Origin of the sequence: Pseudomonas sp. MM213, assembly GCF_020423045.1 — a bacterium.
GTDB lineage: Bacteria > Pseudomonadota > Gammaproteobacteria > Pseudomonadales > Pseudomonadaceae > Aquipseudomonas > Aquipseudomonas migulae.
In genome coordinates this window covers 4,580,203-4,637,873 of record NZ_CP081943.1, presented here as the reverse complement: position 1 = coordinate 4,637,873, position 57,671 = coordinate 4,580,203, and the positions used below count along the sequence as shown (strand labels likewise).

Here is a 57,671-nt window from a genome sequence, read left to right as displayed (position 1 = left end):
GGAGCTACGCTTCACAACGGTAGCCTGCATCTTCGGACCTGCCAGGCCATCGACCCGACTTTACCTCACACGTGCAGCAATCAAGCTTATGGCCATTTTAGACATCCTCGAATTCCCCGACTCGCGCCTGCGCACTATCGCCAAACCTGTGGCCGTAGTGGACGACGAAGTGCGTCAGTTGGTCGATGATATGTTTGAAACAATGTATGAAGCGCCAGGCATCGGCCTCGCCGCGACCCAGGTCAACGTGCACAAACGTATCGTCGTGATGGACCTCTCCGAAGACCGCACCGAACCGCGGGTGTTCATCAACCCCGAGTTCGAGCCCCTGACCGACGAGATGGAGCAATACCAGGAAGGCTGCCTCTCGGTGCCGGGTTTCTACGAAAACGTCGATCGCCCGCAGAAGGTCAAGGTCAAGGCCCTGGACCGCGACGGCCAGCCTTACGAACTGATCGCCGAAGGCCTGCTCGCCGTGTGCATCCAGCATGAATGCGACCACCTGAACGGCAAATTGTTCGTCGACTACCTGTCGAATCTCAAACGTGACCGAATCAAGAAAAAACTGGAAAAGCTCCATCGCCAGAACGCTTGATGCCCTCCTTTCAAAGGCTTGCTGCGGCAAGCCTTTTTCTTTTGCGACTGCTTTGTAAATGAGAGCTTCCCATGACTGAGCCACTGCGCATCGTCTTTGCCGGCACCCCGGAATTCGCCGCCGAACACCTCAAGGCCCTGCTCGACAGCCCTTACGAGATCGTCGCGGTCTACACCCAACCGGACCGTCCGGCAGGTCGCGGGCAAAAGCTGATGCCGAGCCCGGTCAAGCAGTTGGCACTGGAAAACAATATCCCGGTGCTGCAACCGCCAACCCTGCGCAACGAAGACGCTCAAGCCGAACTGGCCGCGCTGAAGCCGGATTTGCTGGTAGTGGTCGCCTACGGCCTGATCCTGCCGCAAGTGGTACTGGATATTCCGCGCCTGGGTTGCATCAACAGCCACGCGTCGTTGCTGCCACGCTGGCGCGGTGCGGCGCCGATCCAGCGCGCCGTCGAAGCCGGCGACAGCGAAAGCGGCGTGACCGTGATGCGCATGGAACTGGGCCTCGACACCGGGCCGATGCTGCTCAAGGTCACTACGCCGATCAGCGCTGAAGACACTGGCGGCAGCCTCCACGACCGCCTGGCGGAACTCGGCCCACCGGCAGTGATTCAAGCCATCGCCGGCCTCGCCGCCGGCACGCTGGAAGGCGAAGTGCAGGACGACAGCCTCGCCACCTACGCACACAAATTGAACAAGGACGAAGCGCGCATCGACTGGACCCGCCCGGCCATTGAGCTGGAACGTCTGGTCCGCGCCTTCAACCCGTGGCCGATCACCCACAGCACGTTGAATGGCGAAGCGCTGAAAGTGCTGGCCGCGAGCCTCGCCGAAGGCAAGGGCGCACCAGGTGAAATCCTCAGCGCCAGCAAAGACGGTCTGATCGTCGCTTGCGGTGAGCAGGCTCTGTGTCTGACCCGTCTGCAATTGCCCGGCGGCAAGGCGCTGAACTTCAGCGATTTGTTCAACAGCCGTCGTGAGAAATTCGCCGTCGGCACCGTGCTCGGTCAAACGGCGGACGCTCAATGAATCCACGTCTGGCCGCCGCCAAGGCACTTGCTGCTGTTCTAAACGGAAAAGCCTCACTCAACAGTTCGCTGCCGACACAAATGGACAAGGTCGAAGACCGCGATCGCGGCTTCACCCAGGACCTGGCGTTCGGCACCGCGCGCTGGCAGCCGCGTTTGTCGGCGCTCGCGGCCAAGTTGCTGCAGAAGCCGTTCAAGGCTGCCGACGCCGATGTCGAGGCGTTGCTGCTGGTCGGCCTCTATCAACTGCTTTACACCCGCGTCCCGGCTCACGCCGCCATCGGCGAAACCGTCGGTTGCGCCGACAAGCTGAAGAAGCCGTGGGCCAAAGCCTTGCTCAACGCCGTGTTGCGCCGCGCCCAACGTGAAAGCGAAGCGCTGCTGGCCGAGCTGGAACACGACCCGGTGGTGCGCACCGCCCACCCACGCTGGCTGCAAAAATCCCTGAAAGCGTTTTGGCCTGAGCAGTGGGAAGCCATTTGCGCGGCAAACAACGCGCATCCGCCGATGATTCTGCGGGTCAACCGTCGCCATCACAGCCGCGATGCCTACTTGGGTCTGCTTACCGAAGCGGGCATCACCGCCACGGCGTGCGTTTACAGCCGGGACGGCATCATTCTCGACGCCGCCGCCGACGTACGCAGCCTGCCGGGCTTCGCCGAAGGCTGGATCAGCGTGCAGGACGAAGCGGCGCAACTGGCCGCCGACCTGCTCGACCTTGCGCCGGGTCAACGGGTGCTCGACGCCTGCTGCGCTCCGGGCGGCAAGACCTGTCACATCCTCGAAGCCGAACCCGCACTGGCGGGCGTCGTCGCCGTGGATCTGGAAGCCAAGCGTCTGGTGCGTGTGCGAGAAAACCTCGCACGTCTGGGCCTGAGCGCCGAACTGATCGCCGCCGACGGCCGCGACACGGCCACTTGGTGGGATGGCAAACCGTTCCAACGCATCCTGCTCGATGCGCCATGCTCGGCCACCGGCGTGATCCGTCGTCACCCGGACATCAAGCTGACTCGCCAACCGGATGACATCGCCGCGCTGGCAGTGCTGCAAGGCGAATTGCTCGATGCCATGTGGATAACTCTGGAGGTCGGCGGGATTCTGCTTTACGCCACCTGTTCCACGTTGCCGACCGAGAACACCGAAGTCATCGAAGCCTTCCTCGCCCGCACGCCGGGCGCCCGTGAGCTGGACCTCGCCACCACGGCCGGCATCAAGCAGCCCCACGGTCGCCAGCTGCTGGCACAGGAAGGCGGCCACGACGGGTTCTATTACGCCAAGCTGATCAAGATCGCCGCCGCGCGCGGTTAACCGGTTTTAAGGGAGTGACTGGATGAAAATCATCATCCTCGGCGCAGGGCAGGTCGGCGGTTCGCTGGCGGAACACTTGGCCAGCGAGGCCAACGACATCACCGTGGTCGACACCGATGGCGAACGCCTGCGCGACCTCGGCGACCGGCTGGACATCCGCACCGTGCAAGGCCGCGGCTCGCTGCCGACGGTGCTGCGCCAGGCCGGCGCGGACGATGCCGACATGCTGGTGGCGGTGACCAACAGTGACGAAACCAACATGGTCGCCTGCCAGGTCGCCCACACCCTGTTCCACACCCCGACGAAAATCGCCCGGGTACGCGAAGCGGCGTACCTCACGCGCTCCGAGCTGTTCGATAACGAAGCGATTCCGGTGGATGTGCTGATCAGCCCGGAACAAGTGGTCACCAACTACATCAAGCGCCTGATCCAGCATCCGGGTGCGTTGCAGGTGATCGATTTCGCCGAAGGCAAAGCGCAGCTGGTCGCGGTGAAGGCGTATTACGGCGGACCGCTGGTGGGTCAGCAACTGCGTCAGTTACGTGAACACATGCCGAATGTCGAAACCCGCGTAGCGGCGATTTTCCGCCGTGACCGGCCGATTTTGCCTCAGGGCGATACGGTGATCGAGGCGGACGACGAAGTATTTTTCATCGCCGCCAAGGCGAATATTCGCGCAGTGATGAGCGAAATGCGCCGCCTCGATGAGAGCTACAAGCGCATCGTCATCGCCGGGGGCGGGCAGATCGGCGAGCGTCTGGCCGAGGCCATCGAAAGCCGTTATCAGGTGAAGATCATCGAGATGAACCCGGCCCGCTGCCGCCATCTCTCGGACACCCTCGACAGCACCGTGGTCCTGCAAGGCAGTGCCTCCGACCGCGACTTGCTGATGGAAGAGAACATCGCCGACGCCGACATCTTCCTGGCGCTGACCAACGACGACGAAGCCAACATCATGTCGTCGCTGCTGGCCAAGCGCCTGGGCGCGAAGAAGGTGATGACGATCATCAACAACCCGGCTTACGTCGACTTGATCCAGGGTGGCGACATCGACATCGCCATCAGCCCGCAACTGGCGACCATCGGCACCTTGCTGGCCCACGTGCGGCGCGGCGACATTGTCAGCGTGCATTCATTGCGCCGTGGTGCGGCGGAGGCCATCGAGGCGATTGCCCATGGTGATGCGAAGTCGAGCAAGGTGATTGGTAAGGCCATCGAGAACATCGGTCTGCCCCCGGGCACCACGATTGGCGCGATCATTCGTGATGAAGAAGTGATCATTGCCCACGATGACACGGTGATCGCGGCGGGTGACCATGTGATTCTGTTCCTTGTGGATAAGAAGCATATTCGGGATGTGGAGAAGTTGTTCCATGTGGGGCTCAGCTTCTTCTGATCCGAAGGCCTCTTCGCGGGCAAGCCTCGCTCCTACAGGGATATGCATGTTACCTGTAGGAGCGAGGCTTGCCCGCGAAGGCGATTCCGAAGCTCACCCATAAACCGAGGTGCACCATGATCGAATCCCTGGAAAAAATGCTCGCCAAGGGTGTGGATAACTCATTGCTGCGCTTCGGCCTCGGCAAGGGTTATCTGGATCTTGGGGAAAACGCCAAGGCCGCCGAGCATTTCCAGCGTTGCGTCGAATTCGACCCGAAGTATTCAGCGGCCTGGAAGCTGTTGGGCAAGGCATATCTGGCGCTGGCGGACTATCCGGCCGCGCGTCAGGCGTGGGAGCAGGGTCTGGAAGCGGCTCGTGCTCACGGCGACAAGCAGGCGGAGAAGGAGATGACGGTGTTCCTGAAGAAACTTGAGCGCCAGGCGCACTGATCAGAGGTAGCGCAGGCCGATGCCGTCAGCGTCTACAAGCACCACTTCCATGCGAACCCGCGGCGCGCCTGTGGGTAAATCCTGTACCTGACCATAGACCACCGCCCCCTTGGGCAACGCCGACAAGCCCGGATGCTTGACGTAGACGCCCGTGGTCGAGAGATTTCGGGTCTGGCCGAGGCATTCGCCGAAGCTTTCGTGACTGATCTTGATGCGAAACGATTTGCGGTGTTCGGACATCTTCTGCGCCCTTTTTATGAACAGTTGTGGATAACCCGAACTTGTAGGAGCGAAGCTTGCTCGCGAAGGCGATATCACATCCAACATCAATGTTGAATGTAATGGCCTCTTCGCGGGCAAGCCTCGCTCCTACAAGTTATCCACAGATCATGCCAATCAACTCAATACCAGCGCTCTTCACCCGGAGGCCGCTTCTTGAAGCGTTTCATGCTCCACATGTACTGGCTCGGATACGCCCGCACATAACGTTCGACCACCTTGCTCATCGCCGCGCAGGACGTCTCGGTATCAGTGCTGTACATGGCCTCTGGCGCCGCTTCGAGAATCACTTTGTAGCCCGAACCGTCCGGCAGCCGCAGGGCGTGCAGGAACACGCCGACCGCTTTGCCGCCTGCCAACATGTTCGGTACAAACTTGCTGGTCAGTGCCTGAGTAGCGAAGAACGGCACGAAGATCCCGGCGGATTCGGCCGGTTCCGGGTCAGCGGGAATGCCCACTGCACCACCTTTGCGCACTTCCTTGATGACGCTGAGGATGCCTTCCTTGGTAGAGGCGGCGACCCTGTTACCCAGTTGCACTCGCTGCTTGCGCAGCAATTCATCCACAGCCTTGAGCTTTGGCGGGCGATAGAAAATGATCGGTTTGCACTGGCTGCAATAGAAGTGGTTCAACACTTCCCAGTTGCCGAGGTGGCTGGTGATGCCGACCACACCTTTGCCGGAGGCGAGGGCGTCTTTCAAGACGTCGAGCCCTTCGACTTCGCGCACCAGATCGATGGAACGCTGTGCCGGCCAGATCCACGCGCAGGCACTTTCGGTCAGTGATTTTCCGATGTCTTTCAGGCTCTGGCCGACCAGGCGCTCGCGCTCGGCAGGGTCCATCTCCGGAAAACACTTGGCCAGATTGATCCGCACCACATCACGGGAACGGTTAGGGGTTTTCCACATTACCCAGCCAATGGCCGAGCCAACCACCTGCACTGCTCGCCAGGGAAGCAGGGCAAACAGCCGCAGAGCGCCTACCAGCAAGGCGCCTTTCAACTTATCCACAGGTCACTCCTGATCTTGTGCTGTGCGCGAGGCGGCTATTCTAACCGCCGATCGACAAGGTCGCGTAGCGATCGCAATCCTGGGTGTGGTCCATGACCATCCCCGAGGCCTGCATCAACGCATAGCAAATGGTCGGGCCGACGAAGGTGAAGCCGGCTTTTTTCAGGCCTTTGCTCATTTCCACGGCGACTGGCGTGACCGCCGGGACTTCGGTGCGATCCTTGAAATGATTGATCACAGGCGTACCGCCAACGAAAGACCAGAGAAACTCGACCGGGTCTTCAAGCGCCAGCCAGGCCTGGGCATTGCGCCGGGCGGCGTTGAGTTTGAGGCGATTGCGGATGATCCCGGGATCGAGCATCAATTCATCGATTTCGGCGTCGCTCATTTGCGCCACGCGCTGTACATCGAAGCCGAACAGCACCTCGCGATATCGCTCGCGTTTACGCAACACGGTGATCCAGGAAAGGCCGGCTTGGAACCCTTCGAGCAAAAGCAACTCGAACAATCCCTGCGCATCGCGTAGCGGCGTGCCCCACTCCTGGTCGTGATAAGCCATGTACAGCGGATCTTCGGAACACCAAAAGCAGCGTGGCATAAGGCTCCAGGGGGCGTGCGCAGCAATGAATCGGGTATACTCCCGCTCTTTAAATCGCAGCCCAAGAAACAGGTGAATTTCGTGAGCCAGCCTACGCCAGCCGTGCGTACCTTCCAAGACTTGATCCTCGCCCTCCAGCAATACTGGGCCGAGCAAGGTTGCGTGGTACTTCAGCCCTACGATATGGAAGTAGGCGCCGGGACTTTCCACACTGCCACGTTTCTGCGCGCCATCGGCCCGGAAACCTGGAACGCCGCTTATGTGCAGCCCAGTCGTCGCCCGACTGACGGCCGCTACGGCGAAAACCCGAACCGCCTGCAGCACTACTATCAGTTCCAGGTAGTCCTGAAGCCGAACCCGGACAACTTCCAGGAACTGTACCTGGGCTCCCTCAAGCATGTCGGCCTGGACCCGCTGGTCCACGACATTCGCTTCGTCGAAGACAACTGGGAATCGCCGACCCTGGGCGCCTGGGGTCTGGGCTGGGAAGTCTGGCTCAACGGCATGGAAGTGACGCAGTTCACTTACTTCCAGCAGGCGGGCGGCATCGAGTGCTACCCGGTGACCGGTGAGATCACTTACGGCCTCGAGCGTCTGGCCATGTACCTGCAAGGCGTGGACTCGGTCTACGACCTGGTCTGGGCTGACGGTCCGTTCGGCAAAGTGACCTACGGCGACGTGTTCCACCAGAACGAAGTGGAGCAGTCGACCTACAACTTCGAACACGCCAACGTCGAGAAGCTGTTCGAACTGTTCGACTTCTACGAAAGCGAAGCCAAGCGCCTGATCGAACTCGACCAGCCGCTGCCGTTGCCGAGCTACGAAATGGTGTTGAAGGCGTCCCACACCTTCAACCTGCTGGATGCGCGCCGGGCGATCTCGGTGACTGCGCGTCAGCAATACATCCTGCGTGTGCGCACCCTGGCGCGTTCCGTTGCGCAAGCCTATCTGCTGGCTCGCGCCAAGCTGGGCTTCCCGATGGCGACCCCGGACCTGCGTGACGAAGTACTGGCCAAGCTGGAGGCTGCACAATGAGTGCTCAAGATTTCCTGGTTGAACTGGGCACCGAAGAACTGCCACCCAAGGCCCTGAACACCTTGGCCGAAGCGTTCCTGGCCGGTATCGACAAAGGCCTGCAAGCCGCTGGTCTGAACTACGAGACCAAAACCGTCTACGCCGCGCCGCGTCGTCTGGCTGTGCTGATCACCGCGCTGGCTACCCAGCAACCGGATCGCAGCATCAACCTCGACGGCCCGCCACGTCAGGCGGCGTTCGATGCCGAAGGCAACCCGACTCAAGCGGCACTGGGTTTCGCCAAGAAGTGCGGTGTAGAGCTGAGCGAAATCGATCAGAGCGGCCCTAAACTGCGTTACAGCCAGAGCATCGCCGGCAAGCCGACCGCGAGCCTGCTGCCGACCATCGTCGAAGACTCCCTGAATGACCTGCCGATCCCGAAGCGCATGCGCTGGGGTGCGCGCAAGGAAGAATTCGTTCGTCCGACCCAATGGCTGGTCATGCTGCTCGGTGACCAGATCATCGATTGCACGATCCTCGCCCAGAAGGCCGGCCGCGACTCCCGTGGTCACCGCTTCCATCACCCGCAAAGCGTGCGCATCACCTCGCCGGCCAACTACCTGACCGACTTGCGTGCCGCTTACGTTCTGGCCGATGCCAACGAGCGTCGCGCAATTATCAGCAAGCGCACCGAAGAACTGGCGACGATGCAGGAAGGCACGGCGATCGTTCCGCCAGCCCTGCTCGACGAAGTGACCGCGCTGGTTGAATGGCCGGTGCCGCTGGTGTGCTCGTTCGAAGAGCGTTTCCTCGACGTGCCGCAAGAAGCGCTGATTACCACCATGCAGGACAACCAGAAGTATTTCTGCCTGCTGGATGCCGACGGCAAGTTGCTGCCACGTTTCATTACCGTGGCCAACATCGAAAGCAAAGACCCGCAGCAAATCATCGCCGGCAACGAGAAAGTGGTTCGCCCACGCCTGACCGACGCCGAGTTCTTCTTCAAGCAAGACAAGAAGCAGAAACTCGAAGACTTCAACCTGCGCCTGCAAAACGTGGTGTTCCAGGAAAAACTCGGCAGCGTCTACGACAAGGCCGAGCGCGTTTCCAAGCTTGCAGCTTTCATCGCGCAACGCATTGGCGGCAACGCGGCATGGGCTTCCCGTGCCGGCCTGCTGTCCAAGTGCGACCTGGCAACCGAGATGGTCGGTGAGTTCCCGGAGATGCAAGGCGTCGCCGGTTACTACTACGCCCTGAACGATGGCGAGCCGGAAGAAGTCGCGCTGGCGCTGAACGAGCAATACATGCCGCGCGGTGCCGGTGCTGAACTGCCGACCACCCTGACCGGTGCGGCTGTGGCCATCGCCGACAAACTCGACACGCTGGTCGGTATCTTCGGGATCGGCATGCTGCCAACCGGTAGCAAAGACCCGTATGCCCTGCGCCGTGCTGCACTGGGCGTATTGCGCATCCTGATCGACAAGAAGCTCGACCTCGACCTGAACGACGCCGTGGCCTTTGCCGTGAATGCGTTCGGCGCCAAGGTCAAGGCTGCTGGCCTGGCCGACTCGGTACTGGAATTCGTGTTCGACCGTCTGCGTGCCCGTTACGAAGATGAAGGCGTGGACGTGGCGACTTACCTGTCGGTTCGTGCCCTGAAGCCAGGTTCGGCACTGGACTTCGATCAGCGCGTACAAGCGGTTGAAGCGTTCCGCAAATTGCCTGAAGCGGCGGCCCTCGCTGCTGTGAACAAGCGCGTTTCGAACTTGCTGAGCAAGGTCGAAGGTTCTGTTCCTACAGTCGTTGAAGCCAAGTACTTCGACAACGCCAACGAATTCTCCCTGTACTCGGCGATTCAGCAGGCGGACCAGGCGGTTCAACCGATGGCTGCTGCGCGTCAGTACAGCGAGTCGCTGGCACGTCTGGCAGCCTTGCGCGAGCCTGTGGATGCTTTCTTCGAAGCCGTCATGGTCAACGCTGAAGATGCCAAGGTCCGTGCCAACCGCTATGCGCTGCTGGCGCGTCTGCGTGGCTTGTTCCTTGGCGTCGCCGATATTTCGTTGCTGGGGTAAGACTGTTTGAAACTGCTGATTCTCGATCGGGACGGGGTGATCAATTACGACTCCGACGCTTACATCAAGTCGGTGGAGGAGTGGAAACCGCTCCCCGGTTCGATCGAAGCCATCGCGCAGTTGAGCAAGGCCGGCTGGACGGTAGCAGTCGCTACCAACCAGTCCGGCATCGCTCGCGGCTATTACGACGTCGCCACCCTGGACGCCATGCACGAGCGCTTGCGCTCGTTGGTCGCGGAGCAGGGCGGTGAAGTCGGGCTGATCGTCTATTGCCCGCACGGGCCGGACGAAGGCTGCGATTGCCGCAAGCCAAAACCCGGGATGCTGAAAACCATCGCCACGCATTACAACGTATCGCTGACTAATCTATGGTTCGTCGGCGACAGTCTTGGTGACCTGGAAGCCGCCAAAGCCGTCGATTCTCAGCCAGTTTTGGTAAAGACCGGGAAAGGCGAAAAGACTTTGGGCAAAACCCTACCGGTAGGCACTTTGATTTTTGACGATCTCGCGGCGATTGCCGCAGAACTTATCCACAATTAGAGCGTTTTCGAGATTCCTGACCAAGGATTGATCGGGAGTGCGCTTTATATAGACGGGCAGAGCCCGCACGGTAAACGTCGCCATGTCGATATTGCAGGCCATCAGAACCTTCCTCTTTTACCTGCTGCTGGGCACCAGCTCCTTGCTTTGGTGCAGCCTGAGCTTTTTTATCGCGCCTTTTCTGCCGTTCAAGGCGCGCTATCGTTTTATCAACGTGTACTGGTGCCGTTGCGCCTTGTGGCTGAGCAAAGTCTTTCTGGGCATCAGCTACGAAGTGAAAGGTGCCGAGAACGTGCCAGACCAGCCCTGCGTGATTCAGTCGAACCACCAGAGCACCTGGGAGACGTTCTTCCTCTCGGCCTATTTCGAGCCGTTGAGCCAGGTACTGAAGCGTTCATTGCTGTTTGTACCGTTCTTCGGTTGGGCCATGGCCATGCTGCGGCCGATCGCCATCGATCGCGATAATCCGAAGGCCGCGCTCAAACATGTAGCGAAGCAGGGCGATGAACTGCTGAAGGATGGCGTCTGGGTACTGATATTCCCTGAAGGAACGCGGGTCCCTTACGGCACCATCGGAAAATTCTCACGAGGTGGTACGGCGTTAGCCGTCAACGCCGAACTTCCGGTGCTGCCGATTGCGCACAATGCCGGCAAGTTCTGGCCGAAAACCGGTTGGGCCAAGAAGCAGGGCGTCATCACTGTGATCATCGGCGAGCCGATGTACGCCGAAGGCAGCGGGCCCCGTGCGATTGCTAACCTCAATGACCGGGTTCAGGCCTGGAACGAGCAGATGCAACGGGAAATGGGCTCGCTCCCACCCGCTCCGCAAGCGCCGGCTGCCAATGATCAGATGGCTGTCTGAGATTCTGTGGATAACCTGTGTACCGTTTCGCTGAAAAGTAGCGTATTTAGTTTGTAGGCTTATGATTTATATACATATTTCCTAAGCTCATAAAATATGGAAAAAGGTGCATAAGTTTTTTTCGGACGTAAAAAAACCGGCTGATATAGCCGGTTTTTTTATGCCTTCGATTACTGTACTTCAATCGCTGAACAACACCACGATGTGACTGTAATCAGAGCCATTCAAAAACAAAAAGGCCAGCGCATTGCGCTGGCCTTTTTTTATTTTTGGCAGAACCGCTGGATCAGAAGTCCAGGTTGGAAACCGCCAAGGCATTGCTTTCGATGAAGTCACGACGAGGTTCGACCGCATCACCCATCAGGGTGTTGAAGATCTGGTCCGCGCCAATGGCGTCTTCGATGGTCACTTTGAGCATCCGGCGCTGGCTTGGGTCCATGGTGGTTTCCCACAGCTGATCCGGATTCATCTCACCCAGACCTTTGTATCGCTGGATGGTGTGACGCTTGGTGCTTTCAGCCATCAGCCATTCAAGGGCTTCCTTGAACTCGGTGACCGGCTTCCTGCGTTCGCCACGCTGGATGTACGCGCCGTCGTCCAGCAGGGTGCTCAGCTGAGCGCCCAGGGATACGACAGTCCTGTAATCGTTGCTGCCGAAGAAGTCGCGGTTGAACGTGACGTAGTTCGACAGGCCGTGAGAGATCAGCTCGACCTCTGGCAGCCAGACGTTACGCTCACGGTCTTCACGCAGGCTGGCCTTGTAGACCAGGCCGGACTTCTCGACGGTGCGCAGACGGACTTCATACTTGGCCAGCCAATCCTGCATCGCTGCGTGATCGGACAGTTGCTCCATGCTCACCGCTGGCAGGTAGATGAAGTGCTCGGTCAGTTCCTGAGGGTACAGGCGCGACAGACGCTTGAGGGTCTTCATCACCAGACGGAAGTCGTTCACCAGGCGCTCGAGGGCTTCGCCGGAGATACCCGGGGCTTCCTCGTTCAGGTGCAGGCTCGCATCTTCCAGGGCCGACTGCGTCATGTACTCTTCCATGGCGTCGTCGTCTTTGATGTATTGCTCTTGCTTGCCTTTCTTGACCTTGTACAGCGGTGGCTGAGCGATGTAGATGTAGCCACGCTCGATCAGCTCCGGCAGCTGACGGAAGAAGAACGTCAGCAGCAGCGTACGGATGTGCGAACCGTCGACGTCAGCATCGGTCATGATGATGATGTTGTGGTAGCGCAGCTTGTCGATGTTGTATTCGTCGCGACCAATACCGCAGCCCAGTGCGGTGATCAAGGTGCCCACTTCTTGCGAAGAGATCATCTTGTCGAAGCGCGCCTTCTCGACGTTGAGGATCTTGCCCTTCAACGGCAGGATGGCCTGGGTTTTACGGTTACGCCCCTGCTTGGCGGAGCCGCCAGCAGAGTCACCTTCCACGAGGTACAGTTCGGAAAGGGCAGGGTCTTTTTCCTGGCAGTCAGCCAGTTTGCCCGGCAGGCCGGCGATGTCCAGCGCGCCTTTGCGGCGGGTCATCTCACGGGCCTTACGTGCTGCTTCACGCGCACGTGCCGCGTCGATCATCTTGCCGACGACCAGTTTGGCTTCGTTCGGGTTTTCCAGCAGGAAGTCGGAGAAGTACTTGCCCATTTCCTGTTCGACCGCGGTCTTCACTTCGGAAGAAACCAGCTTGTCTTTGGTCTGGGAGCTGAACTTCGGATCCGGAACCTTCACCGAGATGATCGCGGTCAAGCCTTCACGGGCGTCATCACCGGTGGTGGCAACCTTGTGCTTCTTGGCCAGGCCTTCAGCTTCGATGTAGGTGTTCAGGTTACGCGTCAGTGCGGAACGGAAACCCACCAGGTGAGTACCGCCATCACGCTGCGGGATGTTGTTGGTGAAGCACAACAGGTTCTCGTTGAAGCTGTCGTTCCACTGCAGGGCGATTTCCACGCCGATGCCGTCTTCACGCTGGATGTTGAAGTGGAACACCTGGTTGACCGCAGTCTTGTTGGTGTTCAGGTATTCAACGAACGCACGCAGGCCGCCTTCGTACTTGAACAGCTCTTCCTTGCCGCTGCGTTCATCCTTGAGGACGATGCCGACACCGGAGTTGAGGAAGGACAGTTCACGAATCCGCTTGGCCAGGATGTCCCAGCTGAAGTGGATGTTCTTGAAGGTTTCAGCCGATGGCTTGAAGTGAATCTGGGTGCCCGTGGTTTCGCTCTCACCAACGATTTTCATCGGCTCTTGCGGGACGCCATGGACGTAAGTCTGTTCCCAGATCTTGCCGCTGCGGCGAACGGTCAGGACCAGTTCCTTGGACAGTGCGTTCACTACCGAAACACCTACACCGTGCAGACCGCCGGATACTTTGTAGGAGTTGTCGTCGAACTTACCGCCGGCGTGCAGCACGGTCATGATGACCTCGGCTGCCGAAACGCCTTCTTCTTTGTGTACGTCTACCGGGATGCCACGACCGTTGTCGCGAACGGTGATGGATTCGTCCGGGTGGATGATGATGCTGATGTCGTCGCAATGGCCGGCCAAAGCTTCGTCGATCGAGTTATCGACCACCTCGAACACCATGTGGTGCAGACCGCTGCCATCGTCGGTGTCACCAATGTACATACCGGGACGTTTGCGTACGGCATCCAGGCCTTTCAGCACTTTAATGCTCGTTGAGTCGTACGTATTTTCTTCGCTCAATGCCTTCACTCCCGATGGTCGTGGGTCTGGGTGATACGGCCCTGTTCCACGTGGAACAGAGCGACTGGCGTTTCCGTCTGCCAGCCTTCCCTCAATAATTCGTGATCTACACAGGTGATAAACACCTGGCAGCGTAAGTCTTCCAACAAGCGGCAAAGCGCGCGGCGGTGCTGCTCGTCCAGTTCGGACGGCAAGTCATCCACCAGATAAATACACTGGCCGCGTCGGGCCTGGCTGACCAGGTGCCCTTGGGCAATCCGCAATGCACAGACCACCAACTTCTGCTGACCGCGGGACAAGATGTCCGCGGCGTTATGTGCACCCAATCTGAGGCGCAAATCAGCGCGTTGTGGTCCGGCCTGGGTATGCCCCATCTGCTGGTCTCGCTGAACGGACCCAGCGAGCACTGCACTCAATTCGCGGTCTTTGTCCCAGCCTCGGTAATAGCTGAGCGTCAAACCTTCAAGCTCAACCAGTTCGCTCAAGGTCTGTTCAAAGACTGGTTTCAAGGCTTTGATATAGGCACGGCGGTATTCATCAATTTCAGCGCTGGCCTGGCACAGTTCCCTGTCCCAAACCGCTTGCGAAACGGCGTCAAGTGTACCATGCCGCAGCCAAGAGTTTCTCTGGCGCAGGGCCTTCTGCAAGCGCTGCCAGGTGGACATGAACCGCGGTTCCACGTGGAACACGCCCCAGTCGAGAAACTGCCGGCGAATCTTCGGTGCGCCTTCAAGCAGGCGGAAGCTATCAGGGTTGATCAGTTGCAGCGGCAGGATCTCCGCCAGCTGTGCCGCACTGCGCGCGTTCTGCCCGTCAATACGGATCTGGAACTCGCCTTGGCGGTCCCGTGATATCCCCAGTGCGCTATGCCCGCCCTCAGCCAACTCAACCTGACCGAATACGGTACAGGCCAATTGCTCGTACTGAATAACCGGCAAAAGGCGGGTACTACGAAACGAACGGGCAAGCCCCAGCAGGTGAATGGCTTCCAGAACACTGGTTTTGCCGCTGCCGTTGGCGCCGTAAAGAATGTTGATTCGGGGGGAGGGGGAGAAGGTCACCGGGTGCAGATTGCGCACCGCGGTGACCGAGACGCGACTTAATGACATCTAGCTTCTGCTGAGCATAATTACAGACGCATCGGCATGACAACGTAGGCCGAGTCATCGTTGTCGGACTCTTGCACCAGCGCACTGCTGTTGGAGTCGGACAGGATCAGGCGAACCTGCTCAGTGGTCATCACGCCCAGCACGTCGAGCAAGTAGCTCACGTTGAAGCCGATTTCCAGATTGCCGCCGTTGTACTCAACGCCCACTTCTTCTTCCGCTTCTTCCTGCTCCGGGTTGTTGGCCTGGATCTTCAACTGACCGCTGGCCAGTTGCAGACGGATACCGCGGTACTTCTCGTTGGACAGAATCGCGGTACGGCTGAAAGCTTCACGCAACGCCTGACGATCGCCGAGCACCAGTTTGTCGCCGCCCTTCGGCAGAACACGCTCGTAGTCCGGGAATTTACCGTCGACCAGTTTAGAGGTGAAGGTGAACTCGCCAGTGGTGGCGCGGATGTGATGCTGACCCAGGACGATGCTGACATTGCCGTCCGGCTCGGTCAGCAGGCGCGCCAGCTCAAGGATACCCTTGCGCGGCACGATGACCTGGTGGCGATCCGGCTGACCGATGTCGGCCTGCATCGAGCACATGGCCAGACGGTGACCGTCGGTGGCCACGGCGCGGATGATCCCGGCCGAGACTTCCAGCAGCATGCCGTTCAGGTAATAACGCACGTCCTGCTGGGCCATGGCGAAGCTGGTGCGTTCAATCAGACGACGCAGTTTGCTTTGCTCAAGGCTGCAAGTCAGCGAACCCGGGCCTTCTTCAACAGTCGGGAAATCGTTCGCCGGCAGGGTCGACAGGGTGAAGCGGCTACGGCCAGCCTTCACCACCAGCTTCTGCTCGTCGACCTTGATGTCGATCAGCGCGTCGTTCGGCAGGCTTTTGCAGATGTCCATCAGCTTGCGCGCAGGCACAGTGATGGAACCCGGGTCAGCCGGCTCTTCGAGTTGTACACGACCGACCAGCTCGACTTCCAGGTCGGTACCGGTCAGCGACAGTTGCTGGCCTTCGACAACCAGCAGCACGTTGGAGAGCACCGGCAAGGTCTGTCGGCGCTCGACGACGCCTGCGACCAGTTGCAGGGGTTTCAACAGGGCTTCGCGTTGAATGGTGAAATGCATGGTCTAGTCCCTTGCCTTAATAAGCTGCGCTGGTGTTCATCAAGTTGTCAGAGTACGCAGCAGGTTCTTGTAGTCCTCGCGGATGTCCGCGTCGGATTCCTTAAGTTCGTTGATCTTGCGGCAGGCGTGCAAAACAGTTGTGTGGTCGCGGCCGCCAAACACATCGCCGATTTCCGGCAGGCTGTGGTTAGTCAACTCTTTGGACAACGCCATGGCAACCTGACGCGGACGAGCGACCGAGCGTGAACGACGCTTGGACAGCAGGTCGGAAATCTTGATCTTGTAGTACTCGGCGACAGTGCGCTGAATGTTATCCACAGAGACCAGTTTGTCTTGCAGCGCCAACAGATCTTTCAGGGATTCGCGAATCAGCTCAATGGTGATATCGCGGCCCATGAAGTGCGAGTGGGCGATCACGCGTTTAAGCGCACCTTCCAGCTCACGGACGTTGGAGCGAATACGTTGGGCGATGAAGAACGCCGCGTCGTGGGGCAGATCGACTTTGGCCTGGTCGGCCTTTTTCATCAGGATCGCGACACGGGTTTCCAGCTCCGGCGGCTCGACGGCTACCGTCAAGCCCCAGCCGAAGCGGGATTTGAGGCGCTCTTCAAGGCCTTCGATTTCTTTAGGGTAGCGGTCACTGGTGAGAATGACCTGCTGGCCACCTTCGAGCAGGGCGTTGAAGGTGTGGAAAAACTCTTCCTGCGAACGTTCCTTGCGGGCGAAGAACTGAATGTCATCGATCAGCAATGCGTCCACCGAACGGTAGAAGCGCTTGAACTCGTTGATCGCGTTCAGTTGCAGAGCCTTGACCATATCGGCCACGAAACGCTCCGAATGCAGGTACACGACCTTGGCATTCGGGTTCTTCTTTAATAGATGGTTACCCACAGCGTGCATCAAGTGAGTTTTACCCAAGCCAACACCGCCATAAAGGAAGAGCGGGTTGTAACCGTGCTTGGGGTTGTCCGCCACCTGCCAGGCCGCAGCCCGGGCCAGTTGGTTGGACTTACCTTCGACGAAGTTCTCGAAGGTGAAAGTGCGGTTCAGGTAACTGGTGTGCTTGAGCGCACCTTCGACCTGCACGGTGCGCTGCTCGGAACGCACCGGGGCCTGTTGAGAACTGGCGCCAGCCATCGGATCGAAGCTGTCGCGCGATGGCTCTTCACTGACTTCGGCAACTTTCTGTGTCGAACGCTTGGTCGGTGTGGCCGTCGGGGCAGGTGCCGGAGCACTGACAGACGCTTGAGCCGCCTGTGCCTGAGACGCGGCGGCAGCCAGTGGCGCATTCGGGGCAGCCCGTGGAGCCGAACTGCGTTTGCTGCCTATTAATAAGGAAAGCGCCGGCGCCATGCCGTTGCCATGCTCATCCAGCAGTTCAAGGACGCGGCCCAGGTACTTTTCGTTGACCCAGTCGAGAACAAAACGATTCGGTGCGTAGACACGCAACTCGTCGCCTTCGGCTTCGACCTGTAGTGGACGGATCCAAGTGTTGAATTGTTGGGCAGGCAGCTCATCGCGCAAAAGCTCCACGCACTGCTGCCAAAGTTCCACTGACACGGATATCCCCTAAGTTGAAAGCCGGTGAGGCAAAAACAAGCGGCCATTGTAGCGACCAGACGCCGACTTATCCACACGTAGGTGGCTCACTGACCAAGAAGAATCAACGTTTTATAGGTAAAAAAGACGACCAGTGGTCTGTGCATAAGCTCTGTGGATAACCGCCCTTGAGGTCGTTGCACAAGTGGGGGCGAAACTCGGTGGATAACCTGCCTGTGGATAACAGCCCCTTTCACACACAGCTTATCCGACAGCGCAGCACAGGCTGACCACCGTTTTCCACCGTAGTTGTCATTCTCTGTACATCACGGGATAGAAGGTCTGAAGGTAGTTATCCACAGATGATCGGTGTCCTAGCTTTTATAAGCTTTACAGAAAAGCTTTAAATACTTTCCTTCTTTATTTTTATATTTGGCTGGAGGTGAAGACGAGCAAAACGTCTGGAGATCTATTTATAAGGAAACGTTGGTTGGAAATTGACCTAGAGGCTTGCTTTCTCTAGAATCCCCGGTCTCTTAAAACGGGGGCCATTCCGGCCCGTTGTGGACGAACCAGGTAACACGACAATGAAACGTACTTTCCAACCAAGCACTATCAAACGCGCTCGTACCCACGGTTTCCGTGCTCGCATGGCTACCAAGAACGGTCGTGCCGTTCTGTCGCGTCGTCGCGCCAAAGGTCGTGCGCGTCTGGCAGTTTGATAAGCCGGCACTGGAGGTGAGTCAGGACTTCAGTCGGGAAAAGCGTCTGCTTACTCCCCGGCATTTCAAGGCAGTCTTTGACTCCCCTACCGGCAAGGTTCCGGGGAAAAATCTCCTGCTCCTTGCGCGCAACAACGATCTAGATCACCCCCGTCTAGGGCTGGTTATCGGGAAAAAGAGCGTAAAGCTCTCCGTCGAGCGCAATCGCCTCAAACGTCTGATGCGCGAATCGTTCCGTCTGAACCAGGATTCACTGGTCGGCTGGGATATCGTTATCGTCGCGCGCAAAGGTTTGGGTGACGTAGAAAACCCCGAATTGATTCAGCATTTCGGCAAACTCTGGAAGCGTCTGGCACGCAGCACGCCGGTACCAGCAGTCAAAACCGAAACTGTAGGGGTAGACAGTCCAGATGCGTAAACTGGCACTCGTTCCGATCCAGTTTTATCGCTATGCCATTAGTCCTCTGATGGCCAGTCACTGTCGTTTCTACCCCAGTTGTTCCTGCTACGCGTTAGAAGCCATAGAAAATCATGGCCTTCTGCGCGGTGGCTGGCTGACCTTTCGTCGTTTAGGTCGCTGTCATCCGTGGAATCCCGGTGGTTATGACCCGGTTCCACCTATCCCTACCTCCCGTTCTTCTTCGATGGCCGAGTAATCATGGATATCAAACGCACGATCCTGATCGTCGCCCTGGCAATCGTGTCCTACGTTATGGTTCTTAAATGGAACCAGGACTATGGCCAGGCTGCCCTGCCGACTCAGAATGTTGCTTCCAGTACTACCGCACCGGGCCTACCGGATACGGCGACTGGCAATAATGCTTCTGTCAGTGACGACATTCCGCGCGCCGCAAGCGATACCAGTGCCACTGCACCTGCTGAAACACCAGTAGCTGCAAGCAAAGACCTCATCCAGATCAAAACGGATGTGCTCAACCTGGCTATCGATCCACAAGGTGGCGATGTTGCACAGTTGACTCTGCCGCTGTATCCACGTCGCCAGGACCATCCGGAAATTCCATTCCAGTTGTTCGATAACGGCAACGAGCGGACTTATCTGGCTCAAAGCGGTTTGATCGGTACCGATGGTCCGGACGCAAGTCCTGCCGGTCGTCCGGTTTACTCCTCCGAGAAGAAGATCTACCAACTGGCCGACGGTCAGGACCAATTGGTTGTAGACCTGAAGTTCAGCAAGGACGGCGTCAACTACATCAAGCGTTTCACACTGAAACGTGGCCTGTACGACGTAACCGTTTCCTACGTGATCGACAACGAAAGCGCCAAGCCTTGGTCGGGTGCGATGTTCGCCCAACTGAAGCGTGACGCCAGCTCCGATCCTTCTTCCAGCACTGCCACCGGCACCGCGACTTACCTGGGCGCCGCCCTGTGGACAAGTAACGAGCCGTACAAGAAAGTGTCGATGAAGGACATGGACAAGGCTCAGCTGAAAGAAACCGTGAACGGTGGTTGGGTTGCCTGGTTGCAACACTACTTCGTGACCGCATGGATTCCGGCGAAGGGCGAAAACAACGTCGTCCAGACCCGTAAAGACAGCAAAGGCAACTACATCATCGGCTACACCGCCCCGGCAATGACTGTTGCGCCAGGTGCGAAAGCCGAAACCAGCGCTGTTCTGTACGCCGGTCCGAAAAGCCAGGCTGTGCTGAAAGAGTTGTCCCCAGGTCTGGAACTGACCGTCGACTACGGCATTCTGTGGTTCATTGCCCAGCCAATCTTCTGGCTGCTGCAACACATCCACGCGCTGGTCGGTAACTGGGGCTGGTCGATCATCTTCCTGACCATGCTGATCAAAGGGATTTTCTTCCCGCTGTCGGCAGCCAGCTACAAATCCATGGCCCGCATGCGCGCAGTGGCACCGAAACTGGCCGCACTGAAAGAGCAACATGGCGATGACCGGCAGAAAATGTCGCAAGCCATGATGGAGCTGTACAAGAAAGAGAAGATCAATCCGCTGGGTGGTTGCTTGCCAATCCTCGTGCAGATGCCGGTTTTCCTCTCGCTGTACTGGGTTCTGCTGGAAAGCGTTGAAATGCGCCAAGCGCCGTTCATGCTGTGGATTACTGACCTGTCGATCAAGGATCCGTTCTTCATTCTGCCGATCATCATGGGTGCAACCATGTTCATCCAGCAGCAGTTGAACCCGACTCCTCCGGATCCGATGCAGGCCAAGGTGATGAAGCTGATGCCAATCATCTTCACCTTCTTCTTCCTGTGGTTCCCGGCTGGTCTGGTGCTGTACTGGGTAGTGAACAACTGCCTGTCCATCGCCCAACAGTGGTACATCACTCGTAAAATCGAAGCGGCTACTAAAGCAGCGGCCTGATTTACACTGTGGATAACCACTCAAAACGCCCCCTAGTGGGGCGTTTTGCTATCTGTCACTTTTGTCTGGATACCGGTTTATGAGCGCTCCTCGTGAAACCATCGCCGCCGTCGCCACCGCTCAAGGTCGTGGCGGCGTAGGCATCGTCCGTATTTCCGGGCCGCTGGCGAGCGTTGCGGCCAAGGCCTTCAGCGGTCGTGAACTCAAGCCGCGATTCGCCCACTACGGCCCGTTTTTCGATCAAAACGAAGAGGTCCTGGACCAGGGCATTGCCTTGTATTTCCCGGGCCCGAACTCGTTCACCGGCGAAGATGTGCTGGAACTCCAGGGCCATGGCGGCCCGATTGTTCTCGACATGCTGCTCAAGCGATGCCTTGAACTGGGGTGCCGTCTGGCACGACCAGGTGAATTCAGCGAGCGTGCGTTCCTCAATGACAAACTCGATCTGGCACAGGCCGAAGCAATCGCCGACCTGATCGAGGCCAGTTCTGCACAGGCCGCCCGCAATGCATTGCGCTCCTTGCAGGGGGCATTTTCCGATCGTGTGCATAACCTCACCGAGCAACTGATCGGCCTGCGGATTTACGTAGAAGCGGCCATCGACTTCCCGGAAGAAGAAATCGACTTCCTTGCCGATGGCCATGTACTGAGCATGCTCGACAAAGTCAGGGAAGAGTTATCCACCGTGCTGCGCGAAGCCGGGCAGGGTGCGTTGCTGCGTGACGGCATGACGGTGGTGATCGCCGGTCGGCCAAATGCCGGTAAATCCAGTTTGCTCAACGCACTGGCGGGTCGTGAAGCAGCGATCGTGACCGAGATTGCCGGCACCACCCGTGACATTTTGCGCGAACATATCCACATCGATGGCATGCCGCTTCACGTGGTAGATACCGCTGGTCTGCGAGATACCGATGACCATGTGGAAAAAATCGGTGTTGAACGGGCGTTGAAAGCCATTAGCGAAGCTGATCGAGTGCTGTTGGTGGTCGATGCCACCGCACCGGAAGCGCTTGATCCGTTCGCGTTGTGGCCAGAGTTCCTGGAAACCCGCCCGGATCCGGCGAAAGTCACGTTGATCCGTAACAAGGCCGACCTCACTGGCGAAGCAATTGCCCTGGAAGTCAGTGAGGATGGCCATGTGACCATCAGCCTGAGTGCCAAGTCGGCTGGCGAAGGCCTGGAACTGCTGCGTGATCATCTCAAGGCCTGCATGGGCTATGAGCAGACGTCGGAAAGCAGCTTCAGTGCTCGCAGGCGTCACCTTGAGGCGTTGCGTCATGCCAGTGCGTCCCTCGAGCACGGCCGTGCGCAGCTGACGCTGGCGGGTGCCGGTGAGCTACTGGCCGAAGATTTGCGCCAGGCTCAACATGCCTTGGGCGAGATCACCGGTGCATTCAGCTCCGATGACCTGCTGGGACGGATCTTTTCCAGTTTCTGTATCGGCAAATAGCCCTATCGTTGTCCACAGACAGGCCATTCGCGCCTGTCTGTTCTCCCCCTTTTCCTGAATTGCCTCCAGTGCCGAGCAGATTCTTTCTGCCTGGGCGGATTTTCTGCGCCCGGGATTTGATCAATCGCTGCTTTTCTGTGGATTAAGCCCTGTGAATAACTGCCGCTAAGGGCAGTTGATAACAGGGCCTCAAAACTGAAGATAACCGCCTCTGTGGATAACCACCCCTTTCATCCACAGGCTTACACCGGTTATCCAAGGGCCTCATTGGCACATGACCACAGGGTTTTGATTCTCTGTACATATTGAAAACAAAGGGCTGTACGAATCTATCCACAGAAATGGTGCTCAGTAGAAATAAACATAAAAACAAAGATTTAATAAATTTCTTTCTTTTTAATTTCTATAACCCCGACTTCTCCACAGCTGGTTAAATTTTGTGCAAAGGCTTCTTTAGGAAGGGCGAAGTCCCTATACTTGTCGACCAGGTCCAAAAACCTGAGCTCAAACTATTCCTGAATTACCTACTTAAGCAGGCACGAGGTGCGTGGTGGATTTCCCTTCCCGTTTTGAAGTGATCGTCATCGGCGGCGGTCATGCCGGTACCGAGGCAGCACTGGCCTCAGCACGTATGGGGGCAAAAACCCTGTTGCTGACGCATAACGTGGAAACCCTCGGTGCCATGAGTTGCAACCCGGCCATCGGCGGGATCGGCAAAAGCCACTTGGTAAAAGAAATCGATGCCCTCGGCGGCGCGATGGCCATGGCTACCGATAAAGGCGGCATTCAGTTTCGCGTGTTGAACAGCCGCAAAGGCCCGGCCGTGCGTGCAACCCGCGCCCAGGCAGACCGGGTTCTGTACAAGGCCGCTGTCCGCGAAGCATTGGAAAACCAGCCCAACCTGTGGATATTTCAACAAGCCGCTGATGACCTGATCGTTGAACAGGAACAAGTGCGTGGTGTTGTCACCCAAATGGGCCTGCGTTTCTTCGCTGACTCCGTGGTGTTGACCACTGGCACCTTCCTCGGTGGACTTATCCACATCGGAATGCAGAATTATTCCGGCGGTCGTGCCGGTGATCCGCCGTCGATCGCCCTGGCTCACCGTCTGCGCGAATTGCCACTGCGTGTTGGCCGATTGAAAACCGGTACGCCGCCGCGTATCGACGGTCGGTCTGTGGATTTCTCGGTGATGACCGAGCAAGCCGGTGATACGCCGATCCCGGTGATGTCGTTCATGGGTTCCAAAGAGCAGCATCCGAAACAGGTCAGCTGCTGGATTACCCACACCAACGCCCGGACCCACGAAATCATCGCAGCGAACCTCGACCGTTCGCCGATGTATTCCGATGCGGGGTTGATCGAAGGTATCGGCCCGCGTTACTGCCCGTCGATCGAAGACAAGATCCACCGCTTTGCCGACAAGGAAAGCCACCAGGTCTTCATCGAACCGGAAGGTTTGACCACTCACGAGCTGTACCCGAACGGGATATCCACATCCCTGCCGTTCGACGTGCAATTGCAGATCGTGCAATCGATTCGCGGCATGGAAAACGCGCACATCGTGCGTCCGGGCTACGCCATCGAGTACGACTACTTCGACCCGCGTGACCTGAAGTACAGCCTGGAAACCAAAGTTATCGGCGGTCTGTTTTTCGCCGGGCAAATCAATGGCACCACCGGATACGAAGAAGCCGGCGCCCAGGGTTTGCTGGCCGGGGCCAACGCTGCACTGCGTGCGCAAGGCAAAGACGCCTGGTGCCCGCGTCGCGACGAGGCGTACATCGGCGTGTTGGTTGACGACCTGATTACCCTTGGAACTCAAGAGCCGTACCGGATGTTCACATCCCGCGCCGAGTACCGTCTGATCTTGCGTGAAGACAACGCGGACCTGCGCCTGACCGAAAAAGGTCGCGAGTTGGGTCTGGTGGATGACGCGCGCTGGGCGGCGTTCTGCACCAAACGCGAAAGCATCGCGCTGGAAGAGCAGCGCCTGAAAAGTACCTGGGTTCGCCCCGGCACCGAGCAGGGCGACGCGATATCCGAGAAGTTCGGCACGCCGCTGACTCACGAATACAACCTGCTCAACCTCTTGAGCCGTCCGGAAATCGACTACGCTGGTCTGATCGCCGTGACTGGCGGGGGCGCAGAAGATCCACAAGTCGCCGAGCAGGTCGAAATCAAGACCAAATACGCCGGTTATATCGATCGTCAGCAAGATGAAATCGCACGTCTGCGGGCGAGCGAAGACACGAAACTGCCTGTGGATATCGACTACACGAACATTTCCGGTCTCTCCAAAGAGATCCAGAGCAAGCTCGGTGCGACCCGTCCAGAAACACTGGGCCAGGCGTCACGCATTCCGGGTGTCACACCGGCAGCCATTTCGCTGTTGATGATTCATTTGAAAAAACGCGGCGCGGGCCGTCAGTTGGAGCAAAGCGCTTGAGTTCGTTGGTCACCTCGCAACACGCCGAAGAGTTATCCACAGGTGCTCGCCAGCTCGGTGTCACATTGACCGAAACCCAGCACGCGCAGTTGTTGGGTTATCTGGCCCTGTTGATCAAATGGAACAAGGCCTACAACCTGACCGCCGTGCGCGATCCGGACGAAATGGTCTCGCGTCACCTGCTCGATAGTTTGAGCGTGATGTCGTTCATCGAAAACGGTCGCTGGCTGGACGTTGGCAGCGGCGGCGGCATGCCGGGCATTCCGCTTGCAATCCTGTTTCCAGAGTCCCAAGTGACCTGCCTGGACAGCAACGGCAAGAAAACCCGCTTCCTGACCCAGGTCAAACTCGAACTCAAACTGGATAACCTGCAAGTTATCCACAGTCGCGTCGAAGCCTTCCAGCCTGCACAGCCTTTCAACGGGATCATTTCCCGGGCGTTCAGCAGCATGGAGAACTTCAGCAACTGGACGCGCCACCTTGGCGACGCCGATACACGTTGGCTGGCAATGAAGGGCGTTCATCCGGCCGATGAGCTGGTAGCATTGCCGGCAGACTTCCACCTCGATAGCGAACACGCCCTGGCCGTACCTGGTTGCCAAGGCCAACGCCATCTGCTGATACTGCGCCGCACGGCATGATTGGGAACACAAGCAAGAATGGCTAAGGTATTCGCGATAGCGAACCAAAAGGGTGGTGTGGGTAAAACCACCACCTGCATCAACCTCGCAGCTTCCCTGGTTGCTACCAAGCGCCGGGTGCTGTTGATCGATCTCGATCCACAGGGCAACGCCACCATGGGTAGCGGTGTGGATAAACACGGCCTGGAAAACTCGGTCTACGACTTGCTGATCGGCGAATGCGATCTGGCCCAGGCCATGCACTTCTCCGAGCACGGTGGTTACCAGCTGTTGCCGGCCAACCGCGACCTGACCGCGGCCGAAGTAGTTCTGCTGGAAATGCAGATGAAGGAAAGCCGCCTGCGCAGCGCGCTGGCGCCGATCCGTGAAAACTACGATTACATTTTGATCGACTGCCCGCCGTCGCTGTCGATGCTCACGCTGAACGCTTTGGTCGCGGCTGACGGGGTAATTATCCCCATGCAGTGCGAGTACTTTGCGCTCGAAGGCTTGAGCGACCTTGTGGATAACATCAAGCGCATAGCAGAACTGCTGAACCCGAACCTGAAAGTCGAAGGCCTGTTGCGCACGATGTATGACCCGCGCCTGAGCCTGATGAACGACGTATCGGCGCAGTTGAAAGAACACTTCGGCGAGCAGCTCTACGACACGGTTATCCCGCGTAACATCCGCCTGGCCGAAGCGCCAAGCTATGGCATGCCGGCGCTGGCTTACGACAAGACTTCGCGGGGCGCCATTGCCTATCTGGCACTTGCCGGCGAGATGGTTCGCCGTCAGCGCAAAAATTCACGCACTGCCGCTGCTCAGGCAACTTAAGGAATCCCCATGGCCGTCAAGAAACGAGGTCTCGGACGTGGACTGGATGCACTGCTGAGCGGTCCGACCGTCAGCTCGCTGGAAGAGCAGGCTGTACAAGCCGATCAGCGTGAGCTGCAGCATTTGCCCCTGGACCTGATCCAGCGCGGCAAGTACCAGCCGCGTCGGGACATGGACCCGCAAGCGCTGGAAGAACTGGCGCAATCGATCAAGGCCCAGGGCGTGATGCAGCCGATTGTGGTTCGCCCGATCGGCAGCGGCCGCTTCGAAATCATCGCCGGCGAACGTCGCTGGCGTGCGAGCCAGCAGGCTGGCCAGGAAACCATCCCGGCGATGGTGCGCGATGTGCCGGATGAAACCGCCATCGCCATGGCGCTGATCGAGAACATCCAGCGCGAAGACCTCAATCCGATCGAAGAAGCGGTGGCCCTGCAGCGTTTGCAGCAGGAATTCCAGCTGACTCAGCAACAAGTGGCCGAAGCGGTGGGCAAATCCCGCGTGACTGTGGCCAACCTGCTACGCTTGATCGCGTTGCCGGAAGTTATCAAGACCATGCTGTCGCACGGTGACCTGGAAATGGGTCATGCCCGTGCTTTGCTTGGTTTGCCGGAGAATCAACAGGTTGAAGGGGCGCGACATGTTGTCGCACGGGGGCTGACTGTGCGCCAGACTGAGGCACTGGTTCGCCAGTGGTTGAGTGGCAAACAGGAGCCTGCCGAACCGGTAAAACCGGACCCGGATATCGCCCGACTCGAGCAGCGTCTGGCTGAGCGCCTAGGCTCTGCGGTGCAGATCCGACACGGAAAGAAGGGGAAAGGGCAGTTGGTCATTGGTTACAACTCCCTCGATGAGCTTCAGGGTGTGCTCGCACACATTCGCTGAAACATTTCCTCATGTAGCGTGCAGTCGGAAATCACTACCTGACAGTTGAATAGGGGCAGAACCGCCCCTATACTCTGCGCGCATTTTGTCGGCACAAATTATGCCAAGTTATTGAATTCTGGCAGCCGACCATTGGGGAGTATTAGTGATGGAAACCCGCACGCCAAACCGCTTGCCGTTCCATCGCCTGGCAGTTTTTCCGGTGTTGATGGCTCAGTTTGTCGTGTTGCTGATCGCCGCTTTGGCGCTGTGGCAATGGCACGGAGTCGTTGCCGGGTACTCAGGACTCTGCGGAGGCCTGATAGCCTTGCTGCCCAATGTTTATTTCGCTCACAGGGCATTTCGGTTTTCCGGCGCCCGAGCAGCTCAAGCCATCGTCCGGTCTTTTTATGCCGGCGAGGCGGGCAAACTGATTTTGACGGCAGTGCTTTTTGCATTGACGTTTGCAGGTGTGAAGCCATTGGCGCCGCTAGCTGTATTCGGCGTCTTCGTGTTGACCCAACTGGTCAGCTGGTTCGCGCCCCTGCTGATGAGAACAAGACTTTCGAGACCTTAGGGCGTTTGAGGCAACCATGGCAGAAACAACCGCTTCGGGCTATATCCAGCACCACTTGCAGAACCTGACCTTCGGTCAGCACCCAACCGGCGGGTGGGGTTTTGCCCACACCGCAGCAGAAGCCAAAGAAATGGGCTTCTGGGCTTTCCACGTCGATACCCTCGGCTGGTCGGTCGCTTTGGGTCTGATCTTCGTTCTTCTTTTCCGCATGGCGGCAAAGAAAGCGACTTCCGGTCAGCCTGGTGCTTTGCAGAACTTCGTTGAAGTATTGGTCGAATTCGTCGATGGCAGCGTGAAAGACAGCTTCCATGGCCGTAGCCCGGTGATTGCACCGCTGGCACTGACCATCTTCGTCTGGGTCTTCCTGATGAACGCCGTCGACCTGATCCCGGTCGACTGGATTCCTCAGCTGGCCATCCTGATCACTGGTGATGCGCACATTCCGTTCCGTGCCGTATCGACCACTGACCCGAACGCTACCCTGGGCATGGCCCTGTCGGTGTTCGCGTTGATCATTTTCTACAGCATCAAGGTCAAGGGCATCGGCGGCTTCGTCGGCGAGCTGACCCTGCACCCGTTCGGCAGCAAGAACATCTTCGTTCAGGCCCTGCTGATTCCGGTGAACTTCCTGCTGGAGTTCGTGACGCTGGTAGCCAAGCCAATCTCCCTGGCACTGCGTCTGTTCGGCAACATGTACGCCGGCGAGCTGGTCTTCATTCTGATTGCTGTGATGTTCGGCAGCGGTCTGCTCTGGCTTAGCGGCCTGGGCGTAGTTCTGCAGTGGGCGTGGGCTGTGTTCCACATCCTGATCATCACCCTGCAGGCGTTTATCTTCATGATGCTGACCATCGTTTACCTTTCGATGGCGCACGAAGAGAACCATTAAGGCCAGTCTCGACTAGTCTGATGTCCCACCCGGTCAAACGGGTGGGGGCCCGAACAGGGCTATGAAACGATTTGTTTTACCGCTTTAAAATCTAAAAAACCTAAACCATACGACGTAAAAGTCGGGAGGAAAGATGGAAACTGTAGTTGGTCTAACCGCTATCGCTGTTGCACTGTTGATCGGCCTGGGCGCACTGGGTACCGCAATTGGTTTCGGCCTGTTGGGCGGCAAGTTCCTGGAAGGCGCAGCGCGTCAGCCAGAAATGGTTCCAATGCTGCAAGTTAAAATGTTCATCGTTGCCGGTCTGCTCGACGCCGTAACCATGATCGGTGTTGGTATCGCTCTGTTCTTCACCTTCGCGAACCCATTCGTTGGTCAACTCGCTGGCTAATCACTCGAACCTTCGAGTGATTGGTTTGATGTGCAACGAACGAGCGAGGTGTTGGCGTGAACATTAATGCAACCCTGATTGGCCAGTCCGTTGCGTTCTTCATTTTTGTACTGTTTTGCATGAAGTTCGTGTGGCCTCCGGTCATCGCGGCTTTGCACGAACGTCAGAAGAAGATCGCGGATGGACTGGACGCTGCCGCCCGAGCAGCTCGCGACCTGGAGTTGGCCCAAGATAAAGCGGGTCAACAACTGCGCGAAGCTAAGGCTCAGGCAGCTGAAATCATTGAGCAAGCCAAGAAACGCGGTAACCAGATTGTTGAAGAGGCTGTTGAAAAAGCCCGTATCGACGCTGACCGTGTGAAGGTTCAGGCTCAGGCCGAGATCGAGCAGGAACTGAACAGTGTCAAAGACGCGCTGCGTGCCCAACTGGGTGCACTGGCCGTTGGCGGCGCCGAGAAGATCCTGGGTGCCACAATCGATCAAAACGCGCACGCGGAGCTGGTAAACAAACTGGCTGCTGAAATTTAAGCGAGGGCGATCATGGCAGAATTGACCACGTTGGCCCGACCTTACGCTAAGGCAGCCTTCGAGCACGCCCAGGCCCACCAGCAACTGGCCTCTTGGTCAGCCATGCTCGGCCTGGCTGCAGCAGTGTCGCAAGACGACACCATGCAGCGCGTGCTCAAGGCCCCGCGACTGACGAGCGCAGACAAGGCCGCCACGTTTATTGACGTGTGCGGCGACAAGTTTGATGCCAAGGCACAGAACTTCATCAACGTCGTTGCCGAAAACGACCGTCTCCCGCTGTTGCCGGAGATATCCGCTCTGTTCGACCTGTACAAGGCCGAACAAGAGAAGTCGGTAGACGTTGAAGTGACCAGTGCTTTTGCATTGAACCAAGAACAGCAAGACAAACTCGCCAAGGTTCTCAGTGCACGACTCAACCGGGAAGTGCGCCTGCAAGTCGAGGAAGACAAATCCCTTATTGGGGGCATTGTCATCCGCGCCGGCGACCTGGTTATCGATGGCTCGGTTCGCGGCAAACTCGCGAGCCTTGCCGAAGCATTGAAATCTTGAGTTTGAAGGGGCAGCAGAGCAATGCAGCAACTCAATCCTTCCGAAATAAGTGAAATTATCAAGGGCCGCATCGACAAGCTCGATGTGACCTCCCAAGCCCGTAACGAAGGCACTGTCGTCAGCGTATCTGACGGTATCGTGCGGATTCACGGTCTGGCCGACGTAATGTACGGCGAGATGATCGAGTTTCCGGGCGGCGTCTTCGGTATGGCCCTCAACCTGGAGCAAGACTCTGTAGGTGCCGTTGTATTGGGCGCATACCAGACTCTGGCTGAAGGCATGAGCGCCAAGTGCACCGGCCGCATCCTCGAAGTTCCGGTTGGTAAGGAACTGCTGGGTCGCGTAGTCGACGCACTGGGTAACCCAGTTGACGGCAAAGGTCCGCTGAACAACACCGAGACCGACGCGGTCGAGAAAGTTGCTCCAGGCGTGATCTGGCGTAAGTCGGTAGACCAGCCTGTACAGACTGGCTACAAGGCTGTCGATGCCATGATCCCTGTCGGCCGTGGCCAGCGTGAGCTGATCATCGGTGACCGTCAGATCGGTAAAACCGCTCTGGCGATCGACGCGATCATCAACCAGAAAAACAGCGGCATTTTCTGCGTCTACGTAGCGATCGGTCAGAAACAATCGACCATCGCCAACGTGGTTCGCAAGCTGGAAGAAAACGGCGCACTGGCTAACACCATCGTCGTGGCAGCGAGCGCTTCGGAATCTGCAGCACTGCAATTCCTGGCACCGTACTCCGGTTGCACCATGGGTGAATACTTCCGCGACCGCGGTGAAGACGCGCTGATCGTTTATGACGATCTGTCCAAGCAAGCAGTGGCTTACCGCCAGATTTCCCTGCTGCTGCGCCGTCCACCAGGCCGTGAAGCTTACCCAGGCGACGTGTTCTATCTCCACTCCCGTCTGCTGGAGCGCGCATCCCGCGTTTCGGAAGAATACGTAGAGAAGTTCACCAACGGCGCAGTGACCGGCAAAACCGGTTCCCTGACCGCACTGCCGATCATCGAAACCCAGGCTGGCGACGTTTCCGCGTTCGTTCCGACCAACGTGATTTCCATCACCGACGGTCAGATCTTCCTGGAATCGGCCATGTTCAACTCCGGGATCCGTCCTGCTGTGAACGCCGGTGTTTCGGTATCCCGTGTGGGTGGTGCCGCTCAGACCAAGATCATCAAGAAGCTCTCCGGTGGTATCCGTACCGCTCTGGCTCAGTACCGTGAACTGGCGGCATTCGCCCAGTTCGCTTCTGACCTGGACGAAGCGACCCGTAAGCAACTTGAGCATGGTCAGCGCGTTACCGAGCTGATGAAGCAGAAGCAATACGCACCAATGTCGATCGCTGACATGGCGCTGTCGCTGTATGCCGCTGAGCGTGGGTTCCTGACTGACGTTGAAATCGCCAAGATCGGCAGCTTCGAACAAGCGCTGATTGCTTTCTTCAACCGCGATCACGCCGAATTGATGGCGAAGATCAACGTGAAGGGTGACTTCAATGACGAAATCGACGCTGGCATGAAAGCCGGTATCGAGAAGTTCAAGGCCACCCAAACCTGGTAAGCCGCAGCGGGAGCCGCAAGGCTCCCGCTTGCTAACCTGATAGGTGTTACATGGCAGGCGCAAAAGAGATTCGCAGTAAGATTGCGAGCATCAAAAGCACGCAAAAGATTACCAGCGCCATGGAAAAAGTGGCGGTCAGTAAAATGCGCAAGGCACAAATGCGCATGGCTGCTAGCCGTCCTTACGCGGAGCGCATCCGCCAGGTTATTGGCCATTTGGCCAACGCTAACCCGGAATATCGCCACCCATTCATGATCGACCGTGAAGTAAAGCGTGTTGGTTATGTCGTGGTGAGCAGTGACCGTGGTCTGTGTGGTGGCTTGAACACCAACCTGTTCAAGGCTCTGGTCAAGGACATGGCGGTAAACCGCGAAAACGGCGTCGAGATTGATCTGTGTGTTGTTGGTAGCAAGGGTGCGGCTTTCTTCCGCAACTTCGGCGGTAACGTCGTAGCAGCTATCAGCCACCTGGGTGAAGAGCCGTCGATCAATGACCTGATCGGCAGCGTCAAGGTGATGCTGGATGCCTACCTGGACGGCCGTATTGACCGCCTGTCCGTGGTATCCAACAAGTTCATCAACACCATGACGCAAACGCCTACCGTGGAGCAGTTGATTCCACTGGTGGCAACCCCGGATCAAGGACTCAAGCACCACTGGGATTATCTGTACGAACCGGACGCCAAAGAGCTGCTTGACGGCTTGATGGTCCGTTACGTGGAGTCGCAGGTCTACCAGGCGGTGGTCGAGAACAACGCGGCTGAACAAGCTGCGCGGATGATCGCGATGAAGAACGCTACCGACAACGCCGGTGATTTGATCAGCGATTTGCAGCTGGTCTACAACAAGGCGCGTCAGGCTGCGATCACCCAAGAGATCTCGGAAATCGTCGGCGGCGCTGCCGCGGTTTAACGGTTCAAATATTCAGAGGATCCAGCTATGAGTAGCGGACGTATCGTTCAAATCATCGGCGCCGTTATCGACGTGGAATTCCCACGCGACAGCGTACCGAGCATCTACAACGCTTTGAGTGTAAAAAGCGATGCAGGCACCACTCTCGAAGTTCAGCAGCAGCTGGGCGACGGCGTGGTTCGTACCATTGCGATGGGTTCCACCGAGGGCTTGAAGCGCGGTCTGGAAGTCACCGACTCTGGCGCAGCCATCTCCGTACCGGTCGGTAAAGCGACTCTGGGCCGGATCATGGACGTACTGGGCAACCCGATCGACGAAGCTGGTCCGATCGCCACCGAAGAGCGCTGGGGCATTCACCGTCCTGCGCCAACCTTCGCTGAGCAAGCGGGCGGCAACGACCTGCTGGAAACCGGCATCAAGGTTATCGACCTGGTTTGCCCGTTCGCCAAGGGTGGTAAAGTTGGTCTGTTCGGTGGTGCCGGTGTAGGCAAAACCGTAAACATGATGGAACTGATCCGTAACATCGCCATCGAGCACAGCGGTTATTCCGTGTTCGCCGGTGTGGGTGAGCGTACTCGTGAGGGTAACGACTTCTACCACGAGATGAAGGACTCCAACGTTCTGGACAAAGTGGCACTGGTTTACGGTCAGATGAACGAGCCGCCGGGTAACCGTCTGCGCGTAGCACTGACCGGCCTGACCATGGCCGAGAAGTTCCGTGACGAAGGTAACGACGTTCTGCTGTTCGTCGACAACATCTATCGTTACACCCTGGCCGGTACTGAAGTATCTGCACTGCTGGGCCGTATGCCTTCCGCAGTAGGTTACCAGCCGACCCTGGCCGAAGAGATGGGTACTCTGCAAGAGCGTATCACTTCGACCAAAAACGGTTCGATCACCTCGATCCAAGCGGTATACGTACCTGCGGATGACTTGACTGACCCGTCGCCAGCGACCACCTTCGCCCACTTGGACGCCACCGTCGTTCTGTCCCGTGACATCGCTTCCCTGGGTATCTACCCAGCGGTCGATCCACTCGACTCGACTTCGCGCCAGCTGGACCCGAACGTAATCGGCCAGGACCACTACGATACCGCTCGCGGTGTACAGTACGTTCTGCAGCGTTACAAAGAACTGAAGGACATCATTGCGATCCTGGGTATGGACGAGCTGTCGGAAGCCGACAAGCAGTTGGTAAACCGTGCTCGTAAGATCCAGCGCTTCTTGTCGCAGCCGTTCTTCGTGGCTGAAGTCTTCACCGGTGCCTCGGGTAAATACGTTTCCCTGAAAGACACCATTGCTGGCTTCAAAGGCATCCTCAACGGTGACTACGACCACCTGCCAGAACAAGCGTTCTACATGGTCGGCGGCATCGAAGAAGCGATCGAGAAAGCCAAGAAACTGTAATCCCGGCGCCCGGCAACGGGCGCTAATTTAGGTTGAGGCAATCAGATGGCTATGACAGTCCATTGCGATATCGTCAGCGCGGAAGGAGAAATCTTTTCCGGCCTGGTCGAGATGGTGATTGCGCACGGTGCACTGGGTGATCTTGGTATCGCCCTGGGCCACGCGCCGCTGATCACTAATCTCAAGCCTGGCCCGATCCGCCTGGTCAAGCAGGGCGGGGAAGAGGAGGTGTATTACATCTCCGGTGGTTTCCTCGAGGTTCAGCCGAACATGGTCAAGGTTCTTGCCGACACCGTGCAACGAGCTGCCGACCTGGACGAAGCCTCCGCTCAGGAAGCCGTTAAGGCTGCCGAGAAGGCCTTGCATGAGCGGGGCGCGGAATTCGATTACGGTTCTGCTGCCGCACGTCTGGCCGAGGCTGCAGCTCAGCTGCGCACCGTCCAGCAGATCCGCAAGAAGTTTGGCCACTAACAGGCCATCACTTGTTGCGCGATTGATTAAAAAGGGTAGCCTCGGCTACCCTTTTTTCTTTTCCGATTTTCATAACCAGGTCGCAGCCGCTGACCATCCAGGATTGGTAGCCAGTCATGTCTCTTGAAATTGTTATCCTCGCTGCCGGCCAAGGCACTCGCATGCGTTCGGCACTGCCGAAAGTCCTGCATCCGATTGCCGGCAACTCGATGCTTGGCCATGTTATCCACAGCGCGCGGCAACTTGATCCACAGCGCATTCACGTGGTGATTGGCCATGGTGCCGACGCCGTACGTGAGCGACTGGCAGCCGATGATCTGAATTTCGTCCTGCAGGACAAACAGCTGGGTACTGGCCACGCGGTTGCTCAAGCAGTGCCGTTCATTGAGTCCGACACCGTCCTGATTCTTTACGGCGACGTGCCGTTGATCGAAGTCGAGACCCTTCAACGTCTGCTCAAGCAGGTTGCGCCGCAGCAATTGGGTTTGCTGACCGTTCAGCTGGATGATCCAACCGGCTATGGCCGCATCGTTCGTGATGCTGCCGGCAAGGTGACGGCTATCGTCGAGCAGAAAGACGCCAACGAAGCCGAGCGTGCGATCACTGAAGGCAACACCGGTATTCTCGCGCTGCCGTTCGCGCAACTGGGCGGCTGGATGAGCCGTCTCTCCAACAACAACGCCCAGGGCGAGTACTACCTGACTGACGTGATTGCCATGGCAGTCAGCGATGGTCTGGTGGTGGCGACCGAGCAGCCTCACGATGCGATGGAAGTGCAGGGCGCCAATGATCGCAAGCAGCTTTCCGAGCTCGAGCGTCATTATCAACTGCGCGCGGGTCGTCGTTTGATGGCCCAGGGCGTGACCCTGCGCGACCCGGCACGTTTCGATGTCCGCGGTGACATCACTGTCGGTCGCGATGTGCTGATCGACATCAACGTGATTCTCGAAGGCAAGGTTGTCATCGAAGATGACGTGGTGATCGGCCCGAACTGCGTGATCAAGGACAGCACTTTGCGCAAAGGCGTGGTGATCAAGGCCAACAGCCATATCGAAGGCGCGATCATGGGCGAAGGCAGTGATGCCGGTCCATTCGCGCGCCTGCGTCCCGGCTCCGTGCTGGAGGCTCGCGCGCATGTGGGTAACTTTGTCGAGCTGAAAAACGCTCACATGGGCGAAGGCGCCAAGGCCGGTCACTTGGCGTATCTGGGCGATGCCGAGATTGGCGCACGCACCAACATCGGTGCGGGCACTATCACGTGCAACTATGACGGTGCTAACAAGTGGAAAACCGTGTTGGGTGAGGATGTGTTCATCGGTTCCAACAACTCGTTGGTGGCGCCTGTGGATATCTCTAGCGGTGCGACCACTGCGGCCGGATCGACTATTACGCAAAATGTGGATAACGCGCAGTTGGCCGTCGGCCGTGCACGCCAGAAGAATATCGATGGCTGGAAGCGGCCAGAGAAAATCAAAAAGGCCTGAGTTATCCACAGTTCATGTCATCGCCTTCGCGGGCAAGCCTCGCTCCTACAGTTAAAGTCGTACACATTATGTGGATTGACTACGATCCCGTAGGAGCGAGCGGTGCGGCGATCCGACTTGCCCGCGAAGCTTTTATCCACAGACCTTTTTATCGCCTCGCGCTTGACGAAGTTTCGCCAATAGGTTTTGATTGCTTCCGTTATCTTTCGAATCGAAACTTACCAGGTCATGTCGAAGCGCAATACACCTCAACGCCGTCACAATATCCTCGCCTTGCTCAATGAGCAGGGCGAAGTCAGTGTTGATGAACTGGCCAAGCGCTTCGAAACCTCGGAAGTTACGATTCGCAAGGACCTGGCGGCGCTCGAAAGCAATGGTCTTTTGTTGCGCCGGTATGGCGGTGCGATCACCATGCCTCAGGAACTGGTCGCCGATATCGGGCAACCGGTTTCCAGGTACAAACAGGCGATCGCCCGTGCTGCCGTTGCGCGGATCCGCGAGCATGCCCGGATCATCATCGACAGCGGCAGCACCACGGCAGCGATGATTCCGGAACTCGGCCAGCAGCCGGGCCTGGTGGTGATGACCAACTCGCTTCATGTCGCCAACGCCTTGAGTGAACTCGAGCACGAACCGGTGCTGCTGATGACCGGCGGTACCTGGGACCCGCATTCCGAGTCTTTCCAGGGGCAGGTCGCCGAGCAAGTGCTGCGCTCCTACGATTTCGATCAGTTGTTCATCGGTGCCGACGGCATCGACCTGGTGCGCGGTACCACCACCTTCAATGAATTGCTGGGACTCAGCCGCGTCATGGCGGATGTTGCCCGCGAAGTGATCGTGATGGTGGAGTCCGACAAGATAGGCCGCAAGATTCCCAACCTGGAGCTGCCATGGAGCAGCGTCCATACCCTAATTACCGATGATCGCCTGCCGCTGGAGGCACGCGATCAGATACAAGCCCGCGGTATCACGCTGATATGCGCGGCTGTCAGTCAGGAGAAATAGCATGTGTGGAATTGTCGGTGCAGTCGCAGAACGTAACATCACTGCCATCCTCCTCGAAGGCCTCAAGCGCCTGGAATACCGTGGCTATGACAGCGCCGGTGTGGCGGTCTATACCAATGATCAACAGCTCGAGCGCATGCGTCGTCCGGGTAAAGTCAGCGAGCTGGAACTGGCGCTCGAAGCCGAGCCGCTGGCCGGTCGCCTGGGCATCGCCCACACTCGCTGGGCCACTCACGGTGCGCCGTGCGAGCGCAACGCTCACCCGCATTTTTCCGGTGATCTGGCGGTGGTGCACAACGGCATCATCGAGAACTACGAAGCCCTGCGCGAACAACTCAAGGCATTGGGTTACGTGTTCACATCGGACACCGACACTGAAGTCATCGCCCACCTGCTGAACCACAAACTCAAAGATCTGAACGACCTGACCGTGGCCCTCAAGGCCACCGTTAAAGAGTTGCACGGTGCTTACGGCCTGGCCGTGATCAGCGCTCGGCAACCGGATCGTCTGCTCGCCGCTCGCAGTGGCAGCCCGTTGGTTATCGGCCTTGGCCTGGGTGAAAACTTCCTCGCTTCCGACCAGTTGGCCCTGCGCCAGGTCACTGACCGCTTCATGTACCTGGAAGAAGGCGATATCGCCGAAATTCGTCGCGATAGCGTGCAGATCTGGGACGTTAGCGGCAAGGTCGTCGAGCGCCAAACCGTGCAGTATCGTGACGGTGCCGACGTGGCTGACAAGGGCGAATTCCGCCACTTCATGCTCAAGGAAATCCACGAACAACCGGCTGTGGTGCAGCGTACCCTCGAAGGTCGTCTGAGCCCGGACGGTGTGTTGGTGCAAGCTTTCGGCCCACAGGCTGCCGAGCTGTTCGCCAAAGTGCGCAACGTGCAGATCGTCGCCTGCGGCACCAGCTACCACGCCGGCATGGTCGCCCGTTACTGGCTGGAAGAGCTGGCCGGCATCCCGTGCCAGGTCGAAGTCGCCAGTGAATTCCGCTATCGCAAAGTCGTGGTGCAGCCCGACACCCTGTTCGTGACCATTTCCCAGTCCGGCGAAACCGCCGACACCCTGGCCGCGCTGCGCAACGCCAAGGAGCTGGGCTTCCTCGCCAGCCTGGCGATCTGCAACGTCGGCATCAGCTCGCTGGTGCGTGAGTCCGACCTTACTTTGCTGACCCAGGCCGGCCGCGAAATCGGCGTGGCCTCGACCAAAGCCTTCACCACTCAGTTGGTTGGCCTGCTGTTGCTGACGCTGTCCCTGGGTCAAGTGCGCGGCACCCTGGCTGAAGGCGTCGAAGCCACTCTGGTCGAAGAACTGCGTCGCCTGCCGACCCGTCTGGGCGAAGCCCTGGCCATGGACAGCACTGTGGAGAAAATCGCCGAGTTGTTCGCCGAGAAGCATCACACCCTGTTCCTCGGTCGTGGCGCGCAATTCCCGGTAGCGATGGAAGGTGCCTTGAAACTCAAGGAAATCTCCTACATCCACGCCGAAGCGTACCCGGCCGGTGAACTGAAACACGGCCCGTTGGCGCTTGTGGATAACGACATGCCGGTCGTGACCGTGGCGCCCAACAACGAACTGCTGGAGAAGTTGAAGTCCAACCTCCAGGAAGTGCGCGCCCGTGGCGGCCAACTGATCGTCTTCGCAGACGAACAGGCCGGCATGACCAACGGCGAAGGCACCCACGTTGTGCACATGCCGCACATCCACGACATCCTGTCGCCGATCCTCTACACCATCCCGCTGCAGTTGCTGTCGTACTACGTCGCGGTGTTGAAAGGCACAGACGTTGACCAGCCGCGCAACCTGGCGAAGTCAGTCACCGTGGAATAAGTTATCCACAGCTGAATCGAGGGGCAAGGTTCCTGTTGTTCACAGGACCTTGCCCCTTTTACATTCAGCTCAGAATTTTTCCTCTATCAATCGCAGTGGATAATCCGGCTCTCGATAGCTGCCTGGCTTCTGGCGTTTGGGCAACTTCACGGGCTCCCTCGGAACATCCTTATAGGGAATGCGGCTGAGCAGGTCGGTGATGATGTTCAGGCGAGCCCGTCGCTTGTCATTGGAGTTGGCCACGAACCAAGGGGCATGTTCGGTGTCGGTCATCTTGAACATGTCGTCACGGGCGCGTGAATAGTCGTACCAGCGGCTGTATGACTTGAGATCCATGCCGGTGAGCTTCCAGATTTTGCGTCCATCCTTGATGCGTGCCTGAAGACGTCGTGTCTGTTCCTCTTGGCTGACCTCCAGCCAATATTTGATCAGGATGACGCCCGAATCGACGATTGCACGTTCCACCAACGGAATCGACTTCAGGAAACGGTCGACCTGCTCTTGGGTGCAGAACCCCATCACGCGCTCAACGCCCGCACGGTTGTACCAACTGCGATCGAAGATCACCACTTCGCCAGCTGCCGGCAGATGCGGCAGGTACCGCTGGACATACATCTGGGTTTTCTCACGTTCGGTCGGCGCGCTCAACGCCACCACCCGAAAGATGCGCGGGCTCACCCGTTCAGTCAGGGCCTTGATTGTCCCTCCCTTGCCGGCACCGTCGCGGCCCTCGAAAACAATGCACACCTTGATCCCTTTTTGCCGTACCCACTCCTGCAACTTGACGGTTTCGACGTGCAGTCGGCGCAGTTCTTCCAGGTAGTCCTTGTTAGACATCTTCGAGCTGTCGGCAGCGTTCTGCTTAAGCGGGCGCTTCTTATCCTTTGCCATAATCAAGACCTCGCAAATTCCCGGTTATGTCAGACTAGATTGTTTTGAACGCCGTATTGGATTCGCAGCCTGACGGTAGCGAATATCTGAGTAGAGGACATACCCAGTGGACCGATTCCAGGAAATGCAGGTCTTCGCCGCCGTCGCCCAGGACCAAGGTTTCTCGGCTGCGGCGCGGCGTTTGGGCCTGTCGGCGGCCAGTGTTACCCGTGCCGTGGCCGCGCTGGAAAAACGCATTGGCACACGCTTGCTGACGCGCACCACACGCAGCGTGCATTTGAGTGAGGCGGGTCAGCGGTATCTCGAAGACTGTAGGAGGATTCTTGCCGAGGTGCAGGAAGCGGAGGATTCAGCTGCGGGCAGTCATGCCGAACCCCGTGGGCAACTGACGATCACCGCGCCGGTGTTATTTGGCGAGTTGTTCGTTACGCCGGTAATGGTGAGTTATCTGAAGCAGTTTCCTGAAGTCTGCATCAACGGCTTGCTGGTCAATCGGGTAGTGAGCATGGTCGAGGAGGGGATTGATGTGGCTGTGCGCATCGGTGAGTTGCCCGACAGCAACCAGCACGCGATCCGCGTCGGCGAAGTACGGCGGGTGATTTGCGCTGCTCCGCCATTTCTGGAGACGCAGGGCAGGCCGGTGCATCCTCAGGATCTGGCGTGTGCACCGGTTATTTCAACGTCTGCTATCGGTCAGCTTAAAAGCTGGCCTTTTCAGGATGCGGGCGAGCCACTCAGCGTACGGGTTGAATCGCGATTGGTGGTGACGGCGAATCAGGCAGCCATTACGGCAGCGTGTCTCGGGCTGGGATTCACCCGTGTCCTGTCTTATCAAGTCGCCAGTAAAGTCGCTTCCGGCGAACTGGAAATCGTATTGGCTGACTTCGAACTGCCGCCATTGCCCATCCATGTGGTGTATCAGGGCGGCCGCAATGCGCCGGCCCGGATTCGCAGTTTTGTCGACTTCACGGTGAAAGCGCTGCGGGAACACCCGGCCTTGCAGGGCTGATGGGTTATTGCACTGGCTGAAATAATTGATTGCGTTTGCTGGTTATTCTGTTGTTTTGGTTGGGGGTGGAAGATGGCTCCCATCGGCGCTGATCGTTTCAGAACGGCGCCACCACCCAGCGGAGTCGACCATGCAAGCGATCAAACTCTACAACTTCCCACGTTCCGGCCATGCTCACCGTGTGGAGCTGATGTTATCCCTGCTGCAACTGCCGACCGAGCTGATCCTGGTCGATATGGCCAAGGGCGCGCACAAACAGCCCGATTACCTGGCGATCAACCCGTTCGGACAGGTCCCGGCCATCGACGATCAAGGCGTGGTGCTGGCCGATTCCAACGCAATTCTGGTTTACCTGGCGAAAAAATACGGTAACGGTCGCTGGCTGCCAGACGACCCGCTCGGCGCCGCCAAGGTTCAACGCTGGTTGTCAGTGGCGGCTGGACCGATTGCCTTTGGCCCGGGCCGGGCGCGGCTGATCACGGTGTTTGGCGCGCCTTACAGGGCTGAAGAGACGATCTCTTACGCCCACGTCTGGCTCAAACTGATCGATCAGGAACTGGCGGATACGGTTTACCTGACCGGCAGCGAACCGACCATTGCCGACGTGGCCGCCTACAGTTACATCGCCCACGCACCGGAAGGCAACGTGTCGCTCGAGGACTACGCCAACGTACGAGCCTGGCTGGCGCGCATCGAAGCCTTGCCAGGGTTTGTCGGCATGCCGCGCACCGTCGCCGGCCTGCAAAAAACTGCCTGATACCTGCGGCCCGGCATTGTCGGGCCGTTCACACTGCGCCTGGCGCGCACGGGAGAAGCCGTAATGGACCAGTCACCTTGGCACGCGGGCGAAAAACAGTTGCAGGCACACGTCGGTGTTGCCCAGCGAATGGAGGAGTTGGGTCGTAGGGTGGTTCGCACTGAGATGCCGGACCAACACCGCAAATTCTATGAGCAACTGCCGTTCATGCTGTACGGCGCAGTGGACATCGACGGCAATCCTTGGGCGAGCATTCTTGAGGGGCAACCGGGCTTCGCTCATTCGCCCCAGCCGGGTGCGCTGCAATTCAACAGCTTGCCGGGGGCGGATGACCCGGCGCAATTGACTGATGGCGCGGCGATCGGCTTGTTGGGGATCGAACTGCACACGCGGCGGCGCAACCGCCTCAATGGTCGCGTCGGCGCCGTGACGGCGAATGGCTTCGGCGTAACGGTCGAACAGTCCTTCGGCAACTGCCCGCAATACATTCAATTGCGGCAGTTTCGTTCGGTGCCGCTGGCGGATCCCTCGACGCGCATCGCGCAGCACCTGGGCGCTCTGGATGACGCTGCCAAAGCCATGATTGCCGACGCCGATACCTTCTTCGTCGCCAGTTATGTGGATGTCGACGGTCGGCGCTCAGTGGACGTTTCCCACCGTGGCGGTCAGGCCGGTTTCGTACACGTAGAAGGTAATCGTCTGACCATCCCGGACTTCGCCGGCAATCTGTTCTTCAATACCCTGGGCAACCTGTTGATCAATCCACGGGCGGGCTTGCTGTTTATCGATTTCAACTCCGGCGACCTGCTGCACCTCAGCGGTCGTACCGAAATCATCCTTGAAGGCCCCCAAGTCGAAGCCTTTCAAGGCGCCGAGCGTCTGTGGACATTCGAGGTGGAGCAGGTGGTGCGTCGGCCCGCAGCACTGGCTCTGCGCTGGCGCTTCGACGGCGTATCGCCCACCAGTTTGCTGACGGGCACCTGGGAGCAGGCCAACGCACGCCTGCAAGCCCGGGCGCTGGGTGATCATTGGCGGCCGCTGCGGGTGGTGCGCATTGAAGCGGAAAGCCACAACATCCGCTCGATCTATCTGGAGCCCGCCGATGGCGCCGGGTTGCCGCTGTTTCAAGCGGGGCAGCATCTACCGCTGCGGTTCAACATTGGCGGTGAGGTGCATATCCGCACCTACAGCCTGTCGAGCGCGCCGTCCGATGACTTTTTCCGCATCAGCGTGAAGCGAGAAGGGCGGGTGTCTTCGCATCTGCATGAGCAGGTTCGTGTCGGTGACCTGCTGGAAGCCCGCGCGCCTCAGGGGCACTTCACCGTGGCAACCCATGAGCGTCGGCCGCTGGTGTTGTTGGCCGCCGGCGTAGGCATTACGCCGCTGCTGTCGATGGTGCGGGAGGTGGTGTATCAAGGCCTGCGCACGCGGCACATTCGGCCTACATGGTTTTTTCAGAGTTCGCGCACGCTGGCGGATCAACCGTTTCGCTCCGAGCTGGATCGTTTGCTGGATGACGCCGGTGATTCGGTGCGGGTGCTGCGTCTGCTCAGTCAGCCGGAGGCCGATGCTCACGAGGGTGAGGACTTTGACCTGACCGGACGGATAGACGCCGCGTTGCTCAAGAACATCCTTGAAGTGGAGGACTACGATCAGCTGGATTTTGTACTCTGCGGGCCGGGCAGTTTTACTCAAGGGCTGTACGACAGCCTGCGGGAACTGGACATCCGTGACAGCAGGATTCACGCCGAGACCTTCGGCCCGTCGACCTTGCGTCGCCGGCCGGACCCCGACGCGGTGGTCATCGAGCAACCGCCGGCCGCAACCACGTCGGTGCCGGTGGTGTTCGAGCGTTCGGCCAAAGAAGCCCGCTGGCAACCCGACGGCGGCAGTTTGCTGGAGTTGGCGGAAAGCCGCGGGTTGCGCCCGGAATTCAGTTGCCGCGGCGGTTCCTGCGGGACCTGTAAGACTCGCCTGATCAGCGGTCAGGTGAATTATCCACAGCCGCCAGCAGAAGTGCCGGAAGAAGGACACGTCCTGATTTGTTGTGCGATTCCGGCGCAGGGCTCGCAGCCTTTGGTGCTCGACCTGTAGCATCTGACGCGGCGTGTAGGAGCGAGCGATGCGGCGACCCGACTTGCCCGCGAAGGCGTCCTAAACTCCGCCAAATGCTTCGCGGGCAAGCCTCGCTCCTACAAGATGAGATTCAGGCTTAGGAGTTTTATGGTTTTTCTCGCTCGCCTGTCAGGCTTGCTGGTGATGCTGGCTTTGCTTAGCGGTTGCGAACAACAGGACGCACCGCCGCTCGATCAGCAACTTTATGTATGGCAACGACAATGGACGCCGGCCCACGAAGCCGCACTCAAAGACAGCCGTGCGGATTTTTCGGCCTTGCGGGTGTTGGCCTTGCAAGCATTCCCCAAGGCGGGCTGGAACCGGGCGCGAATCGACCCGGTGCTGCTCAAACGGGATGGCCGGCCGCTGATTGCGGTGATTCGTCTCGATGGCCAGCTCAAGTCGCTGGATCAGGACGAGGTCGCTGCGCAGATCCTGCAAGTGCTCAGCGATTGGCAGGCGCAAGGGCTGGTGCTCTCCGGCGTGGAAATCGACCACGATGCCGGGAACGCTCGGCTACCGGCTTATCGGAAATTCCTCACGGATTTGCGCGCGGTGCTGCCGGCTTCCATGCCGTTGAGCATTACTGCGCTGCCGGCGTGGCTCGACAGTTCCGAACTGCCTGCATTGTTATCCACAGTCGATAGCAGCGTGTTGCAGGTGCATGCGGTGAGCGACCCGCGCATGGGATTGTTTGATCCGGATCAGGCCAGAAAATGGGCCAGCGCCTGGAGCCGCATCACGTCGAAACCTTTTTATCTGGCGCTGCCGGCCTATGGCGTAGCGTTGTTGCCGCAGGTCGGCGGCGCACTCGACGTGGAAAGCGAAGTGCCCATTGAGCGCGTCGGCGAGCGCCGGGAATTGCTGGCCGATCCGCAGCAACTGAGCACACTTGCCACCCAGTTGCGCGACGATCCGCCGGCTCATCTGGCCGGGCTGATCTGGTTTCGCCTGCCATTGGTCAATGATCGCCGGGCCTGGAGCCTGACGACCTTGCGCGCCGTGGCCCGTGGCGATGCCCTCGATAGTCGCCTGACGCTGAAACTCTCGGCGCAGGATGGCCTCTATGACGTCAGCATCAGCAATCAAGGCAACCTCGACAGCGCCTGGCCCGAACGCCTGACGCTCGCGGCACGAGGTTGTGAGGGCGCCGATGCCCTGGCCGGTTATGCGTTGCAACAAAGCCCGGATCTGCTTACCTTCACCCGCCTGCGCGACGGTCGGATCCCGGCCGGTGGGCAGCGCGCCATCGGTTGGGCACGCTGCACAAACATTGATCAAGGAGGTTCGAATGTTCACCCGTAACTGGCCCCGCCATTTGCTTTGCCTGAGCCTCGGTTTTCCACTGGGTTCGGCAGTGGCCTGCGGGCCGGATTTCCCCATGCGCCTGCTCGACAACCGGGGCCAGTCGCTGGCGGAGCTGCCGGAAGGCAACTTCCGGTTCGAGATCAGTCGTCTCGGGCAAGCGATTACGGGGTTGAAGAACGTCAGCGAAGTCGTCTACAGCATGGACGCGCCTGACTATGCCGTGCAGCGCGACGACGCCGAACAGGCTGGTTTGACGGCGCAGCAGCAGGCGTTGGTCAAAGAACTGCGCACGCTGAGCGATGCTCACCAGGTCGAGGCGCAGGGCGCAGGCTTGCCGACCGAGCACAGGCTCTATCTGGCAGGCGCCGTGGCGTTCAGCGCCGGTGACCATGGATTGGCCGCCGATTACTTCCAGAAAGTGCTCGCATTGCCGGCGGATCAACGCGCGTTACGCAGCACGTGGGCCGCTTATTCGCTGGGCCGGGCGCTGTTTGCCATGAGCAGCGAAGCGGACGCCGCGCCCGATCTGCTGATGCAGTCGCGCAAGGCCTTTGAGCAGGCGCGCCAGTTGAGCATCGACGGCTTCAGCGACCCATTGGAGCTGGGCGTCGCCAGCCTCGGCGAAGAGGCGCGTGTCGCTCGCACGGCGGGCGATTGGGACAACGCTATAAAACTCTACGCCACGCAAAACCTCCACGGTTCCGCAGTGGGTTACACCTCATTGAAGCTGTTGATGGCCGATCTGGCGGCGATGCCCGACGAGCAACTGGCCGCGTTGCTTAAAGGCAAACCGGTGCAGCAGCTGGTCACGGCGTCACTGATCAGCCGGTTGGGTTGGTCATTTGGTGATCAACCGCCAAACGAACAAAAACTGATCAAACTGCTGCAAAACAGCACGCGCGGCAGCCTCGACAATGCTGATCGACTGGCGGCCGTGAATTATCAACAGGGCGATTACGCCAGCGCCAAGGCATTTCTTGAACACGCCGGTGACGGTGGCCTGGCATGGTGGCTACGGGCGAAACTGGCGATGCGCGAGGGTGATAAAACGGCTGCCGCCGCCGCGTACGCCAAGGCTGCCCAGGCCTTCCCGCAGAACGAATCCTGGGGCGAGCGACGGACACCGGACTGGGATTTCGAAACGCTTCAGCCCAAGTGCCGCGTCGAGGGGGAAAGCGCGATCCTGGCGTTGCAACGTGGGGATTATTTGCAGGCATTCGATCAGCTTTATCGCAGCAACGACATTTACTGGTTCGACGCCGCGACCGTCGCTGAGCGTGTGCTGACCGTCGATGAACTCAAGCATTACGTCGACACCCAGGTGCCGGCGCCGCCAGCACTGACTCAACAGGATCGCGATAACTACGTGCCGTTGTCGGTGGCGGCGAAGTTGCGCAACCTGCTGGGGCGGCGCTTGTTGCGTGAGGGCCGTTATGACGAGGCGCCCGCGTACTTCGACAGCGAGACGTTGCACCATCAGGCCAAGTCGTACGGGGAGTTGCGCCACGACGCCGAATCGAAATGGTGGCCGAGCAAACGTGCCTTCGCTTACTACAATGCCGCGACGCTGGCCCGTTTCAGCGGGATGGAGCTCTTGGGCTACGAGATGTCCCCGGATTACGCGACGTTCGGGGGCAATTACAGCCTTGAAAGCAACGAACTCAAGGTCGGTCCATTGGTGGCTGAAGAGGAGGTCAGGCGCCAACAGGCCAGTGCCGCTCAACCCGATCAGCGTTTCCATTACCGTTATGTCGCGAATGCCTTGGCCAGTCGCGCCGCTGATTACTTGCCACATACCAGTCAGGCCTTTGCGGCGGTGCTTTGCGCGGCGGCGGGATGGAACACGGGTCAGGAGGAGAAAAGCGCTTTCTATCAACGCTATGTCAAAGAAGGTCCCTACGTGGATTGGGCATTATTCTTCGGCGAGCGGTGCCCTTATCCGGATTTCCATAATGCAGACAAACGCTATGTCACCCAGGCATTGAGTCCGATCCGCGCGACGTTGCGACCTTACAAAAAGTGGCTGGAAATGGGCGCTGTCGTGGCAGTTACGGGCATTGCGCTGGTACTGATCAATCGTCGCAAGCGTAGGGTGCGTCAGTAATCACGCCTGTTGAACAAAGGTCAGTCGCAGGGCAAAACCAATCAACAGGCTGCCAAACAACCACTGCTGTACGCGCTGTGCCGAAGGACTGCGTTGCAGCCAGCGGCCAAGCGCGGCGCCGGCCAAGGCGTACGCGCTGTCGAACAACAAACCGACACTGACCAGCACCACGCCCAGGGTCGCGAATTGTGCGAGCACCGGCCCTGCATGCGGATCGATAAACTGCGGCAGCAGCACCGAGCAGAACAGCAGCGCCTTGGGGTTCAGCAGGTTGGTCAACAATCCGCGCTGAATGGCTTCGCGCCAACGAGGTTTTCCACAGGCTGAATCTGCACCGTTCAGGCTCGGGAGCATCGTGGTCCGCAGACATTGAATGCCGATCCACAACAGGTACGCGGCCCCGGCCAGGCGCACCAAATCGAACGTCCAGGGCGCGGCTTTGAACAGTGCCGCCAGCCCCAGTGCCGCCAACGCCACGTGACATCCTCGGGCAATGCCCAATCCCACCGCCGTGGCCAGCGCCGCGCCTTTGCCCTGACGAGCGCCGGTTTGCAGCAGCAGAATCATGTCCGGGCCTGGGAGCAGGTAAACCACTGCCAGTGCCATGAAAAACAGCCAAAGCCCCGCCATGCTGCACCCCTTTCGTTGTCGATTCGGTAGCGCCAGTCTAGGGCTGAAGCACAGGGCAGGTGGTTGCGTAGTTTGCTTCTAAACAGTCTTGACTTGGCATAACCTGCCATTCTTTGACGCATGAACCATCAGGATCTGCCAAACATGAAACTGGACGCTTACGACCGAAAAATTCTCGCGGCCCTGCAACGTGACGGTCGTCTGAGCAACGTACAACTGGCTGACGAGATTGGTCTGTCCGCGTCCCCCTGTTTGCGTCGGGTGCGGATGCTGGAGGAGGCCGGGGTGATTCGCGGCTATCAGGCCAACCTGGACCGCGATGAAGTCGGGTTGGGGCTGACGGTGTTTGTCGGGGTCAAGGTCGAACGCCACAACGACGAACAGGCCGAAGCCTTCCGTGTGGCGGTGATGGCATTGCCCGAGGTGATTTCGGCGTTTCTGGTGTCAGGGGAATCGGATTTTCTGTTGCAGGTGGTGGTGCCGGATTTGCGTGCGTACGACCGTTTTCTCACCGGGCGTTTGCTCAAGTTGCCGGGGGTGAGTGACATCCGCAGCAACTTTGCGATTCACACGGTGAAAACGCCGGGGGCTTTGCCGTTGGAACACCTGCCGCTCTAGACCGGGTTGCCCCCTTCGCGAGCAAGTCGAATCGTCGCACCGCCGCTCCCACATGTGATCTGTGGCGTACACAAAACCAGTGTGGGAGCGAGCCTGCTCGCGATGGCGATCGATCAGTCGCAGCAAATCCCTGAAACCTACATCTGCGTCGCCATCCCCTCCACATTCATCGCCGCCTGGCGCAACGCCTCGGAGCGGGTCGGGTGTGGATGACAGGTCAGGGCAATGTCTTCAGCCGAAGCGCTGAACTCCATGGCCACGCAATATTCGCCAATCATTTCACTGACGCTCGGGCCTACCAGGTGCACGCCAAGAATCTCGTCAGTGCGCTCATCGGCCAGCACTTTGGCGAAGCCTTCAGTCTCGTGGTTGATCTTTGCCCGGCTGTTGGCGGTGAAGGGGAATTTACCGACCTTGTACGCGCGGCCCTCAGCCTTGAGTTGCTCTTCGGTCTTGCCGACGCTGGCCAGCTCCGGCCTGGTGTAAATGACGTTGGGGATCAGGTCGTAATTGACCTCGCCTGCCTTGCCGACGATCTGCTCGATACAGGCCATGGCTTCATCTTCGGCCTTGTGCGCGAGCATTGGTCCCGACGTGACATCGCCGATGACCCACACGCCTGCCGCTTCAGTGCGATGACCCTTGTTGGCGAGCATGCCGCGTTTATCCGTGGCGAGGCCGACGTTCTCCAACCCCAGCCCCTCGGTGTAAGGCCGGCGCCCGATGGCGACCAGCACGTAATCGGCTTCGAGTAGTTCGGCAGTACCGCCAGCGGCCGGTTCGACGCTGAGTTGAACACCGCTCGCCGAAGTCGTGGCGCGGGTGACTTTCGAACTCAACTTGAAGCTGATGCCTTGCTTGCTCAGCGAACGTTGCAGGGTTTTGCCCGCTTCGCCGTCCACACCAGGGCAGATCCGGTCGAGAAACTCGACCACGGTCACCTGTGCGCCCAAACGCCGCCACACCGAGCCCAATTCCAGGCCAATGACCCCGGCGCCAATCACCACCAGATGCTTGGGCACTTCGGACAAAGAAAGCGCACCTGTGGAATCGAGGATGCGCGTGTTGTCGATGTCCACGCCGGGCAGGGGAGTGGGCTCGGAGCCGGTGGCAATGATGATGTCCTTGGCGCTCAGCTCAGTCTTGCCGCCCTGGCTGTCCGTCACCGTGACTTTGCCCGGCCCGTCGATATGGCCCCACCCCTTGATCCAGTCGACCTTGTTTTTGCGGAACAGAAACTCGATGCCCTTGGTCAGTCCGGCAACACTGTCATCCTTCTGCTTCATCATTTGCGCGAGGTTCAGCGTGGGTTTGACCTCGATACCGAGGTTGGCAAATTCAGCGCCCATGGCCGCGTCATACAATTCAGAAGCATGCAGCAATGCCTTGGACGGCATGCAACCGACGTTCAGGCAAGTGCCGCCGAGGGTGGCGCGGCCTTCGACACAGGCGGCTTTAAGGCCCAACTGGCCGGCGCGAATCGCCGCGTTATAGCCGCCGGGGCCTCCGCCCAGTATCACGACGTCATAGTTGCTCATGGATGTACTCCTGAATTGGATGGGAATCGGGCTGGATAAACGTAGTTCCTGAATAAAATTACGAGCGTAATATGTGCGCAGCCACGCCTTTCGGTCAAGGCTTCAGCCAAGCGACAGGTTGAGCGTCTTTAGATAAAGAGATTTAGTACGAAAATTTCACGGTTTTCGTTATATCGTAACGAATTGCGACGTGAGCAACGAAAATCACTGGAGTGGTATGCAAGTCGATCTCGAGATTGAGGGCGCAACGGTAGCCGGGCTGCCGCGCTTTCAGCAGGCAGTCTTTCAAGGGCGGCGATTGCGGCAGTTGGCAATCGGCCTCGGCGCGCTCGCAGGGGCAGGCTGGGTGCTGGCATTTTTCGTCGGGCTGTTTGCGCCGCAGTCGCTTTGGCCTGCGGTGCTGGTCAATCAGAGCGCCGGTTTGCTGGTGCTGGTCGCCGGGCTGCAATCGGCGTGGTGGGTGACACGGTGGCGTGAAAGGGCGATGAACCCGGCGATGCTCCCTGTGGAAGTCGCCGCTGAATCGCCGCCGGAGGGCTGGTATGAACGGCTACTGGAGCGGATCAGCCAGCGATGGTTGCGGCTGCTGGCGCAGATCGGCGCTTCGACGCTGTGGCTTGGCGCTTGGGCGCTGCTGGTAGTGTTCAGCATCAATCAAGTCTGGAACCTGGCCCTGCCTCCCGCTGCGCTCGGTTTTTCCGCGAGTGTCGCGGCGGCCTTGTCGTTACTGCTGGCCTTCGGTTTGCTGGTGCTGGAACGGCAACTTGCCCAGGAAAACGTGGCCCAGTGGCCCGAAGCAGGTTCGCTGGCGCAGCTGACGCGCGTGGCAATCATCTGTCTTGTGCTGAGCGCGCTGTGTCTGTTGTTGAGCAGCGAAGCGTCGGTTTGGCCGGTACGTCTGGCTGTACTGATTGGCCTGCTGCCGGGTCTGGTTGCGGTCGAACTGCTGCTACGCGCGGTGTTGTCACTGTTCAGTCCGCAGCGTGAACAACTCGAACCTGCGTTGCTGGCGCGAAGCTTCGTCGCCGACATGCTGCGCTGGCCACCCCAACCGTTGCTGGCGCTGCAACACGAATTACATAACCGCTTCGGCATCGATCTGCGACAGATCTGGGCCTTCACTTACATGCGCCGGGCATTCGTTCCGGTACTGGCGGTGGTGGCACTGGTCGGTTGGTCGCTCACCGGCATTCACGAAATTTCCCTGCAGGGGCGGGGCATCTATGAGCGTTTCGGCAAACCGGTGGAGGTCTTCGGCCCCGGTTTGCACGCAGGTCTGCCGTGGCCGCTGGGTCGAGTGTTGAGTGTCGAGAACGGCGTGGTTCACGAGTTGGCCACCAGTGTTGGCGAAGCGGCGGCGCCGATTGTGGCTGAACCGGCTGAAGGTCCGGCGCCGACGACGGCCAATCGCTTGTGGGACGCCAGCCACGTGAACGACAAGTCTCAGGTGATTGCCAGCAGTCGCGCCGACAAACAGAGCTTCCAGATCGTCAACATGGACGTGCGTTTCGTCTATCGCATCGGCCTCACGGATCAAGCGGCGTTGGCCGCGACGTACAACAGCGCCAACGTGCCGACACTGATCCGCAGCACCGCCAGCCGGATTCTGGTGCACGACTTCGCGTCTCGTACCCTCGACGGTCTGCTCGGTGAGGACAGGGTAGGGCTCGCTGAAGAGATTGGACGCGCGGTGCAGGCGGACCTGGAAAAACTCGACAGCGGCGTGGAGATTCTCGCGACTGTGGTTGAAGCGATTCACCCACCGGCCGGCGCGGCCAACGCTTATCACGGTGTGCAAGCGGCGCAAATTGCTGCGCAGGCCTTGATCTCGCGTGAGCGCGGCGCAGCCGCAGAGGCCACCAATCAGGCTCAATTGCAGGCCAGCATCGCACGGGATCAAGCGACGGCCAGCGCGCGTGAAATCAATGCGGCTGCGCAAGCGGCCGATCTGAAATTCAGCGCCGAGCAAAAGGCCTACGCCAGCGCGGGCCAGGCTTTCGTGCTGGAACAGTATTTCAGCCAGCTCTCCCAAGGCCTGACCAACACCAGGTTGCTGGTTCTCGATCATCGTCTGGGCGGCAGCGGCAACGCGCCGACCATCGACCTCCGTACTTTCACGCTGCCGGTTGACCCTGCATCGGCGCGTAAAACTGCTCAGCCAGGAGCTGCCAATTGAGCCAGTCGCACACTCACGATCATGATGACCACGCCGGCCACGATCACGGTCATGGCGGGCATCATCACGGGCATCACCATCACCACCACGGCGATCCGCAGGAAGCGGGTCCATTCCCGTGGCGGCGCATGGGGTGGGCGGCGTTGCTGGTGGCGTTTGCCATCGCGGCTGCAAGCCTTGTGCAGGTGCGCTCCGGCGAAGCCACGGTGATCACGCGCTTCGGTAATCCGTCGCGGGTGTTGCTGGAGCCGGGGCTGGGCTGGCGTTGGCCCGCGCCTTTTGAAGCGGCGCTTCCGGTAGATCTGCGTTTGCGCACCACGTCCAGTGGTTTGCAGGATGTGGGCACGCGCGACGGTTTGCGCATCATCGTTCAGGCTTACGTGGCGTGGCAGGTACAAGGCGATCCGGACAATGTGCAGCGCTTCATGCGCGCCGTGCAGAATCAGCCGGACGAAGCGGCGCGGCAGATTCGCACCTTCGTCGGCTCGGCGCTGGAAACCACGGCCAGCAGTTTTGACCTGGCCAATCTGGTGAACACCGATGCCAGCCAGGTGCACATCGCTGATTTTGAAGCGCAGTTGCGTCAGCAAATCGATCAGCAGTTACTCGCCACTTATGGCGTTCGTGTGCTGCAAGTCGGCATCGAACGATTGACCTTGCCGTCGGTGACCCTGACCGCCACCGTCGATCGCATGCGCGCCGAGCGTGAAACAATCGCCACCGAACGCACGGCCATCGGCAAACGTGAAGCGGCGCAAATTCGCTCTGCTGCCGAGCGTGATGCGCGAATCGTCCAGGCCGATGCCACGGTAAAAGCTGCCGACATCGAAGCTCAATCCCGGGTCGAAGCCGCACAGATTTACGGCCGCGCTTACGCGGGTTCGCCGCAGCTGTATAACTTGCTGCGCTCCCTCGACACCTTGGGCACCATCGTCACACCTGGCACCAAACTGATTCTGCGCACCGATGCCGCGCCGTTCCGGGTGTTGGTTGACGGTCCGCCGACACTCGATAACAAGTCCGGATCGCAGCCATGAGTTTGGTTCCACGTGGAACAAATGAGTTAAGCAGCCCCTGGATTCAGGCCGGGCGATTGGCTTTTCTCGCCCTGTATGCGGTGACAGTCTTGGCCGCGTTGGCGTGGGCATTCTCCAACGTGCGGCAAATCGATCCGCAAAATCGCGCGGTGGTGTTGCACTTTGGCGCGCTGGATCGCATTCAGAATGCCGGTCTGCTGTTGGCGTGGCCGAGGCCGTTCGAGCAGGTGGTTTTGTTGCCGGCGGCAGATCGGGTGATCGAGCGTCGGGTCGATAATCTACTGCGCAGCGATGCCGCGTTGCAGGCCGACCGAGCAGCCACTTTCGCCACGCCGCTCAGTGATGCGCTGGCAGGTTCCGGTTATCTGCTGACGGGTGACGCGGGTGTGGTGCAATTGGATGTGCGGGTGTTTTACAAAGTCACCGAACCGTATGCGTTCGTTGTTCAAGGTGAACACGTGCTACCGGCACTGGATCGCCTGGTGACTCGCAGCGCCGTGGCACTCACCGCCGCACGAGATCTGGACACCATTCTGGTGGCGCGCCCTGAGTTGATCGGCGCGGATAATCAAGCGGCGGAAAGACGCGAACGCCTGCGCGGGGATTTGGTACAAGGCATCAATCAACGACTCGCGCAATTGACCGCAACGGGGCAGGGGCTGGGGATCGAAGTGGCGCGCGTGGATGTGCAGTCGAGTCTGCCAGGACCTGCGGTCAATGCTTTCAACGCCGTTCTGACGGCAAGTCAGCAAGCCGATAAAGCCGTGGCCAATGCCCGCACTGAAGCCGAGAAACTCACCCAGGCCGCCAACGAGCAAGCCGACCGTGCGCTGCAAGTCGCCCACGCTCAAGCCAGCGAACGGCTGGCCAAAGCCTCCGCCGACACGGCCACGGTATTGAGCCTGGCCAAGGCGCAACAACAAGGCACCGACCCGCAAATGCTGTTGCGCATTTACCGCGAACGCTTGCCGAAAATCCTCGGTCAGGCCGGCTCGGTGACCACGGTCAATCCGAAAGACGATTCCCGCCTGATCATTCAGGGAGCTGCACAATGACCGCCCAAACCGCCGCCGCACCGAGCATGTTGTCCTCGGCCGAACAACGCAGCGCTGCACGCCAGCTGACCCTGGCCATGCTCGCGCTCGGCTTGCTGGCGCTCGGTTTGATCTGGCGCTGGTGGTCGCCGGAGCAGACGGGCGTCAGTCAATTGCTGCTGGGTTTTGCCTCGTTGCTGGTGGCCGTGCCGGTGATGCGTTCGGCCTGGTACAGCCTGCGTTATCCCAGCTTGCACGGGATCACCGATCAGTTGATTGCGTTGGCGATGTTGGGTGCCTGGGCAACGGGCGATCTGCTGACCGCTGCGTTGTTGCCGATCATCATGATCTTCGGTCATGTGTTGGAAGAGCGCAGCGTGATCGGTTCCCAGGAGGCGATTCACGCACTCGGCAAACTGACGCGCAGCCATGCGCGCAAGGTTCAGGCGGATGGCACCATCGTCGAAGTCGACAACGGCACACTCAAGGCTGGCGACCGCGTTGAGGTCCGCGCCGGTGATCGAGTGCCGGCCGATGGTCGTGTGCTCTCCGGTCAGGCGAGTCTCGATACGGCATCGATCACGGGCGAGTCGGTGCCGGTGGAGGCGGGCGTCGGCATGACGGTGTTTGGCGGGGCGATCAACCTTGATGGCCTGCTGCGCATTGAAGTGACCCGTACCGGCAACGAATCGACACTCGGTAAAGTCATCGCGCTGATGCAAAGCGCCGAGCGTTCCAAGCCGCCAATCACCCGTTTGCTGGAGCGCTACGCTGGTAGCTATATGGTGCTGGTGTTGTTGCTGGCCGCAGTGACCTGGTTCATCACCAACGATGCGCAAGCGATGCTCGCGGTGTTGGTGGCAGCCTGTCCATGTGCGTTGGTGTTGTCGGCACCGGCCACGGCGATTGCCGGCGTCGCGGTTGCCGCACGACATGGGATTCTGATCCGCAGCTCGGCGTTTCTCGAAGAGCTGGCGGATCTGACGTCGCTGGTGGTCGACAAGACCGGGACGCTGACCTTCGGCACCTTGCGCCTGCAATCGATCGACAGTCCGCTGGAAGATCGCAATCACGTGTTGAAACTGGCTGCCAGCCTGGGTTCCGCCAGCAGTCACCCGGTCAGTCGCGCGCTCGCCGGGTTGGTTAGCCAGGAACATTTTCTGCTGCTCACGGACATTCACGAACGTCAGGGCCTGGGCGTGGTAGCGATGACCGAACAGGGCGAAGCAGCACTCGGGCGGCCGGAGTTGTTCGCGCAATTGGCAATCGCCACTTCAGCGGTTCCTGAACACGATGGCCCGATTGCCGGCTTGGCGCTCAACGGTGAATTCCTGGCCTGGCTGTTGCTCGCGGACAGCGTCAAACCTGAAGCGCGATTCGCCTTGAGTGAATTGCGAGAACTCGGGTTGGGCCGGCAATTGTTGCTCACCGGCGATCGCCAAAGCGTCGCGAATACGTTGGCCCTGGATGTCGGGATCAGCGATGTCGAAGCCCAGGCCTTGCCCGAGGACAAACTCAACCGTGTGCTGAAAGAAATCGGCAGCGGCTTCCGGCCGATGGTGGTCGGCGATGGCATCAATGATTCGCTGGCACTCAAGGCCGGTGTGGTGGGCGTCGCCATGGGGGCGGGCGGTGCGGATATTGCCTTGGCTTCAGCCGACATCGTGCTGATCGGCAGCGACCTGCGTCGGCTCGGCACTTGCGTACGTTTGAGTCGCCAATGCCGGCAAACCTTGCAGGTCAACGTGATCATCGGTCTGGGCTGGACACTGGCAATTGTCGCTTTCGCTGCCTTCGGCTGGCTCGGTGCGGCAGGGGCGATGATTGCTGCGCTGCTGCATAACCTGAGCACGTTGCTGGTATTGGGCAACGCCGGGCGGCTGCTGCGTTTCCAGGAGCCGTTGCTCAAGATGAAGGAAGACGTCTGAGGGATGTGAACATTTCAGAACTGTGCGCGAAATTCGCAGTCATCTAGTGTGAGGGCAATCACTTCTGTGATTTTGCGGCGTTTGTTTCAAGCGCTGCAAATCATAGAAGACGGCTATTAAATCGATAGCCTGCTATTTTTCAAGGATGGTCTACCCTCACATCAGACGTCTGAAACAAGGGGGATATTCCATGCTCGCGCAACTTCCACCGGCCTTACAGAATCTGCAGTTACCGCTACGCCTGCGACTCTGGGACGGCCATGAATTTAATCTGGGGCCGACGCCCAGCGTCACGATTGTGGTCAAGGACCCACAAATGGTTACCCAGTTGACTCATCCCAGCCTCGATGCGCTCGGAGCGGCATTCGTCGAGGGCAAACTTGAGCTGGAAGGCTCCATCAGCGAGGTGATCCGCGTCGTTGATGAATGGAGTCAGGCCTTGCTGGGCGACATCGACAGTCAGCCTGTTCGCACTGCCCACGACAAGGAAACCGACGCCAAGGCGATTTCCTATCACTACGACCTTTCCAACGCGTTTTATCAGCTGTGGCTCGACAGTGACATGGCGTATTCCTGCGCGTACTTCGAGACCGGCAGCGAAACGCTTGAGCAGGCCCAGCAAGCCAAGTTCCGCCACCTGTGTCGCAAACTACGCCTGCAACCTGGCGAGTATCTGCTGGATGTCGGCTGTGGCTGGGGCGGTTTGGCGCGCTATGCGGCGCGGGAGTTTGGCGCGAAGGTATTCGGGATCACACTGAGCAAAGCGCAACTGGCCCTGGCCCGTGAGCGGGTGAAGGAGGAAGGCCTCGACGATCTGGTCGAGCTGCAACTGCTGGACTACCGCGATCTGCCTCAAGACGGGCGCTTCGATAAAGTGGTCAGCGTCGGCATGTTCGAGCATGTGGGGCACGAGAACCTGGCCGAGTACTGCAAAACCCTGTTCGGCGCGGTGAAAGAGGGCGGCCTGGTGATGAACCACGGCATCACCGCCAAGCACACCGATGGCCGGCCAGTGGGACGCGGCGCGGGTGATTTTATCGAGAAGTACGTGTTCCCCAACGGCGAGCTGCCGCACCTGTCGATGATCTCTGCCGAGATCAGCGAAGCGGGGCTGGAGATCGTCGATGTCGAGAGTTTGCGCCTGCACTACGCGCGCACCCTGGACCATTGGAGCGAGCGCCTGGAGGACAACCTGGAAGCGGCCGCCCGGCAAGTGCCGGAGCAGGCCTTGCGAATCTGGCGGCTGTACCTGGCGGGATGTGCTTATGCGTTCGCCCGGGGCTGGATCAACCTGCACCAGATCCTCGCAGTGAAAGCCCACCCCGATGGCAGCCATGAACTGCCCTGGACCCGCGACGACATCTACAACCCTTAAAGTATCGGTGAAATAAGCCGGGCGATCCGCATGCCGACCTGTTGCAGGCGGTGGGTCTCCCGGCTTTCTTCTTTGGCGACTTCATGCGCCTGGTCGAAGTCGTCGTTGAGCATCTGTTCCACCTCGCCGGCAAACACTCGGTCGACAGTCAGCAACATCACTTCAAAATTCAGCCGGAACGAGCGGTTGTCCATATTGGCGCTGCCGATGGCGCTGATTTCGCTGTCGATCAACACCACTTTCTGATGCAGGAAACCGGGCTGGTAGCGAAATACCCGCACACCGGCGCGCACGGCTTCGAAGGCATACAGGCTGGAGGCGGCGTAGACGATGCGGTGATCCGGTCGTGAAGGCAGCAGCAATCGCACATCCACGCCGCGCAGAACCGCCAGCCTCAAGGCGGCAAACACCGCTTCATCGGGGATGAAGTAGGGGCTGGTAATCCACACCCGCTCGGTCGCCGCGTGAATGGCTTCGACGAAGAATAGCGAACAGGTTTCGTAGGAATCTGCCGGCCCACTGGCAAGCAATTGGCAGAGCACACCGTTGTCCGGATACGCGTCCGGCAGTATTAACGGCGGCAAGGAGCGCGCTGCCCAAAACCAGTCTTCGGCGAAGGACTCCTGCATGCACGCCACCACCGGCCCGC

52 protein-coding genes (1 of these 52 running past the window's edge) are annotated in these 57,671 nt (G+C 59.0%); 41 read left to right on the top strand and 11 right to left on the bottom strand.

Annotated features, from left to right (window positions below):
- Positions 1-88 precede the first annotated feature (88 nt).
- The 5 genes from def (at position 89) to K5R88_RS21190 (ending at position 4,760) form a co-directional block, all read left to right on the top strand.
- On the top strand, positions 89-595 hold the full coding sequence (gene def, locus K5R88_RS21210) for a peptide deformylase (RefSeq protein WP_008027583.1): 507 nt from the start codon (positions 89-91) through the stop codon (positions 593-595).
- A 71-nt stretch (positions 596-666) separates the two neighbouring features.
- Positions 667-1,626, top strand: a complete 960-nt coding sequence (gene fmt / locus K5R88_RS21205) for a methionyl-tRNA formyltransferase (protein WP_008027581.1) — start codon at positions 667-669, stop codon at positions 1,624-1,626.
- The gene (gene rsmB, locus K5R88_RS21200; RefSeq protein WP_223450110.1) at positions 1,623-2,933 is read left to right on the top strand and encodes a 16S rRNA (cytosine(967)-C(5))-methyltransferase RsmB; all 1,311 of its coding nucleotides are present in this window, start codon (positions 1,623-1,625) and stop codon (positions 2,931-2,933) included. The genes fmt and rsmB overlap by 4 nt, the downstream gene beginning before the upstream one ends.
- Before the next feature lie 22 nt (positions 2,934-2,955).
- Positions 2,956-4,329: a Trk system potassium transporter TrkA gene (gene trkA, locus K5R88_RS21195; RefSeq protein WP_008027578.1), complete on the top strand. Its 1,374-nt coding sequence runs from the start codon at positions 2,956-2,958 to the stop codon at positions 4,327-4,329.
- A gap of 116 nt (positions 4,330-4,445) precedes the next feature.
- Positions 4,446-4,760, top strand: coding sequence for a tetratricopeptide repeat protein (locus tag K5R88_RS21190; RefSeq protein WP_207285000.1), 315 nt, complete (start codon positions 4,446-4,448; stop codon positions 4,758-4,760).
- Here K5R88_RS21190 and K5R88_RS21185 read toward each other — a convergent pair whose 3' ends face one another.
- The 3 genes from K5R88_RS21185 to tag form a co-directional block, all read right to left on the bottom strand.
- A complete protein-coding gene (locus K5R88_RS21185; protein ID WP_008027574.1) occupies positions 4,761-5,000 on the bottom strand; it encodes a PilZ domain-containing protein in 240 nt (79 codons plus the stop codon).
- Positions 5,001-5,161: 161 nt separating this feature from the next.
- Positions 5,162-6,049 carry a lysophospholipid acyltransferase gene (locus K5R88_RS21180; RefSeq protein WP_192228140.1) on the bottom strand — a complete coding sequence of 296 codons (888 nt, stop codon included), beginning with the start codon at positions 6,047-6,049 and terminating at the stop codon, positions 5,162-5,164.
- 40 nt (positions 6,050-6,089) lie between these two features.
- Positions 6,090-6,647 (bottom strand): DNA-3-methyladenine glycosylase I, encoded by a 558-nt coding sequence (tag, locus tag K5R88_RS21175; RefSeq protein WP_223434177.1) that lies wholly within the window; start codon positions 6,645-6,647, stop codon positions 6,090-6,092.
- Positions 6,648-6,728: 81 nt separating this feature from the next.
- Between tag and glyQ the strand changes: the two genes are divergently transcribed.
- The 4 genes from glyQ (at position 6,729) to K5R88_RS21155 (ending at position 11,135) form a co-directional block, all read left to right on the top strand.
- Positions 6,729-7,682, top strand: coding sequence for a glycine--tRNA ligase subunit alpha (gene glyQ / locus K5R88_RS21170; protein ID WP_003213601.1), 954 nt, complete (start codon positions 6,729-6,731; stop codon positions 7,680-7,682).
- Positions 7,679-9,733, top strand: coding sequence for a glycine--tRNA ligase subunit beta (gene glyS / locus K5R88_RS21165; protein ID WP_226298305.1), 2,055 nt, complete (start codon positions 7,679-7,681; stop codon positions 9,731-9,733). The genes glyQ and glyS overlap by 4 nt, the downstream gene beginning before the upstream one ends.
- Before the next feature lie 6 nt (positions 9,734-9,739).
- Positions 9,740-10,273: a D-glycero-beta-D-manno-heptose 1,7-bisphosphate 7-phosphatase gene (gene gmhB, locus K5R88_RS21160; protein ID WP_008027564.1), complete on the top strand. Its 534-nt coding sequence runs from the start codon at positions 9,740-9,742 to the stop codon at positions 10,271-10,273.
- A gap of 82 nt (positions 10,274-10,355) precedes the next feature.
- Complete coding sequence (locus K5R88_RS21155) at positions 10,356-11,135, top strand: lysophospholipid acyltransferase family protein (protein WP_008027562.1); 780 nt, start codon at positions 10,356-10,358, stop codon at positions 11,133-11,135.
- A gap of 286 nt (positions 11,136-11,421) precedes the next feature.
- Here K5R88_RS21155 and gyrB read toward each other — a convergent pair whose 3' ends face one another.
- Genes gyrB through dnaA form a run of 4 tightly spaced genes read right to left on the bottom strand, consistent with a single transcriptional unit; the run spans position 11,422 to position 17,632 of the window.
- Positions 11,422-13,839 carry a DNA topoisomerase (ATP-hydrolyzing) subunit B gene (gene gyrB, locus K5R88_RS21150; protein ID WP_192228142.1) on the bottom strand — a complete coding sequence of 806 codons (2,418 nt, stop codon included), beginning with the start codon at positions 13,837-13,839 and terminating at the stop codon, positions 11,422-11,424.
- A gap of 5 nt (positions 13,840-13,844) precedes the next feature.
- Complete coding sequence (gene recF / locus K5R88_RS21145) at positions 13,845-14,948, bottom strand: DNA replication/repair protein RecF (protein ID WP_008041454.1); 1,104 nt, start codon at positions 14,946-14,948, stop codon at positions 13,845-13,847.
- A gap of 20 nt (positions 14,949-14,968) precedes the next feature.
- Positions 14,969-16,072 carry a DNA polymerase III subunit beta gene (gene dnaN / locus K5R88_RS21140; RefSeq protein ID WP_008027555.1) on the bottom strand — a complete coding sequence of 368 codons (1,104 nt, stop codon included), beginning with the start codon at positions 16,070-16,072 and terminating at the stop codon, positions 14,969-14,971.
- Positions 16,073-16,111: 39 nt separating this feature from the next.
- Positions 16,112-17,632 (bottom strand): chromosomal replication initiator protein DnaA, encoded by a 1,521-nt coding sequence (dnaA, locus tag K5R88_RS21135; RefSeq protein WP_226298304.1) that lies wholly within the window; start codon positions 17,630-17,632, stop codon positions 16,112-16,114.
- A 566-nt stretch (positions 17,633-18,198) separates the two neighbouring features.
- On the opposite strand from dnaA, the gene rpmH reads away from it, so the two are divergent.
- The 21 genes from rpmH to glmS all read left to right on the top strand — a co-directional run bounded on the left by rpmH (position 18,199) and on the right by glmS (position 38,502).
- Positions 18,199-18,333 carry a 50S ribosomal protein L34 gene (rpmH, locus tag K5R88_RS21130; protein WP_003213577.1) on the top strand — a complete coding sequence of 45 codons (135 nt, stop codon included), beginning with the start codon at positions 18,199-18,201 and terminating at the stop codon, positions 18,331-18,333.
- 16 nt (positions 18,334-18,349) lie between these two features.
- Positions 18,350-18,751, top strand: a complete 402-nt coding sequence (gene rnpA, locus K5R88_RS21125; protein ID WP_028620331.1) for a ribonuclease P protein component — start codon at positions 18,350-18,352, stop codon at positions 18,749-18,751.
- Positions 18,744-18,989, top strand: a complete 246-nt coding sequence (gene yidD, locus K5R88_RS21120) for a membrane protein insertion efficiency factor YidD (RefSeq protein ID WP_010207715.1) — start codon at positions 18,744-18,746, stop codon at positions 18,987-18,989. The genes rnpA and yidD overlap by 8 nt, the downstream gene beginning before the upstream one ends.
- A gap of 2 nt (positions 18,990-18,991) precedes the next feature.
- Positions 18,992-20,677, top strand: a complete 1,686-nt coding sequence (yidC, locus tag K5R88_RS21115) for a membrane protein insertase YidC (RefSeq protein WP_226298303.1) — start codon at positions 18,992-18,994, stop codon at positions 20,675-20,677.
- 79 nt (positions 20,678-20,756) lie between these two features.
- Entirely contained in the window at positions 20,757-22,127 is a 1,371-nt protein-coding gene (mnmE, locus tag K5R88_RS21110) for a tRNA uridine-5-carboxymethylaminomethyl(34) synthesis GTPase MnmE (protein ID WP_192228145.1), read from the top strand.
- Positions 22,128-22,677: 550 nt separating this feature from the next.
- Positions 22,678-24,576, top strand: a complete 1,899-nt coding sequence (gene mnmG / locus K5R88_RS21105; RefSeq protein ID WP_226298302.1) for a tRNA uridine-5-carboxymethylaminomethyl(34) synthesis enzyme MnmG — start codon at positions 22,678-22,680, stop codon at positions 24,574-24,576.
- Complete coding sequence (gene rsmG / locus K5R88_RS21100) at positions 24,573-25,217, top strand: 16S rRNA (guanine(527)-N(7))-methyltransferase RsmG (protein WP_007948096.1); 645 nt, start codon at positions 24,573-24,575, stop codon at positions 25,215-25,217. The genes mnmG and rsmG overlap by 4 nt, the downstream gene beginning before the upstream one ends.
- 18 nt (positions 25,218-25,235) lie before the next feature.
- Positions 25,236-26,033 carry a ParA family protein gene (locus K5R88_RS21095; RefSeq protein ID WP_008027543.1) on the top strand — a complete coding sequence of 266 codons (798 nt, stop codon included), beginning with the start codon at positions 25,236-25,238 and terminating at the stop codon, positions 26,031-26,033.
- Between the two features lie 9 nt (positions 26,034-26,042).
- Complete coding sequence (locus K5R88_RS21090) at positions 26,043-26,915, top strand: ParB/RepB/Spo0J family partition protein (RefSeq protein WP_008027541.1); 873 nt, start codon at positions 26,043-26,045, stop codon at positions 26,913-26,915.
- 148 nt (positions 26,916-27,063) lie between these two features.
- Positions 27,064-27,471, top strand: a complete 408-nt coding sequence (locus K5R88_RS21085) for a F0F1 ATP synthase subunit I (protein ID WP_008027539.1) — start codon at positions 27,064-27,066, stop codon at positions 27,469-27,471.
- A gap of 16 nt (positions 27,472-27,487) precedes the next feature.
- A complete protein-coding gene (gene atpB / locus K5R88_RS21080) occupies positions 27,488-28,357 on the top strand; it encodes a F0F1 ATP synthase subunit A (protein WP_008027537.1) in 870 nt (289 codons plus the stop codon).
- 133 nt (positions 28,358-28,490) lie between these two features.
- Positions 28,491-28,748 carry a F0F1 ATP synthase subunit C gene (atpE, locus tag K5R88_RS21075; RefSeq protein ID WP_002555987.1) on the top strand — a complete coding sequence of 86 codons (258 nt, stop codon included), beginning with the start codon at positions 28,491-28,493 and terminating at the stop codon, positions 28,746-28,748.
- Between the two features lie 56 nt (positions 28,749-28,804).
- A complete protein-coding gene (locus K5R88_RS21070; protein WP_008027535.1) occupies positions 28,805-29,275 on the top strand; it encodes a F0F1 ATP synthase subunit B in 471 nt (156 codons plus the stop codon).
- 12 nt (positions 29,276-29,287) lie between these two features.
- Positions 29,288-29,824 (top strand): F0F1 ATP synthase subunit delta, encoded by a 537-nt coding sequence (locus K5R88_RS21065; protein WP_008027533.1) that lies wholly within the window; start codon positions 29,288-29,290, stop codon positions 29,822-29,824.
- 21 nt (positions 29,825-29,845) lie between these two features.
- Complete coding sequence (gene atpA / locus K5R88_RS21060; protein ID WP_008027530.1) at positions 29,846-31,390, top strand: F0F1 ATP synthase subunit alpha; 1,545 nt, start codon at positions 29,846-29,848, stop codon at positions 31,388-31,390.
- 50 nt (positions 31,391-31,440) lie between these two features.
- Positions 31,441-32,301: a F0F1 ATP synthase subunit gamma gene (atpG, locus tag K5R88_RS21055; RefSeq protein ID WP_008027528.1), complete on the top strand. Its 861-nt coding sequence runs from the start codon at positions 31,441-31,443 to the stop codon at positions 32,299-32,301.
- A 27-nt stretch (positions 32,302-32,328) separates the two neighbouring features.
- Positions 32,329-33,708 (top strand): F0F1 ATP synthase subunit beta, encoded by a 1,380-nt coding sequence (atpD, locus tag K5R88_RS21050; RefSeq protein ID WP_008027526.1) that lies wholly within the window; start codon positions 32,329-32,331, stop codon positions 33,706-33,708.
- Between the two features lie 45 nt (positions 33,709-33,753).
- Entirely contained in the window at positions 33,754-34,179 is a 426-nt protein-coding gene (locus tag K5R88_RS21045) for a F0F1 ATP synthase subunit epsilon (protein ID WP_007969909.1), read from the top strand.
- A gap of 116 nt (positions 34,180-34,295) precedes the next feature.
- Positions 34,296-35,663, top strand: a complete 1,368-nt coding sequence (gene glmU / locus K5R88_RS21040) for a bifunctional UDP-N-acetylglucosamine diphosphorylase/glucosamine-1-phosphate N-acetyltransferase GlmU (RefSeq protein WP_192417792.1) — start codon at positions 34,296-34,298, stop codon at positions 35,661-35,663.
- A 228-nt stretch (positions 35,664-35,891) separates the two neighbouring features.
- The gene (locus tag K5R88_RS21035; RefSeq protein WP_008027522.1) at positions 35,892-36,668 is read left to right on the top strand and encodes a DeoR family transcriptional regulator; all 777 of its coding nucleotides are present in this window, start codon (positions 35,892-35,894) and stop codon (positions 36,666-36,668) included.
- Position 36,669: 1 nt separating this feature from the next.
- The gene (glmS, locus tag K5R88_RS21030) at positions 36,670-38,502 is read left to right on the top strand and encodes a glutamine--fructose-6-phosphate transaminase (isomerizing) (RefSeq protein ID WP_226298301.1); all 1,833 of its coding nucleotides are present in this window, start codon (positions 36,670-36,672) and stop codon (positions 38,500-38,502) included.
- Between the two features lie 69 nt (positions 38,503-38,571).
- Here glmS and ppk2 read toward each other — a convergent pair whose 3' ends face one another.
- Positions 38,572-39,393 carry a polyphosphate kinase 2 gene (ppk2, locus tag K5R88_RS21025; RefSeq protein ID WP_008027519.1) on the bottom strand — a complete coding sequence of 274 codons (822 nt, stop codon included), beginning with the start codon at positions 39,391-39,393 and terminating at the stop codon, positions 38,572-38,574.
- A gap of 106 nt (positions 39,394-39,499) precedes the next feature.
- Here ppk2 and K5R88_RS21020 point away from each other — a divergent pair, with 106 nt between their 5' ends.
- The 5 genes from K5R88_RS21020 (at position 39,500) to K5R88_RS21000 (ending at position 46,686) form a co-directional block, all read left to right on the top strand.
- Positions 39,500-40,402 carry a LysR family transcriptional regulator gene (locus K5R88_RS21020; protein WP_226298300.1) on the top strand — a complete coding sequence of 301 codons (903 nt, stop codon included), beginning with the start codon at positions 39,500-39,502 and terminating at the stop codon, positions 40,400-40,402.
- Between the two features lie 130 nt (positions 40,403-40,532).
- Complete coding sequence (locus K5R88_RS21015) at positions 40,533-41,159, top strand: glutathione S-transferase family protein (protein ID WP_226298299.1); 627 nt, start codon at positions 40,533-40,535, stop codon at positions 41,157-41,159.
- A 63-nt stretch (positions 41,160-41,222) separates the two neighbouring features.
- Positions 41,223-43,253 carry a 2Fe-2S iron-sulfur cluster-binding protein gene (locus K5R88_RS21010; protein WP_226298298.1) on the top strand — a complete coding sequence of 677 codons (2,031 nt, stop codon included), beginning with the start codon at positions 41,223-41,225 and terminating at the stop codon, positions 43,251-43,253.
- A 129-nt stretch (positions 43,254-43,382) separates the two neighbouring features.
- Positions 43,383-44,579 (top strand): DUF3142 domain-containing protein, encoded by a 1,197-nt coding sequence (locus tag K5R88_RS21005; protein WP_226298297.1) that lies wholly within the window; start codon positions 43,383-43,385, stop codon positions 44,577-44,579.
- Positions 44,566-46,686 (top strand): hypothetical protein, encoded by a 2,121-nt coding sequence (locus K5R88_RS21000; RefSeq protein ID WP_226298296.1) that lies wholly within the window; start codon positions 44,566-44,568, stop codon positions 46,684-46,686. The genes K5R88_RS21005 and K5R88_RS21000 overlap by 14 nt, the downstream gene beginning before the upstream one ends.
- Here the strand turns inward: K5R88_RS21000 and K5R88_RS20995 are convergent, their stop codons facing one another.
- Entirely contained in the window at positions 46,687-47,316 is a 630-nt protein-coding gene (locus tag K5R88_RS20995) for a LysE family translocator (RefSeq protein WP_226298295.1), read from the bottom strand.
- A 144-nt stretch (positions 47,317-47,460) separates the two neighbouring features.
- Between K5R88_RS20995 and K5R88_RS20990 the strand changes: the two genes are divergently transcribed.
- Positions 47,461-47,934, top strand: coding sequence for an Lrp/AsnC family transcriptional regulator (locus tag K5R88_RS20990; RefSeq protein ID WP_008027506.1), 474 nt, complete (start codon positions 47,461-47,463; stop codon positions 47,932-47,934).
- Between the two features lie 137 nt (positions 47,935-48,071).
- On the opposite strand, the gene lpdA is transcribed toward K5R88_RS20990, so the two are convergent.
- Positions 48,072-49,472 carry a dihydrolipoyl dehydrogenase gene (gene lpdA / locus K5R88_RS20985; RefSeq protein WP_226298294.1) on the bottom strand — a complete coding sequence of 467 codons (1,401 nt, stop codon included), beginning with the start codon at positions 49,470-49,472 and terminating at the stop codon, positions 48,072-48,074.
- Positions 49,473-49,689: 217 nt separating this feature from the next.
- On the opposite strand from lpdA, the gene hflK (K5R88_RS20980) reads away from it, so the two are divergent.
- The 5 genes from hflK (K5R88_RS20980) to cfaB all read left to right on the top strand — a co-directional run bounded on the left by hflK (K5R88_RS20980) (position 49,690) and on the right by cfaB (position 57,022).
- Complete coding sequence (gene hflK / locus K5R88_RS20980) at positions 49,690-51,648, top strand: protease modulator HflK (protein ID WP_226298293.1); 1,959 nt, start codon at positions 49,690-49,692, stop codon at positions 51,646-51,648.
- Positions 51,645-52,685, top strand: coding sequence for a protease modulator HflC (gene hflC, locus K5R88_RS20975; protein ID WP_226298292.1), 1,041 nt, complete (start codon positions 51,645-51,647; stop codon positions 52,683-52,685). Before hflK (K5R88_RS20980) ends, hflC begins: the two co-directional genes overlap by 4 nt.
- The gene (gene hflK / locus K5R88_RS20970; protein ID WP_008027495.1) at positions 52,682-53,740 is read left to right on the top strand and encodes a protease modulator HflK; all 1,059 of its coding nucleotides are present in this window, start codon (positions 52,682-52,684) and stop codon (positions 53,738-53,740) included. Before hflC ends, hflK (K5R88_RS20970) begins: the two co-directional genes overlap by 4 nt.
- Positions 53,737-55,647 (top strand): cation-translocating P-type ATPase, encoded by a 1,911-nt coding sequence (locus K5R88_RS20965; protein WP_223450101.1) that lies wholly within the window; start codon positions 53,737-53,739, stop codon positions 55,645-55,647. Before hflK (K5R88_RS20970) ends, K5R88_RS20965 begins: the two co-directional genes overlap by 4 nt.
- A 190-nt stretch (positions 55,648-55,837) precedes the next feature.
- A complete protein-coding gene (gene cfaB / locus K5R88_RS20960) occupies positions 55,838-57,022 on the top strand; it encodes a C17 cyclopropane fatty acid synthase CfaB (RefSeq protein WP_008041360.1) in 1,185 nt (394 codons plus the stop codon).
- On the opposite strand, the gene cls is transcribed toward cfaB, so the two are convergent.
- On the bottom strand, positions 57,019-57,671 hold the final stretch of the coding sequence (cls, locus tag K5R88_RS20955) for a cardiolipin synthase (protein ID WP_207284992.1). The gene runs 787 nt beyond the window's last position; the window shows 653 of its 1,440 coding nt (coding positions 788-1,440); its start codon lies off the right edge, out of view; its stop codon occupies positions 57,019-57,021. The genes cfaB and cls overlap by 4 nt on opposite strands.

Coding starts and splice junctions, on each gene's coding strand:
- def (WP_008027583.1), top strand. CDS start 89: ATGGCCATTTTAGACATCCTCGAATTCCCCGACTCGCGCCTGCGCACT.
- fmt (WP_008027581.1), top strand. CDS start 667: ATGACTGAGCCACTGCGCATCGTCTTTGCCGGCACCCCGGAATTCGCC.
- rsmB (WP_223450110.1), top strand. CDS start 1,623: ATGAATCCACGTCTGGCCGCCGCCAAGGCACTTGCTGCTGTTCTAAAC.
- trkA (WP_008027578.1), top strand. CDS start 2,956: ATGAAAATCATCATCCTCGGCGCAGGGCAGGTCGGCGGTTCGCTGGCG.
- K5R88_RS21190 (WP_207285000.1), top strand. CDS start 4,446: ATGATCGAATCCCTGGAAAAAATGCTCGCCAAGGGTGTGGATAACTCA.
- K5R88_RS21185 (WP_008027574.1), bottom strand. CDS start 5,000: ATGTCCGAACACCGCAAATCGTTTCGCATCAAGATCAGTCACGAAAGC.
- tag (WP_223434177.1), bottom strand. CDS start 6,647: ATGCCACGCTGCTTTTGGTGTTCCGAAGATCCGCTGTACATGGCTTAT.
- glyS (WP_226298305.1), top strand. CDS start 7,679: ATGAGTGCTCAAGATTTCCTGGTTGAACTGGGCACCGAAGAACTGCCA.
- K5R88_RS21155 (WP_008027562.1), top strand. CDS start 10,356: ATGTCGATATTGCAGGCCATCAGAACCTTCCTCTTTTACCTGCTGCTG.
- recF (WP_008041454.1), bottom strand. CDS start 14,948: ATGTCATTAAGTCGCGTCTCGGTCACCGCGGTGCGCAATCTGCACCCG.
- dnaN (WP_008027555.1), bottom strand. CDS start 16,072: ATGCATTTCACCATTCAACGCGAAGCCCTGTTGAAACCCCTGCAACTG.
- rpmH (WP_003213577.1), top strand. CDS start 18,199: ATGAAACGTACTTTCCAACCAAGCACTATCAAACGCGCTCGTACCCAC.
- yidD (WP_010207715.1), top strand. CDS start 18,744: ATGCGTAAACTGGCACTCGTTCCGATCCAGTTTTATCGCTATGCCATT.
- yidC (WP_226298303.1), top strand. CDS start 18,992: ATGGATATCAAACGCACGATCCTGATCGTCGCCCTGGCAATCGTGTCC.
- mnmE (WP_192228145.1), top strand. CDS start 20,757: ATGAGCGCTCCTCGTGAAACCATCGCCGCCGTCGCCACCGCTCAAGGT.
- K5R88_RS21095 (WP_008027543.1), top strand. CDS start 25,236: ATGGCTAAGGTATTCGCGATAGCGAACCAAAAGGGTGGTGTGGGTAAA.
- K5R88_RS21090 (WP_008027541.1), top strand. CDS start 26,043: ATGGCCGTCAAGAAACGAGGTCTCGGACGTGGACTGGATGCACTGCTG.
- K5R88_RS21085 (WP_008027539.1), top strand. CDS start 27,064: ATGGAAACCCGCACGCCAAACCGCTTGCCGTTCCATCGCCTGGCAGTT.
- atpB (WP_008027537.1), top strand. CDS start 27,488: ATGGCAGAAACAACCGCTTCGGGCTATATCCAGCACCACTTGCAGAAC.
- atpE (WP_002555987.1), top strand. CDS start 28,491: ATGGAAACTGTAGTTGGTCTAACCGCTATCGCTGTTGCACTGTTGATC.
- K5R88_RS21065 (WP_008027533.1), top strand. CDS start 29,288: ATGGCAGAATTGACCACGTTGGCCCGACCTTACGCTAAGGCAGCCTTC.
- atpA (WP_008027530.1), top strand. CDS start 29,846: ATGCAGCAACTCAATCCTTCCGAAATAAGTGAAATTATCAAGGGCCGC.
- atpG (WP_008027528.1), top strand. CDS start 31,441: ATGGCAGGCGCAAAAGAGATTCGCAGTAAGATTGCGAGCATCAAAAGC.
- atpD (WP_008027526.1), top strand. CDS start 32,329: ATGAGTAGCGGACGTATCGTTCAAATCATCGGCGCCGTTATCGACGTG.
- K5R88_RS21045 (WP_007969909.1), top strand. CDS start 33,754: ATGGCTATGACAGTCCATTGCGATATCGTCAGCGCGGAAGGAGAAATC.
- glmU (WP_192417792.1), top strand. CDS start 34,296: ATGTCTCTTGAAATTGTTATCCTCGCTGCCGGCCAAGGCACTCGCATG.
- K5R88_RS21035 (WP_008027522.1), top strand. CDS start 35,892: ATGTCGAAGCGCAATACACCTCAACGCCGTCACAATATCCTCGCCTTG.
- glmS (WP_226298301.1), top strand. CDS start 36,670: ATGTGTGGAATTGTCGGTGCAGTCGCAGAACGTAACATCACTGCCATC.
- ppk2 (WP_008027519.1), bottom strand. CDS start 39,393: ATGGCAAAGGATAAGAAGCGCCCGCTTAAGCAGAACGCTGCCGACAGC.
- K5R88_RS21015 (WP_226298299.1), top strand. CDS start 40,533: ATGCAAGCGATCAAACTCTACAACTTCCCACGTTCCGGCCATGCTCAC.
- K5R88_RS21010 (WP_226298298.1), top strand. CDS start 41,223: ATGGACCAGTCACCTTGGCACGCGGGCGAAAAACAGTTGCAGGCACAC.
- K5R88_RS21005 (WP_226298297.1), top strand. CDS start 43,383: ATGGTTTTTCTCGCTCGCCTGTCAGGCTTGCTGGTGATGCTGGCTTTG.
- K5R88_RS21000 (WP_226298296.1), top strand. CDS start 44,566: ATGTTCACCCGTAACTGGCCCCGCCATTTGCTTTGCCTGAGCCTCGGT.
- K5R88_RS20995 (WP_226298295.1), bottom strand. CDS start 47,316: ATGGCGGGGCTTTGGCTGTTTTTCATGGCACTGGCAGTGGTTTACCTG.
- K5R88_RS20990 (WP_008027506.1), top strand. CDS start 47,461: ATGAAACTGGACGCTTACGACCGAAAAATTCTCGCGGCCCTGCAACGT.
- lpdA (WP_226298294.1), bottom strand. CDS start 49,472: ATGAGCAACTATGACGTCGTGATACTGGGCGGAGGCCCCGGCGGCTAT.
- hflK (WP_226298293.1), top strand. CDS start 49,690: ATGCAAGTCGATCTCGAGATTGAGGGCGCAACGGTAGCCGGGCTGCCG.
- hflK (WP_008027495.1), top strand. CDS start 52,682: ATGAGTTTGGTTCCACGTGGAACAAATGAGTTAAGCAGCCCCTGGATT.
- K5R88_RS20965 (WP_223450101.1), top strand. CDS start 53,737: ATGACCGCCCAAACCGCCGCCGCACCGAGCATGTTGTCCTCGGCCGAA.
- cfaB (WP_008041360.1), top strand. CDS start 55,838: ATGCTCGCGCAACTTCCACCGGCCTTACAGAATCTGCAGTTACCGCTA.